Annotated in this window: 53 protein-coding genes and 1 pseudogene (1 of these 54 only partly in view); 18 read left to right on the top strand and 36 right to left on the bottom strand. The window is 62.6% G+C overall.

The annotated features are described in order from the left end of the window. The 8 genes from mshE to AB5Y51_RS16905 form a co-directional block, all read right to left on the bottom strand. A protein-coding gene (mshE, locus tag AB5Y51_RS16940) for an MSHA fimbrial ATPase MshE (RefSeq protein ID WP_069652318.1) crosses the window boundary here: on the bottom strand, window positions 1-138 show its beginning. It extends 1,575 nt beyond the left edge of the window; 138 of the gene's 1,713 nt are visible here — the first part of the coding sequence; it begins with the start codon at window positions 136-138; the stop codon falls past the left edge of the window. Window positions 139-212: 74 nt separating this feature from the next. Continuing rightward, complete coding sequence (locus AB5Y51_RS16935) at window positions 213-1,349, bottom strand: tetratricopeptide repeat protein (RefSeq protein ID WP_368178766.1); 1,137 nt, start codon at window positions 1,347-1,349, stop codon at window positions 213-215. Continuing rightward, the gene (locus AB5Y51_RS16930) at window positions 1,346-2,236 is read right to left on the bottom strand and encodes an ExeA family protein (protein WP_010672622.1); all 891 of its coding nucleotides are present in this window, start codon (window positions 2,234-2,236) and stop codon (window positions 1,346-1,348) included. Before AB5Y51_RS16930 ends, AB5Y51_RS16935 begins: the two co-directional genes overlap by 4 nt. 151 nt (window positions 2,237-2,387) lie before the next feature. After that, window positions 2,388-4,064, bottom strand: coding sequence for a pilus (MSHA type) biogenesis protein MshL (gene mshL, locus AB5Y51_RS16925; RefSeq protein WP_010672620.1), 1,677 nt, complete (start codon window positions 4,062-4,064; stop codon window positions 2,388-2,390). A 70-nt stretch (window positions 4,065-4,134) separates the two neighbouring features. After that, window positions 4,135-4,437 (bottom strand): MSHA biogenesis protein MshK, encoded by a 303-nt coding sequence (locus AB5Y51_RS16920; RefSeq protein ID WP_029313533.1) that lies wholly within the window; start codon window positions 4,435-4,437, stop codon window positions 4,135-4,137. Between the two features lie 55 nt (window positions 4,438-4,492). Next, on the bottom strand, window positions 4,493-5,140 hold the full coding sequence (locus AB5Y51_RS16915) for a type II secretion system protein M (protein ID WP_151027553.1): 648 nt from the start codon (window positions 5,138-5,140) through the stop codon (window positions 4,493-4,495). Next, complete coding sequence (locus AB5Y51_RS16910; protein ID WP_010672617.1) at window positions 5,140-5,733, bottom strand: PilN domain-containing protein; 594 nt, start codon at window positions 5,731-5,733, stop codon at window positions 5,140-5,142. Before AB5Y51_RS16910 ends, AB5Y51_RS16915 begins: the two co-directional genes overlap by 1 nt. Then, window positions 5,730-6,596, bottom strand: coding sequence for an MSHA biogenesis protein MshI (locus AB5Y51_RS16905; RefSeq protein WP_368178765.1), 867 nt, complete (start codon window positions 6,594-6,596; stop codon window positions 5,730-5,732). The genes AB5Y51_RS16910 and AB5Y51_RS16905 overlap by 4 nt, the downstream gene beginning before the upstream one ends. Window positions 6,597-6,716: 120 nt before the next feature. On the opposite strand from AB5Y51_RS16905, the gene AB5Y51_RS16900 reads away from it, so the two are divergent. After that, window positions 6,717-7,631, top strand: a complete 915-nt coding sequence (locus tag AB5Y51_RS16900; protein WP_193758469.1) for a 1-aminocyclopropane-1-carboxylate deaminase/D-cysteine desulfhydrase — start codon at window positions 6,717-6,719, stop codon at window positions 7,629-7,631. Here the strand turns inward: AB5Y51_RS16900 and AB5Y51_RS16895 are convergent. Then, entirely contained in the window at window positions 7,628-9,547 is a 1,920-nt protein-coding gene (locus AB5Y51_RS16895) for an EAL domain-containing protein (RefSeq protein ID WP_324018479.1), read from the bottom strand. The two genes, AB5Y51_RS16900 and AB5Y51_RS16895, sit on opposite strands and share 4 nt — an antisense overlap. A gap of 513 nt (window positions 9,548-10,060) precedes the next feature. Here AB5Y51_RS16895 and AB5Y51_RS16890 point away from each other — a divergent pair. Both AB5Y51_RS16890 and AB5Y51_RS16885 read left to right on the top strand, forming a co-directional pair. Continuing rightward, a complete protein-coding gene (locus AB5Y51_RS16890; RefSeq protein WP_103858939.1) occupies window positions 10,061-11,596 on the top strand; it encodes an EAL domain-containing protein in 1,536 nt (511 codons plus the stop codon). A gap of 151 nt (window positions 11,597-11,747) precedes the next feature. Then, window positions 11,748-12,845, top strand: a complete 1,098-nt coding sequence (locus AB5Y51_RS16885; RefSeq protein ID WP_010672612.1) for a calcium:proton antiporter — start codon at window positions 11,748-11,750, stop codon at window positions 12,843-12,845. Window positions 12,846-13,038: 193 nt separating this feature from the next. On the opposite strand, the gene hutH is transcribed toward AB5Y51_RS16885, so the two are convergent. The 10 genes from hutH to ftsY form a co-directional block, all read right to left on the bottom strand. Continuing rightward, window positions 13,039-14,571 carry a histidine ammonia-lyase gene (gene hutH / locus AB5Y51_RS16880; protein ID WP_010672611.1) on the bottom strand — a complete coding sequence of 511 codons (1,533 nt, stop codon included), beginning with the start codon at window positions 14,569-14,571 and terminating at the stop codon, window positions 13,039-13,041. Between the two features lies 1 nt (window position 14,572). Further along, window positions 14,573-16,276: a urocanate hydratase gene (gene hutU / locus AB5Y51_RS16875; protein ID WP_368178764.1), complete on the bottom strand. Its 1,704-nt coding sequence runs from the start codon at window positions 16,274-16,276 to the stop codon at window positions 14,573-14,575. A gap of 45 nt (window positions 16,277-16,321) precedes the next feature. Beyond that, complete coding sequence (hutG, locus tag AB5Y51_RS16870) at window positions 16,322-17,260, bottom strand: formimidoylglutamase (protein WP_103261578.1); 939 nt, start codon at window positions 17,258-17,260, stop codon at window positions 16,322-16,324. Further along, the gene (hutI, locus tag AB5Y51_RS16865) at window positions 17,253-18,488 is read right to left on the bottom strand and encodes an imidazolonepropionase (protein WP_368178763.1); all 1,236 of its coding nucleotides are present in this window, start codon (window positions 18,486-18,488) and stop codon (window positions 17,253-17,255) included. Before hutI ends, hutG begins: the two co-directional genes overlap by 8 nt. Before the next feature lie 156 nt (window positions 18,489-18,644). Continuing rightward, on the bottom strand, window positions 18,645-19,349 hold the full coding sequence (hutC, locus tag AB5Y51_RS16860) for a histidine utilization repressor (protein WP_069785480.1): 705 nt from the start codon (window positions 19,347-19,349) through the stop codon (window positions 18,645-18,647). Between the two features lie 10 nt (window positions 19,350-19,359). Next, entirely contained in the window at window positions 19,360-20,019 is a 660-nt protein-coding gene (gene can, locus AB5Y51_RS16855; protein WP_010672606.1) for a carbonate dehydratase, read from the bottom strand. Between the two features lie 127 nt (window positions 20,020-20,146). After that, window positions 20,147-21,001 carry an RNA polymerase sigma factor RpoH gene (gene rpoH, locus AB5Y51_RS16850; protein WP_029313526.1) on the bottom strand — a complete coding sequence of 285 codons (855 nt, stop codon included), beginning with the start codon at window positions 20,999-21,001 and terminating at the stop codon, window positions 20,147-20,149. 452 nt (window positions 21,002-21,453) lie between these two features. Next, entirely contained in the window at window positions 21,454-22,407 is a 954-nt protein-coding gene (gene ftsX / locus AB5Y51_RS16845) for a permease-like cell division protein FtsX (protein ID WP_029313524.1), read from the bottom strand. Next, entirely contained in the window at window positions 22,407-23,075 is a 669-nt protein-coding gene (gene ftsE, locus AB5Y51_RS16840; RefSeq protein WP_010672603.1) for a cell division ATP-binding protein FtsE, read from the bottom strand. The genes ftsX and ftsE overlap by 1 nt, the downstream gene beginning before the upstream one ends. A gap of 222 nt (window positions 23,076-23,297) precedes the next feature. Next, window positions 23,298-25,061, bottom strand: a complete 1,764-nt coding sequence (gene ftsY / locus AB5Y51_RS16835) for a signal recognition particle-docking protein FtsY (protein ID WP_336574192.1) — start codon at window positions 25,059-25,061, stop codon at window positions 23,298-23,300. A gap of 110 nt (window positions 25,062-25,171) precedes the next feature. Between ftsY and rsmD the strand changes: the two genes are divergently transcribed. After that, window positions 25,172-25,801 (top strand): 16S rRNA (guanine(966)-N(2))-methyltransferase RsmD, encoded by a 630-nt coding sequence (gene rsmD / locus AB5Y51_RS16830; RefSeq protein WP_029313522.1) that lies wholly within the window; start codon window positions 25,172-25,174, stop codon window positions 25,799-25,801. Between the two features lie 108 nt (window positions 25,802-25,909). Next, a complete protein-coding gene (locus AB5Y51_RS16825; protein WP_010672600.1) occupies window positions 25,910-26,224 on the top strand; it encodes a DUF1145 domain-containing protein in 315 nt (104 codons plus the stop codon). 33 nt (window positions 26,225-26,257) lie between these two features. Here the strand turns inward: AB5Y51_RS16825 and AB5Y51_RS16820 are convergent, their stop codons facing one another. Together AB5Y51_RS16820 and fabR are read right to left on the bottom strand one after the other, a co-directional pair. Further along, window positions 26,258-26,623: a YijD family membrane protein gene (locus tag AB5Y51_RS16820; RefSeq protein WP_010672599.1), complete on the bottom strand. Its 366-nt coding sequence runs from the start codon at window positions 26,621-26,623 to the stop codon at window positions 26,258-26,260. Between the two features lie 19 nt (window positions 26,624-26,642). After that, a complete protein-coding gene (gene fabR, locus AB5Y51_RS16815; protein ID WP_010672598.1) occupies window positions 26,643-27,263 on the bottom strand; it encodes an HTH-type transcriptional repressor FabR in 621 nt (206 codons plus the stop codon). A 149-nt stretch (window positions 27,264-27,412) separates the two neighbouring features. Here fabR and AB5Y51_RS16810 point away from each other — a divergent pair, with 149 nt between their 5' ends. Continuing rightward, window positions 27,413-28,531, top strand: coding sequence for a fatty acid desaturase (locus AB5Y51_RS16810; RefSeq protein ID WP_226043639.1), 1,119 nt, complete (start codon window positions 27,413-27,415; stop codon window positions 28,529-28,531). Window positions 28,532-29,000: 469 nt separating this feature from the next. On the opposite strand, the gene AB5Y51_RS16805 is transcribed toward AB5Y51_RS16810, so the two are convergent. Then, window positions 29,001-30,254, bottom strand: a complete 1,254-nt coding sequence (locus AB5Y51_RS16805; protein WP_368178762.1) for a phosphatidylserine/phosphatidylglycerophosphate/cardiolipin synthase family protein — start codon at window positions 30,252-30,254, stop codon at window positions 29,001-29,003. A gap of 75 nt (window positions 30,255-30,329) precedes the next feature. On the opposite strand from AB5Y51_RS16805, the gene AB5Y51_RS16800 reads away from it, so the two are divergent. Continuing rightward, window positions 30,330-30,491: a hypothetical protein gene (locus AB5Y51_RS16800; protein ID WP_368178761.1), complete on the top strand. Its 162-nt coding sequence runs from the start codon at window positions 30,330-30,332 to the stop codon at window positions 30,489-30,491. Window positions 30,492-30,496: 5 nt separating this feature from the next. Here AB5Y51_RS16800 and AB5Y51_RS16795 read toward each other — a convergent pair whose 3' ends face one another. The 3 genes from AB5Y51_RS16795 to tatA form a co-directional block, all read right to left on the bottom strand. Continuing rightward, window positions 30,497-31,918, bottom strand: a complete 1,422-nt coding sequence (locus tag AB5Y51_RS16795) for a lytic transglycosylase F (protein ID WP_010672594.1) — start codon at window positions 31,916-31,918, stop codon at window positions 30,497-30,499. A 216-nt stretch (window positions 31,919-32,134) separates the two neighbouring features. After that, window positions 32,135-32,437, bottom strand: a complete 303-nt coding sequence (locus tag AB5Y51_RS16790) for a YfcZ/YiiS family protein (protein ID WP_010672593.1) — start codon at window positions 32,435-32,437, stop codon at window positions 32,135-32,137. A 10-nt stretch (window positions 32,438-32,447) separates the two neighbouring features. Beyond that, window positions 32,448-32,612, bottom strand: coding sequence for a twin-arginine translocase TatA/TatE family subunit (tatA, locus tag AB5Y51_RS16785; protein WP_010672592.1), 165 nt, complete (start codon window positions 32,610-32,612; stop codon window positions 32,448-32,450). Between the two features lie 292 nt (window positions 32,613-32,904). On the opposite strand from tatA, the gene AB5Y51_RS16780 reads away from it, so the two are divergent. Then, entirely contained in the window at window positions 32,905-33,882 is a 978-nt protein-coding gene (locus AB5Y51_RS16780; protein WP_010672591.1) for a LysR substrate-binding domain-containing protein, read from the top strand. A 59-nt stretch (window positions 33,883-33,941) separates the two neighbouring features. Here the strand turns inward: AB5Y51_RS16780 and AB5Y51_RS16775 are convergent, their stop codons facing one another. Both AB5Y51_RS16775 and AB5Y51_RS16770 read right to left on the bottom strand, forming a co-directional pair. Next, window positions 33,942-34,541 (bottom strand): YhgN family NAAT transporter, encoded by a 600-nt coding sequence (locus tag AB5Y51_RS16775; RefSeq protein WP_010672590.1) that lies wholly within the window; start codon window positions 34,539-34,541, stop codon window positions 33,942-33,944. 101 nt (window positions 34,542-34,642) lie between these two features. Continuing rightward, window positions 34,643-34,888, bottom strand: a complete 246-nt coding sequence (locus AB5Y51_RS16770) for a YecH family metal-binding protein (RefSeq protein ID WP_266142409.1) — start codon at window positions 34,886-34,888, stop codon at window positions 34,643-34,645. A gap of 207 nt (window positions 34,889-35,095) precedes the next feature. On the opposite strand from AB5Y51_RS16770, the gene AB5Y51_RS16765 reads away from it, so the two are divergent. Then, window positions 35,096-36,379: a dicarboxylate/amino acid:cation symporter gene (locus AB5Y51_RS16765; protein WP_041214291.1), complete on the top strand. Its 1,284-nt coding sequence runs from the start codon at window positions 35,096-35,098 to the stop codon at window positions 36,377-36,379. A gap of 15 nt (window positions 36,380-36,394) precedes the next feature. Here the strand turns inward: AB5Y51_RS16765 and AB5Y51_RS16760 are convergent, their stop codons facing one another. Continuing rightward, complete coding sequence (locus AB5Y51_RS16760) at window positions 36,395-36,709, bottom strand: DUF2007 domain-containing protein (RefSeq protein ID WP_010672587.1); 315 nt, start codon at window positions 36,707-36,709, stop codon at window positions 36,395-36,397. Between the two features lie 240 nt (window positions 36,710-36,949). After that, window positions 36,950-37,852: a LysR family transcriptional regulator gene (locus AB5Y51_RS16755; protein ID WP_111896466.1), complete on the bottom strand. Its 903-nt coding sequence runs from the start codon at window positions 37,850-37,852 to the stop codon at window positions 36,950-36,952. A gap of 97 nt (window positions 37,853-37,949) precedes the next feature. On the opposite strand from AB5Y51_RS16755, the gene AB5Y51_RS16750 reads away from it, so the two are divergent. Then, window positions 37,950-39,002 carry an HlyD family secretion protein gene (locus AB5Y51_RS16750; protein WP_368178760.1) on the top strand — a complete coding sequence of 351 codons (1,053 nt, stop codon included), beginning with the start codon at window positions 37,950-37,952 and terminating at the stop codon, window positions 39,000-39,002. After that, the gene (locus AB5Y51_RS16745) at window positions 39,002-40,555 is read left to right on the top strand and encodes a DHA2 family efflux MFS transporter permease subunit (protein ID WP_042881900.1); all 1,554 of its coding nucleotides are present in this window, start codon (window positions 39,002-39,004) and stop codon (window positions 40,553-40,555) included. Before AB5Y51_RS16750 ends, AB5Y51_RS16745 begins: the two co-directional genes overlap by 1 nt. A gap of 60 nt (window positions 40,556-40,615) precedes the next feature. Here AB5Y51_RS16745 and AB5Y51_RS16740 read toward each other — a convergent pair whose 3' ends face one another. Further along, the gene (locus AB5Y51_RS16740) at window positions 40,616-41,242 is read right to left on the bottom strand and encodes a lysoplasmalogenase (protein ID WP_368178759.1); all 627 of its coding nucleotides are present in this window, start codon (window positions 41,240-41,242) and stop codon (window positions 40,616-40,618) included. A gap of 172 nt (window positions 41,243-41,414) precedes the next feature. On the opposite strand from AB5Y51_RS16740, the gene AB5Y51_RS16735 reads away from it, so the two are divergent. Beyond that, entirely contained in the window at window positions 41,415-41,573 is a 159-nt protein-coding gene (locus tag AB5Y51_RS16735) for a hypothetical protein (RefSeq protein WP_005332188.1), read from the top strand. 88 nt (window positions 41,574-41,661) lie between these two features. Here the strand turns inward: AB5Y51_RS16735 and AB5Y51_RS16730 are convergent, their stop codons facing one another. The 6 genes from AB5Y51_RS16730 to AB5Y51_RS16705 form a co-directional block, all read right to left on the bottom strand. Further along, window positions 41,662-44,226: a TRAP transporter permease gene (locus AB5Y51_RS16730; protein WP_319893601.1), complete on the bottom strand. Its 2,565-nt coding sequence runs from the start codon at window positions 44,224-44,226 to the stop codon at window positions 41,662-41,664. Window positions 44,227-44,313: 87 nt separating this feature from the next. Further along, window positions 44,314-45,285 carry a TAXI family TRAP transporter solute-binding subunit gene (locus tag AB5Y51_RS16725; protein WP_029313514.1) on the bottom strand — a complete coding sequence of 324 codons (972 nt, stop codon included), beginning with the start codon at window positions 45,283-45,285 and terminating at the stop codon, window positions 44,314-44,316. Window positions 45,286-45,832: 547 nt separating this feature from the next. Further along, window positions 45,833-47,998: a S9 family peptidase gene (locus AB5Y51_RS16720; protein ID WP_323944804.1), complete on the bottom strand. Its 2,166-nt coding sequence runs from the start codon at window positions 47,996-47,998 to the stop codon at window positions 45,833-45,835. Between the two features lie 288 nt (window positions 47,999-48,286). Continuing rightward, window positions 48,287-48,718: a DUF411 domain-containing protein gene (locus AB5Y51_RS16715; protein ID WP_010672577.1), complete on the bottom strand. Its 432-nt coding sequence runs from the start codon at window positions 48,716-48,718 to the stop codon at window positions 48,287-48,289. A 45-nt stretch (window positions 48,719-48,763) separates the two neighbouring features. Continuing rightward, window positions 48,764-49,087, bottom strand: coding sequence for a hypothetical protein (locus tag AB5Y51_RS16710; RefSeq protein WP_041214286.1), 324 nt, complete (start codon window positions 49,085-49,087; stop codon window positions 48,764-48,766). A gap of 76 nt (window positions 49,088-49,163) precedes the next feature. Further along, complete coding sequence (locus AB5Y51_RS16705; RefSeq protein ID WP_010672575.1) at window positions 49,164-49,886, bottom strand: SDR family oxidoreductase; 723 nt, start codon at window positions 49,884-49,886, stop codon at window positions 49,164-49,166. A gap of 140 nt (window positions 49,887-50,026) precedes the next feature. Between AB5Y51_RS16705 and AB5Y51_RS16700 the strand changes: the two genes are divergently transcribed. The 6 genes and pseudogenes from AB5Y51_RS16700 to AB5Y51_RS16675 form a co-directional block, all read left to right on the top strand. Continuing rightward, window positions 50,027-50,869, top strand: a complete 843-nt coding sequence (locus AB5Y51_RS16700; protein WP_041212185.1) for a LysR family transcriptional regulator — start codon at window positions 50,027-50,029, stop codon at window positions 50,867-50,869. Window positions 50,870-50,928: 59 nt separating this feature from the next. Beyond that, the gene (locus AB5Y51_RS16695) at window positions 50,929-51,528 is read left to right on the top strand and encodes an NAD(P)H-dependent oxidoreductase (protein WP_039040395.1); all 600 of its coding nucleotides are present in this window, start codon (window positions 50,929-50,931) and stop codon (window positions 51,526-51,528) included. Window positions 51,529-51,598: 70 nt separating this feature from the next. Continuing rightward, window positions 51,599-53,455: a monovalent cation:proton antiporter-2 (CPA2) family protein gene (locus tag AB5Y51_RS16690; protein ID WP_043154446.1), complete on the top strand. Its 1,857-nt coding sequence runs from the start codon at window positions 51,599-51,601 to the stop codon at window positions 53,453-53,455. Further along, on the top strand, window positions 53,452-53,838 hold the full coding sequence (locus AB5Y51_RS16685; protein ID WP_039040394.1) for a SirB2 family protein: 387 nt from the start codon (window positions 53,452-53,454) through the stop codon (window positions 53,836-53,838). The genes AB5Y51_RS16690 and AB5Y51_RS16685 overlap by 4 nt, the downstream gene beginning before the upstream one ends. A 286-nt stretch (window positions 53,839-54,124) precedes the next feature. Then, window positions 54,125-55,111, top strand: a complete 987-nt coding sequence (locus AB5Y51_RS16680; protein ID WP_029313511.1) for a YafY family protein — start codon at window positions 54,125-54,127, stop codon at window positions 55,109-55,111. Between the two features lie 936 nt (window positions 55,112-56,047). Next, a pseudogene (locus AB5Y51_RS16675) lies at window positions 56,048-56,214 on the top strand (IS1595 family transposase); the annotation flags it as partial.

The raw sequence follows: 56,214 nt of genomic DNA, 5'->3' as shown, positions 1-56,214 counted from the left end.
GAGATCGATGAGGGTGGTCCCCAGCTTGCGGCCGGTCTGGCGCTGCTGCTGCAGGGCGAGCTGCAGCTGATCATCCGAGATGATCTGTTCCTGTACCAGCAAGTCGCCTAGGCGCATTTTCAGTCTGGGTTGTGCCATTGTTGCTCCGATCTCTGTTGCTTCACGCCCGCTGCCTGGTCCGATGGCATGGGCTCATCGAACTGCCGCTTTAATCAATGGGTCAGCTGGCCAATTCGTTGTTCAAGCCATTGGGTGGAGGCCTCCCCCAGATTGCCGTGCAACTGGGCATTGCGATAGGCATCCAGTGCCCGCTGACGGTGTCCCTGACCATCCTCCGCCACCCCCAGTCCTAGCCACCAGCGCCCCTGATCCGGCTGCTGGCGCAACAGCCTGACGTACATCTCGGACGCCTGGACAGGCTGCCCCAGCTCCTGGGCAAGACCGGCCCAGGTGGCGTAATAATCCAGATTGCTGGCGATATCGGGCTGATAGCCGGTGAGCCAATCCAGCGCCTTCTGCCGATCCCCGCCGCTGATGGCCACACGGGCCAGCAGCAGACGCAGGTCCGCCTGCGCGGGATCCAGCCTCAGCCCCTCTTCCAGCACCTGGGCGGCCTCGGTCAGCCGTCCGGCGCCATAGAGCAGGCCCGCCAGCTGTTCCCGCGCCCCCTGGTTGTGGGGATCGTGGGCCAGCACCTCGTAGTAGCCATCCTGCGCCTCCTCCATCCGTCCCTTGGCCATGGCCGTGGTCGCCTTGCGCTCGGCCAGGGTGGCCAGCTCGGCGTCGGAGAGTTCCACCGTCTCGATCTTCAGGATCCCGGGTTTACGCGGCGCGGCGGGTGCAGGCGCCTCTTCGGCGCCCTGCTCAGCAGCCAGCTCGGCATAGAGGTCCGGTTGCAGCTCCTCGTCGCTCGGGATCGTCTCGTCCCCCAGCGCTTCCTCCGGATTGCCCTCATCGGCGAGCACGGCCTCATCGGCCGGAGCCTGCTCGGCTGCGGAGGGGGCCACTCTGGCGGCGGTCGACTCGGCACTGGCGGCGGGCATCTTTGCCACTGGCGCGGCAGAGGAGACCGCCTGTGTGGTGGCCACCACCGCCAGGGGCGCAGATGGCGCCACCGCAGGGGCGGTGCGGGGGGCCTCGACCTGCGCCGCTGGCAGGGAGGCTCGCTGGCTCTGCTGCCAGAAGATCCAGGTGCGCCAGCCGAGGATCCCCAGGGCCAGGGTACACAGCAGGGTCAGCACCAGCATCCACCAGCCTTGCTGGCGCACCGGCGCCACATAGACGGCGGCGCCCTCGGCCTCTTGCTGACGCCTATCCAGATCTTTCAGCATCTGATTGATCACGCTCATGACCAGACTCCATACGCCAGGGCAGTGCCCAGCAACAACAACAGGGGCCACCAGAGGGTGAGACGGCCACGGCGGGCATCATCGGTATCCCGGATGGCGAGCCGGACCAGGGCGCTGTCGATCCGCCGCACACCGCGGCCATAGGCCAGCATCAGGCACTTCTGCGCCAGTATGTTGATGAGGCGGGGAATGCCGCGGGATGCGCGCCACAGCCTGCGCAGGGCGCGGCCATCGAACAGGGCGGCTCCGCGATAACCGGACACCTGCAGCCGGTACTCCAGATAGGCCCGGGTCTCGTCGAGCCGCAGCGGCCGCAGGCGGTAGGAAAAACCGATGCGCTGGCGCAACTGGCGAAGACGGGGCTGCCCGAGCCTGGCATCCAGCTCGGGCTGGCCGAACAACACGATTTGCAGCAGCTTGCTGGATTCGGTTTCCAGGTTGCCAAACAGCCGGATCGCCTCCAGGGTTTCGTCCGGCAGGGCTTGCGCCTCGTCGATCAGCACCACCACCCGGCTCCCCTGCCGATGCAGGGAGATCAGATGGCGGTGAATACGATCCGTGAGATCCAGCTCGCTCTCCCCCGCCAGCGTCAACCCCAGCTCCAGGGCCAGGGCCGTGCGCAGCTCCCCCGGAGTGAGATGGGGGTTGGGCAGCCAGGCCAGGCGCACCGGGCAGGCCTCGGAGCCGAGCTCGCTCAGCAGTTTGCGACAGAGCAGGGTCTTGCCGGTGCCGACCTCGCCGGTCACCTTGATGAACCCCTCCCCCTGGGAGAGCGCCCAGTTGAGCACCTGCATGGCCTCCTCGTGGGGGGGCAGGCCGTAATAGAAACCGGTGTTCGGGGTCAGGCCGAAGGGGGCCTCCCGCAGTCCGAAGTGACTCAGATACATGCACCCTCCCGGCCAGAGCCCAGGGCGCGCAGCCGCAGACAGCCCCGGATCAGCGACATGGTGCCACCGCCGTCGGGCAGGGCAGAGTGGCGGCAGCCGGGAGGCGCCGCCACATGGGAGAAGGAGTGCTCCACAGGCGCGTCATCCCGGATCAGCCCTTAGGGGGATACCATTTGTCGAGCAGCTCGGAGGAGCGTTGCAGCTCTTTCTGCCAGGTGTCCTTTTCCACCACGGTGGGCTTGAGCAGGATCACCAGCTCCACCTTGCGGTTGCTCTCCCGGCGGTTGGTGAAGGCCTCGCCGACCCAGGGGATGTCACCCAGCAGGGGCACCTTGCTGACAATCTCCTGCCTGTCGGTCTTCATCAGACCACCGATGACGATGATGTCCCCATTGTTGGCCTGCACCACGGTATCGGACTCGCGGATGGAGCTCTTGGCCAGCGGCAACACCAGGGGATCGGCGGTGCCGACGTTGATGGTCTTGCTCTGCTCCTCGGTGTCGATGACGGAGGGGTGGATATGCAGCAATACCTTGCCCTGCTCGTCGATCTGGGGCGTCACGTCCAGGGCTATCCCCGAGAAGAAGGGGGTCAGCTCCACGTTCGGGGTGACGATGGGGGCCGAAGTCCCCGAGGTGGTGGTGGTGGTCGAGGCGTTGGTGACGAAGTATTCGTCCGTCCCCACCTTGATCACCGCTTTCTGGTTGTTGGTGGCCGTCACACGCGGGCTGGAGAGGGTGTTCACATCCCCCTGGGTCTTGAGCAGGCTGACCGCGACGTTGAAGTTGCCATCAGAGATGGTGAAGCCGGCGCCGCCCCCCAGAGCCCGGAAGATCTGGTTGGGGGTCGAAGCGATGGGGCTGTCCATGAGGGAGCCGCCCCCCGTGATGCCCTTGCCGCCGTCCCAGCTTGCGGAGAGGCCGCTCCAGTCCACCCCCTGCTCGTAACCCTCGTTGAGGGACACTTCCAGGATCCGCGCCTCCAGCACCACCTGGCGCTTGAGGTGTTCGCCGGACTGGTCCAGGAACTCGCGCACCGCCTTGAGCTCCTTGGGATAGGCACGCACCGTGACCAGGCCCGCCTGGGGACTGGTGATGACGGCCCGCCCTTCCCCTGTGCCGATCAGGGTCTGCAGGGCATCCCGCAGATCGGTCCAGTAGTCGTTGTTGCTGTCCGTCTCGATGCGGGTGCCGTTGCTGTTGGTGTTGTTGTCACCGCTGGCGGTGTTGCCCTGGCTGTTGTTGTTGCCGCTGTTGTTCAGGCCGTTGTCGAAGTTGTTGTTATTGCCATTGTTGTTGTCGTTGGCCGTCACCCCGCCTGTGCTCACCGAGGTACGGGAGAGACCGCGCCGGGCCATCATCAGGTAGTTGACCGGAATGGTCTCGGTGCGCAGACCGGCGGGATAGACGTGGAACACGTTGCCCTTGCGCTGTACGTCGAAGCCGTACATGTCGCCGACGGTCGCCAGCGCCTCCTGCAGGGTCACATCCTTGAGCTCTACCGAAATGACGCCCGCCACACCGGGATGGACCGCCACGCTGTAGCGGGAGCCCTTGAACAGGGAGCCGAAGAACTCCACCGCGTCCACGTCATGGGCCGCGATGCGCATCCGCTTCTCGGGAATGGTCATCGGCTGCTGAGGACGATTGAGCTGCAACAGCTCGCTCTGCACCGAGGGCGGCAGGGAAGTCAGGGGGGCGGTCGGGCTCTGCTCGCTCATCGCCTGCTTGAGTGCATCTTTGGCCTGTACCGGCTCGGGGTGACGATAGGTAGTGCAACCCGCCACCGCCAGCGCGAGGGGAAGCAGACAAAAAGGGTGTTTTTTCATGTTATTCGTGCACCTGACTCGCTATGAAACTCGACAAACCTGGCCCGCACCATCCCGTGCGACACCCACTTCACATCCGGATCTTGCTGCCAAACAGGGTCAGTGTCTGGCGTTTGCCCGCTTTTTCCAGCACCACGCTGTCGGCGCTGATCCCCACCAGCCGGAATCCGTTGACCTGCTGGCCGACCCGGTAGCTTTGACCGTCGAGCACCGCCAGGGCGGGCCCGCTCCCCAGGATGACGCTCTGCAACCTGGGCAGACCGGCCTCCTTGGCGACACTCGCCGCCGAGCCGGATCCCGCCAGGGGCATGGTGGGATCCTGCAGCACCTCGGCCTGGGCCTGCAGCGCGAGCAGGCTCCCCCACAGGGCCAGCCAGCGCCAGGATGGGAAGGCAAAAATGCGGGATCCCGTCCCGCCGACATGCCGCTTAACCACGGATGAACTCCTTGCTGGTGCTGAGGGTGTAGATCTCCATCGCTACCGCCGCCTTGGGATGCTCGACCACCCGGTAGTCAAAGCCCTTCCAGTAGAAGTGGCGAGGCAGGGCTTCGAGCGCTTTCAGGTACTGGTAGACATCGAAATAGCCGCCCTCCAGCTGAAGCCGGATGCCGTGCCTGAACAGGTTCACCTTCTGCTCCCCGGCCATCAGCGGTTCGGGCTTGAGGGAGGTGAGCGCCAGCATATGCAGGTTGGCGGAGCGGGACAACAGGGCTTCCAGCACCGCGGGCATTTCGTGGGCGGGGATCAGATCCACCGTCTGAGCCAGCAGCTCGGCATCCATCTGGCGCAGAGTGGTCTCGACACCGGCGAGCTGATCGCGTACCTGGGCATCGGGATCCCGCCCCAGCCTGGCCTGCTTGCCCTGGTTTTCCAGGGTCAGGATCTCCAGATCCCGCTGCGCCGCAGCCAGGGCCTGCCGATCCTGGCCCAGCCGGGTGTCGGCGTCATCCAGCCAGCCATAGATGCCCATGGCCCCGAGCAGCACGACCCCGGTCAACAGAATGAGGATCCGCTCGCGCAGGCTGAGGGCTGCGATCTGCTGCGCCCATCCCTGCCATTGTGCCTTCATGTCCATCAAGGAGTCTCCCGCGCTATGCCACTGAGCTGGAAGGCAAGCTGGCCCTCCTTGTCCCGACTCAGGGTGAGCTCGCCAAACTGCTTGCCCGCCAGGGAGGGGGTCTGCTTGAAGCGGTTCACCCAGGCGGGCACGTCCTGACTGCGTTCGGCCACACCCGCGAGGTTGATGCGCCCGTCGCTTATCTCGATCCGTTGCAGGGAGAGGCGGGGATCCCGCAGGCGGGCAAGGTCCGCCATCACCCCCGCATAGCCCTGGGATTTTTGCAGGGAGAGGTGGCCAAGCTGCTGCATCAGCGCCTGTTTGGCCCCCAGCTCTTCCCGCTTGTCGGCCAGTTGCCGCTGCAAGTCTGCATTCGCCAGATGGCGCGCCAGCTCCGCATCGAGACGCCTGGCCTCGCCGCGCTGCACGTCGAGCTGTGCCCGCACGCCAGCCAATTCACGATCGAGGCCCTGCTGTTGCCAGCCATAGAAGAGGGTGGCCCCCAGCAGCAGCACCAGGACGCCGCCCCAGACCAACGCCATCTGGGGCAGGCTGGCCCACAGGCGTCTTGGCCGGAATTCGGCGCCATAGAGGTTGATATGGTGTTTCATCTGTCGCTCCTGCCCAGGGCCGCGCCATAGGCACTGAGGTATTCGACTCCTGCCAGTACCGCCTTGTTTGCCATGGCCGACACCGGGAAACCGAATGTCTGTTCCAGGTGACGCACCAGTACCCCCATGGCGGAGGAGGCGATGGCCAGTTGCAACTGGCCGGGCTCGGGCAGCTTGAGATGGCCGGCCAGATAATCGATGGATCGCTGGATCTCCAGCGCCAGCGCGTCGAGCTGGTCGGCATCTGGCTCATGGCTGCCGGTGAGGCTCGCAAATCCGCGCAACTGGCGGGAGAAACAGAGTCCGCCCCGATGGAAGACCAGCAGTTGCAGCTCCTGACCCCGCGGTTGCCAGAGCAGCATGCGCACCATCTGGTCCGCCTCGTAGAGGGCCGTCATGGCCAGTTCGTCACTGACGATGGCCTCCAGGGTCGCCGCGCCGTTGACCGCATCCGCCACCTGCTGCACCCGGCTCTTGGGCATGCAGACAACGTTGATGCGCGGACGCCCGGCAGGGGGCGTCGGCAGGTCCACATAATCCATGGCGAGCTGCAACACCGGCTCGTTGACGAAATCCTTGATGGCCCAGGGCAGGGCCCCCGCCATCTCGGCATCGGGGACGGCGGGCTTGTCGATCTGGATCTGCTGATAAAGGCTGGCCGCGAGGGCCACCCGCACCTTAGACTTGGCCAGACCGTGCCGGGAAAACAGCTCGGCCAGGGCCTTGGACCAGTCGTGGGGGCCGTTGACAGGCTGGCTGGCAAACACGGGAACGGGGTCCACGCAGGCCAGCAGAATGCGATCGCTGGCCAGCAGGATCCCGACCTGATGGCTGGAGGGAGAACGTCTGAACAGTGACTTCATCTGGATCTTCACCTGGCCGCGTAAAACGGACTAAACCTTAACATAAACAGGCTATTAGCCTCCAACTTTATGACAAACGACGCATCGACGACCACGCTGGCACCCACGGGAGACGATCCCATGGCCCCCCTTCAGCTCCCCTCCCCCCTGCACCGGATCCGGCATCCTCTGCTGGCAGCCCATGACGTCACGCTCTGGTGCAAGCGGGACGATCTGATCCACCCGACCCTCTCCGGCAACAAGTGGCGAAAGCTCAAATACCATCTGCAACAGGCACAGATGCTGGGCAAGGGCCACATCCTCTCCTTTGGCGGCGCCTACTCCAATCACATTCACGCCCTGGCCGCAGCAGGACTCAGACTGGGACTGCGCACCACGGGCATCATACGCGGTGAAGGGGATACCGTCAGCAATCCCACCCTGAAAGCGGCGAAAGGCTGGGGCATGGATCTCGTTTTTGTCGACCGGCAGGACTATCGCCGGCGCCAGGATCCCGAATGGCTTGCCAGGTTCGAGGATGACGACACCCTGCTGGTACCGGAAGGAGGCAGCAGCCCGCTGGCCATCCCCGGAGTGGCCGAGCTTGTCGACGAGGTGCCCTTCTCGCCGGATCTCTGGGTGCTGCCCTGCGCCAGCGGCGGCACCCTGGCGGGGCTCATCGCGGGCAAGCGGGCGCAGGAGCAGATCCTGGCCATCGCGGTGCTCAAGGGGGCCGACTTCATCACCGGCGAGGTATGCCGGTTGCATCCGGCAGCGGCCACTACTCCGGGCTGGCGCATTGCGCTGGATCACCACGACGGCGGCTATGCCAGGTTCAGTCCGGCACTCTGGCAATGGGTGCAGGCATTCAGTGCCGAAACCGGCTTGCCGCTGGAACCCATCTACAGTGGCAAGGCGATGTGGGGGCTGTTTCGCGAACTGGCGGCAGGCCGCATTGCGCGCGGCAGCAAGATCATCTTCATCCACACCGGTGGCTTGCAGGGGCTGGCGGGCCTGGAGGAGCAGGGCCGCCTGTCACCCCGGCCGGGGCGCTAGTCAAGCAGGTTGAGGGGCTCGGGGTCGGCAAACCAGGGACCTTGACCGGCATGCACGCCCAGGTGTCGCAGCATCTTCCACTCGTCGCCACTCTCTACCCCCACCGCGATGACCCGGGCCTGGGTATTGGCACAGCCCCCCACCAGACTGCGTACCGCCATCTGGTTGACCTGGCGCAGGTGGATCTCCCGCACCAGGCTGGGGTGCAGCTTGAGGAAGTGGATCTCGAACTCCTTGATGTACTGGGTGCTCACCACGTCCTGGCCCGCATGATCGATGGCAAGCCTGCACCCCAGCATGCGCATCGCCCGAAGCGGCCGCTTGAGGGCTTCGTAGTGGCGGGTCACCTGAGACTCCGACAACTGCAGGATCAACCCCTCGTTGGTACTGCGCGGCAACTGGAACAGCTCGAAGAAGAGCTCGCGCTGGAACTCGCGGGTGAGCAGGTTCTGGGCGCACAGAGAGAGGCTGATGGGGCAGCTCGATGCCGGTCGCTGGCGCAGCAGTCGCAAGGCTCGGGCCACCACCAGCCTGTCCAGCGGCAGCAGCAGACCGGCCTTCTCCGCCATGGGCATGAAGACCCCCGCCTGCAGCTCCCGGCCCTGCTCGTCGTGAAGGCGGATGAGCAGCTCCTGCTGCAACACCACCTGATCCCGCTCCTGCTGCACAGGCTGGACGTAGAAGTCGATGCCCTGCTCCTCGATGCGACGGCTGATCAGGGTGCGCCAGCGCACCGTTCCCTTGCTGCTCGCCTCCTCGTTGAGGGATTTCTCGAACAGGAACCAGCCGCTGTGTCCTTGCAGGCGCGCGCTCTTGAGCGCCAGCTCCGCCTCTTCCTGCACCTTGAGCAGGGAATCCTGTGCTTGATAGCAGACCGCACCGAGATAGACGGCGGTGTCGGCATTGACCGCTTCGGGCCAGTGCAGTCGTTGCAGACTCTTGAGCAACTGGCTGGCGCCGTCCACCATCTCGCTCTCTGACATGTTCGGCAGCAGCACGGCAAAGACCTGACCGGCATAGCGCGCCTGCAGGGCTCCGCTGTGCTTGCGCACGAAGGCGGCGATGGTGGCGCTCGCCTCCATCAGGAGTTCCTGGCTCGGGCGCCCGCTCAGCTCGGGATCCAGCTCCTCCAGACCGGCCAACTCGATCAGCAGCACACCGCCGCTGATCACGCTTGCCTCCATGATGGCGCTCTCCAGCCGGTTGTCGAAGAAGAGGCGGTTGCCGATGCCCGTCGTCTTGTCGACGAAGGCGTTGCTGCGGATGAAGTTGTCGAAGCGGCTACGCTCCTTGCGGGCGTCGGCCAGCTCGGTCAGCAGATGGGTGAGGGCCTGACTGGCCGAGACAGGCCACTCTTCGGCAGGGTCATGGGCCAGCTTGGTCAGCTTGCCATCCAGGATCAGCTGGGCACGCTCCGCCAGCAGCTCGGCACCGCGCAACTGCTGACGGAGCCAGCGGATGGAGTACCAGAGCCCGAACACCACGATGAAGATACCCAGAGAGATGCCGAACATCGCCTTCATGGAGTACTCGAACTCCTTGAACGGCCTGTCCAGCTTGAAGTCGGCCCGCATCCCGGCCTGATTGGGGATCGCCTCGCTGTAGGCGATCAGCAGGCTCTCGTCCGTCTGCTGCTGCACATCGCGAAACCAGTAGACTCGCTGCTTGTCCTGACGGATCTCCAGCTCCACCACATGGGAGGCCCGCAACAGGGAGGGCAGCCAGCGGGCAAGGGCTTGCTGGTCATCGGTCACCCCCAGTTGCTTGTCGATGATCTCCACCAGGGAGTCGACCCGGTTCTGCTGCAGCTCCATTCCCATCTGGCGAAAACTGAAGACCCCGCCGAGCATCACCATGGCCATGGCCGAGATCACGCACAGCGTAATAAGAGAGACGAGTTGAGTGGTCAGTTTCATGTGCCTTTCCGTAGCCGACAGCATCCATAGGGCATCATGGTATCAGCCCAGACCAAACGCCGCCTATGGATGAAGATCCCGCTTCTGCAAATAAGCGGGCGGATGCGTCATGCGGCGCCGTTGTGCGGGCCGCAAAAGAGGCATCAAGGGAGAGAACGAGGGGACACAGGCTGAGGAGCGGACAGAAAAATGGTCCCACAACGGGGACCAAAAGAAACACTCATATCAAAACTAACACTCTGTGCTACTGACAAAAATAGATACAGGAGTATTGAACACACGGTGAGTCAAACCGCACCGCTACTTTAGCCACTTCAGATAAGCTGGACAATTGTCATTTATGACAGGTCAGCGATTGAATCTTGTTCAGGTGTGTAGCCATATCCTTTATTTATCAATTAATTATCGTTTTTGTTCCAAGTGTGACCAACTTGGCTCAAATCGATGCAGCTAATGCTATGATGCTTGAGTCTCAATCGGGTTGTTTCATTTCAGGGAAGAAGGGTGCCCACCATGTCTGCACGATCTCCGTTATGGATTCCTCTGGGCCTCTTCTGTTTGCCCCCGCTGCTGATGCTGTTGCTCACCCCCCTGTTGAGCGACAAGCTGGCTCACCACCTGTTGCAGACAAAGGAAAGGGCTCTGCTCGACTACCAGCAGGAGCGCAACCAGCTCCTGGATCACGATGTCCCCGCTCAACTCGCCCACTTTGCCTTCGATTGCGGCCCCAAAGACATGGCGCTGCTGCGCTCACCCCAGTATTACAACCGCCATATTCGCCTGGCCGGCCTGCAGCTTGCCAACGGGAGCGGCTGCTCCACCCTGGGCCCCGCCCTGCCCCAGCTTGCCGACGCCGGCATACCGGTCTCCCCCGACTTTCATATATCCAGCACGGCCCCCATGTTCGATACCGAACGCGAAACCCTGGTCTATGCGAGACGCAACGGCAATCTGGCCTATTGGGTGCTCGACAGCAGCTGGAGCCATGAGCTGCTGCGCACCCCCTGCAACGACTGTTTCTATCTGGAGTTCAACCACAAGCACCCGACCCAGTCCGGGCTCTTTTTCCCCCGTGGCAACAAGCACATTCGAGAAGAGGCAAACCCGATGCGGCTGCTCAGTTTCGACCCCCAGCATCAGGTGGAGCAGACCCTCTGGGCTGGCGAGGCACTGAAACGCTACGCCCGCTCACAGATACACCGCGATGGCCTCTGGTCGGCCGGGGCGCTGGGGGCGCTGCTGGCTGCCCTCTACTGGAGCCTTAGAAACTACCGGCGATCCCTCAAAGGATTGCTGCAAAGAGGGCTGGCTCGGCGGGAGTTTATCCCCTTCTATCAGCCCATAGTAGACAGCAGAAACCGAAGGGTGGTGGGATTCGAGGCCTTGCTGCGCTGGCAGCGAGGACGGGATCTGGTGTCGCCAGGCACCTTCATCGCCTATGCGGAGGAGCAGGGGCTGATCCTGCCGATGACGGATCAACTGCTGGAGCGCATCCTGGCGGATCTCCCCGTCCTGGCCCCGCACCAGTGGGTCAGCGTCAATCTGGTGGCGGGCCATATCGAGCAACCTCGTCTGCGCACCCAGTTGCAGCGCCATGGCTGGCCCTCGCCGGCCCGCCTCACCTTCGAACTCACCGAGCGGGATCCCATCAAGCACATCCAGGGGGCCATGGCGGAGATCGCAGCTCTGCAGGAGAGGGGCTATCACTTCAAGCTGGATGACTTCGGCACCGGCTATGGCGGCTTTGCCTACCTGCAACGGCTCGGCATTCGCCAGATCAAGATCGACAAGATGTTCGTGGATACCATAGGCACGGACGACCTCAAGCGCAGCGTGCTGGATGCCACCATCGCCTTCGGCCTCAAATCGGGCATGGAGATGATCGCCGAAGGGGTCGAAACCCAGGAGCAGGTGGAATACCTGCATCGCCACGGAGTCCACCTGATCCAAGGCTACGTCTATGCCAAGCCCATGCCCCTGAGCAAACTGAAGATCTGGCTGATGGCATGGCAAGAGGGCGAGACAACCAACCCCTCCGACCCGCACTGAGGCGGTATCTGCCCCGTCTCTCACCCTTTGCAACAAAATGATGCTCCGCATGAGGAGCATCTCCCCTTATCATGGGTCTGTGCACCTTGGGTGCACCAAGTCGCTCCATACCCCGTCGGCCGAGGCCGCCCCGAGATGAGAACCACTGCCTATGAAGTCTTTTATCCGACAAGAGATTGCTCTGCCTGCCGGTCTGCTGACCCTGCTCTTCTTCAAAACCCTGGGGAGCGACCTGCTGGCAGAGACAACCCCCCTTGCGGTCTACCTGCCGGTGTCGCTGGCCCTGCTTGCCATCGTGACCTGGGCCATCTTCTCCGTCGTGCGTCACTCTGACGCCCTCGCCATCAAGCTCGGGGAACCCTTCGGTACCCTGATCCTGACCCTCTCGGTCATCTCCCTGGAAGTGGTGATGATCTCCTCCGTCATGCTGACCGGCGATCCCAATCCCACCATGGCCCGTGACACCATGTTCGCGGTGGTGATGCTGGTCACCAACGGTCTGGTGGGCTTCACCCTGCTGTTTGGCGGCTGGCGCTATCACACCCAGAACTTCAATCTGGACGGGGTCAAATCCTATCTGGTGGCCATCATTCCCCTGGCACTGCTCTGTCTGGTCCTGCCGAACTTCACCCAGGGCGGCACCCTGGGCAGCCTCTCCAAGGCCATGTCATGGATGCTGATCATCATCTCCATCCTGCTCTATGGTGTCTTCCTGCTGATCCAGACCCGCAGCCACAGCCACTTCTTCGTCGACAGTGATCACGAGGATCTCGAGGATCACCACGGCCCGCTGCAGAGCAACGTCTATCACACCCTCTTGCTGCTCGCCTACCTGGTGGTAGTGATCCTGCTGGCCAAGACCCTGGCCATCCCCATCAACTACGGGGTGCACGTGATGGAAGCCCCGATGGCGCTGGGTGGTTTCATCGTCGCCTGTATCGTGCTGGCTCCCGAAGCGGTCGGCGCCATCAAGGCGGCCTTCAACAACCAGTTGCAGCGGGCCATGAATCTCTACTTCGGCTCCGTGCTGGCCACCATCGCCCTCACGGTACCCTCCGTGCTCTTCATCGGCTCCCTGATGGGGCAGGAAGTGCGCCTGGGCCTCTCCCCTGCCGACATGGTGCTGCTCATCACCACCCTCATGGTCTGTAAAGTGACCTTCAGCAGCGGCCGCACCCACGCCCTGCACGGCGCCACCCATCTTGTGCTGTTTGTCGTTTACCTGTTCCTGATGTTTGAACACGGATAAGGCTGCCAGCACTCACCCCAGTGCTGTTCGTGGTTTGTCTGTTCCGGATGTTTGAACACGGATAAGGCCGCCACCACCTGCCTGCTGCCACTCTGCGCAGCGCGCTTCCGATGGCCCCGACGCGAGGCGCGGGAGACGGAAATGAAAAGACCGCCCCATGGGCGGTCTTTTTTATGGTTGCTCAGGCTCCAATTCAGAGGCTGGGCAGGGTCCCGGCCGGGATCAGGTCGTTGTAGCTGGCACGGCCCAGCAGGGCGGCGGCCGCCTCGATGTCCGGTGCAAAGTACCTGTCCTTGTCATAGAAGCTGACCTCTTCCCGCAGACGGCCCTTGGCCAGCTCGATGAGCTCGGTGGAGCGCAGGGGAGCGCGGAAGTCGAGCCCCTGGGCCGCTGCCAGCAGTTCCACCGCCAGGATGCCGCGGGTGTTCTCGGCCATGTCCGCCAGCCGGCGGCCGGCGAAGGTGGCCATGGAGACGTGGTCCTCCTGGTTGGCCGAGGTGGGCAGGCTGTCCACCGAGGCCGGGTGGGCCAGGGTCTTGTTCTCGGAGGCCAAGGCCGCCGAGGTGACCTGGGCGATCATGAAACCGGAGTTCACCCCCCCGTTGTTCACCAGGAAGGCCGGCAGGCCAGACATGCGCGAGTCGATGAGCAGCGCCATGCGCCGCTCGGACAGCGACCCGATCTCGGCGATGGCCAGGGCCAGGTTGTCGGCGGCAAAGGCCACGGGTTCTGCGTGGAAGTTGCCGCCGGAGATGATCTCCTCATCCTCGGCAAACACCAGCGGATTGTCGGAGACCGCATTCGCCTCGCACACCAGCACCTCGGCGGCCTGGCGGATCTGGGTCAGGCAGGCCCCCATCACCTGGGGCTGGCAGCGCAGGGAGTAAGGATCCTGCACCTTCTCGCAGTTGTGGTGGGACATGCCGATCTCGCTGCCGTCCACCAGCAGGTGGCGGTAGCAGGCGGCCGCATCGATCTGGCCGCGCTGGCCGCGCACTTCGTGAATGCGGGCATCGAACGGCCGGCGGCTGCCCAGCGCCGCCTCAACGCTCATGGCACCAATAGTGATGGCACCGGCGTAGAGATCCTCGGCATGGAACAGCCCTTCCAGCGCGAAGGCGGTGCTCGCCTGGGTGCCGTTGAGCAGGGCCAGCCCCTCTTTCGGCGCCAGGGCGATGGGCTCCAGTCCTGCAATCTTCAGGGCAGTGGCGGCGTCGATCAGCTCGCCCTTGTGACGGGCCTTGCCTTCACCGATCAGCAGGCAGCTCATATGAGCCAGGGGCGCCAGATCGCCGGAAGCGCCGACGGAGCCCTTCTTCGGCACCACGGGGTAGACCTCGGCGTTGATAAGGGTCATCAGGGCCTCGAGCACCGTCAGCCGGATGCCGGAGAAGCCACGGGCGAGCGAGTTGACCTTGAGCACCATCATCAACCGCACGGTGGCGTCATCCATGTACTCGCCAATCCCTGCCGCATGAGAGAGCACGATGGAGCGTTGCAGCTCGTCCAGCTGCTCCACCGGAATGCGGGTGTTGGCCAGCAGGCCAAAGCCGGTGTTGATGCCGTACACCACCCGGTTTTGCTCGATCACCTTGGTGACCACGGCGGCGGAGGCGTGGATCCCCGCCAGGGCAGCCGGATCCAGGCTGACGTGTACCGGCTCGCGGCTGACACGACGCAGGGTGGCGAGGCAGAGTTTGCCCGGTTGCAGATTGAGTTCGAACATCTTATTTCACCCCTTTGCCGGTGGCGTCGATCATCGGCAGATCCAGTTTCGCCTCATGGGCACAGTTGATGGCAATCTCATAGCCGGCGTCGGCGTGACGCATCACCCCGGTAGCCGGGTCGTTGCGCAGCACGCGGCCGACCCGCTTGGCGGCATCGTCGGTGCCGTCACAGACGATCACCACGCCGGAGTGCTGGGAGAAGCCCATGCCCACACCGCCACCGTGGTGCAGGGAAACCCAGGTCGCGCCGCCTGCGGTGTTGAGCAGGGCGTTGAGCAGCGGCCAGTCGGAAACGGCGTCGGAACCATCCATCATGGATTCGGTCTCGCGGTTCGGGCTCGCCACCGAGCCGGAGTCAAGGTGGTCACGGCCGATGACGACCGGAGCCTTCAGCTCGCCATTCTTCACCATCTCGTTGAAGGCCAGGCCCAGGCGCACCCGATCCTTGACGCCAACCCAGCAGATCCGCGCCGGCAGGCCCTGGAAGGCGATGCGCTCGCGGGCCATGTCGAGCCAGTTGTGCAGGTGGGGATCGTCCGGGATCAGCTCTTTTACCTTCTGGTCGGTCTTGTAGATGTCTTCAGGATCGCCGGACAGGGCCACCCAGCGGAAGGGGCCAATGCCCTCGCAGAACAGCGGGCGGATATAGGCCGGCACGAAGCCCGGGAAGTCGAAGGCGTTTTTCACCCCCTCTTCCAGCGCCATCTGGCGGATGTTGTTGCCGTAATCGAGCGTGGCGGCGCCGCGGGATTGCAGGGTCAGCATGGCTTCGACCTGACGGGCCATGGAGCGGCGAGCCGCCACGTTGACCTCGTCCGGTGCGCTCTTTTGCAGATTGCGCCATTGGGCCACGCTCCAGCCCTGGGGCAGGTAGCCGTGTACCGGGTCATGGGCGGAGGTCTGGTCGGTCACCACGTCCGGCGTGATGCCGCGAGCCACCAGCTCGGCGAAGACGTCGGCGGCGTTGCCGAGCAGGCCGACGGAGACGGCGGTGCCGCTGCGTTTGGCCTCCTCGATCATGGCCAGCGCCTCATCCAGGCTGTGGGCCTTCTTGTCGACGTAGCGGGTACGCAGACGGAAATCGATACGGGTCTCGTCGCACTCCACGGCGATCATGGAGAAACCGGCCATGGTGGCGGCCAGGGGCTGGGCACCGCCCATGCCACCCAGGCCCCCGGTCAGGATCCAGCGGCCTTTGGGCTCGCCGTTGAAGTGCTGGTTCGCCACCGCGAAGAAGGTCTCGTAGGTGCCCTGCACGATGCCCTGGGTACCGATGTAGATCCAGGAGCCAGCGGTCATCTGGCCGTACATCATCAAACCCTTTTTATCGAGCTCGTTGAAGTGCTCCCAGTTGGCCCAGTGGGGCACCAGGTTGGAGTTGGCGATGAGCACCCGCGGCGCATCCTTGTGGGTCTGGAACACCCCGACCGGCTTGCCGGATTGCACCAGCAGGGTCTGATCGTCCTCGAGCCGGGTCAGTACCTCGACGATCTTGTCATAGCAGGCCCAGTTGCGGGCGGCGCGGCCGATGCCGCCGTACACCACCAGGGACTGGGGATGCTCGGCAACATCCGGATCCAGATTGTTCATCAGCATCCGCAGTGGCGCTTCGGTGAGCCAGCTCTTGGCGGTCAGCTGGGTGCCGTGGGGAGCACGGATCACGCGGCTCGGATCGTGGCGGGGATCCTGGTGTTGTACAGACATAGACACTCCTTGTTTAGCGATGCAGTCAGGCGGCGCGGTGCGCCACTACTTGGTCAACTGGTGAACCAGGCGCGCAGCCACGCGGGCACTGCGGTTGTCCTGATCCAGGTTCGGGTTGTACTCGGCCAGATCGGCGAGCCTGAGCTTGCCGCTGGCCCGGATATGGGCGATGAGCGGTTCGATGACCGCCAGCTCCACGCCGCGAGCGGCGGGAGCGCTCACTCCCGGCATCACCGCCGCCGGCAGCACGTCGAGATCGATGGTGAGATAGAGGTGGTCGCAACGGGCGATGAAGGCATCCAGCCCGCCTAGCAAGGCTGGCAGCTCGGTCGGCGTCATCGCTTCGTCCAGCACGTGCCAGACTCCCAGCGCCTCGGCGCGAGCAAAGAGCGCCGCGGTATTGGCGGTTTCGGCCACCCCGAGACAGGCATAGTGAAAGGGAGTGCCCTGGGCAGCGCACTGCTCGGCAATCTGGAAGAAGGGGGTGCCCGAGCTCGCCTGCTCCTGTTTCATGCGTAGATCGAAGTGGGCGTCGAAATTGATGATCCCGACCCGCCCTTCGCCGCCAAGATGACGGTTCAGGCCGCTCCAGCTGCCAAACGCCACCTCGTGGCCGCCTCCCAGCACCAGGGGGAAGTGTCCCTGATCCAGCGCACTCGCCACCCGTTCGGCCAAGCGCCCGTGAGCGGCATCGAGATCGCCGTCCTCACAGGCCAGATCCCCGCCGTCATAGACGGGGGCGCCCAGATGCCAGGCCGTGTTGGCCAGCAGCTTGCGCACCGCCAGCGGTGCACCGGCCGCACCGACCCGCCCCTTGTTGCGGCGCACCCCTTCGTCACAGGCAAAGCCGAGCAGCACCACGCCGGGTTCGCGACTCCCCTGCCAGGGTTGCACCCTATCGTGCCAGCGCAGGGCCAACTCACCGTCTTCGGGATCCTGACGCCCCTGCCAGACCGACATGTCGATCCCGTTGAACTTATCCATGAAGGGTTTCCTCCCCGTTGACCACACGGCTCACCAGCTGATCGACACCGATGAGGTAGCTGAGCTCGGCCGGATGGCCGCAGTTCCAGACAAGGAAATCCGCCAGCATGCCGACCTTGAGCTGCCCCAGCCGTTCCTGCTCGCCAAGCGCCCTGGCGGCGTGGCGGGTCACCCCGGCCATGGCCTCCACCGGGGTCAGGCCAAACAGGGTGCAAGCCATGTTCATGGCCATGCGCAGGGAGACGATGGGAGCCGTGCCCGGGTTGATGTCGGAAGAGACAGCCATGGGTACCCCCGCCTTGCGCAAGGCAGCGATCGGGGGCAGCTTGGTCTCCTTGAGGAAATAGAAAGCGGTGGGCAGCAGGGTGGCGACCACGCCACGGTGGGCCAACGCCTGGATCCCGTCCTGATCCAGATATTCCAGATGATCCACCGAGAGGGCGCCGAAGTGGGCGGCGAGCGTGCTGCCCCCCAGGTTGGAGAGCTGATCCATGTGCCCTTTCACCGCGAGGTTGTACTGATCCGCCGCCAGATAGACCTGCTCGGTCTGGGCAAGGGAGAAGCCGATGTGCTCGCAGAAGACATCCACCGCATCCGCGAGACCTGCCTCGGCCGCCGCCGGGATGATCTCCTGGCAGATGGTCTCGACCCAGGAGTCGGGATCGTCGCGATACTCCGGCGGCACCGCATGGGCCGCCAGCAGCGTGGTCTTGACCCGGATGGGCTGCGCCTCTCCCAGACGACGGGCCACCCGCAACATCTTGAGCTCGTCTTCCAGAGTGAGGCCGTAGCCGGACTTGATTTCGACTGTGGTGACCCCTTCCCGGATCAGGGACTTGATCCGCGGCAACGCCAGCTCATAGAGCCGCTCCTCGCTGGCTGCCCGGGTGGCGCGCACCGTGCTGATGATACCGCCCCCCTTGCGGGCGATCTCCGCATAGGGGACCCCCTTCTGGCGCAGCTCGAACTCTTCGGCGCGGCTGCCAGCGAAGATGAGGTGGGTGTGGCAATCGATGAGACCGGGGGTGACCAGCTTCCCCTTCATGTCCTGCCAGGAGGCGGCATAGGGGCCCTTGAGATCCTGCATGGGGACCAGAGCGTGGATCTTGCCATCCCGCACGCCAAGGGCATGGAGCTCCAGCAGGCCGTAGTCCGCCAGATCGGGGCGCAGGGTGGCGGGTGTCACGTTGAGCCAGACCCGCTCGCAGTTCAACAGTTCCTTGTTCATACCGACCTCTAAATGTATATACAATAATTTATAGCCGATCTCTGAAAAGAAAGGAAGGATCAAGTTCACATCTTGATAACAGCGGCTTTATTAGAGTGTAAGCACAAAAAAGCCCACCGAGAGGTGGGCTTTTAAATGCTTAATTTGTATATACAATTATGCGAGACGCGTCTTGGAGCTCAGCTTGTAGCGGGAACCCGGCGACAACAATCTGGCATAGGAGACCAGACAGCCGTCTGACCAGGTGCGCCGGTGCAGCAGCAGGCAGGGGGTGTCGACCCTCACTTGTAGCAGTCCGGCTTCACCAGCACTCGGCAACACGGCTTCTACCACGTGCTCCATCTCGGAGAGGGGGCAGATCTCCATCAGATAGCTGTTTGGCGTCTGCTGGGTGAAATCCTGCTCGCCATAGCCGGGCAGTCGCTCGGCATCGACGAAGCGCTCCTCCAGTTGCAGCGGCTCCCCATCGGCCTGATGGACGATGAGGCTGTGAAAGGTGGGCGCCCCGACCCGCAGGCCCAGACGCACCGCTACTTTCTCGTCGGCGGCCTGACGTTGCAGCCGGATCACCCGCGCGCTGTACTCGCAGCCCCGCTCGGCGATCTCGTCTGCAATATTGCGAATCGCCAGGAGCGGCGACTCGGTACGCCTGTCGGCCACGAAACTGCCGGATCCGGCGGTGCGCACCAGCCAGCCTTCGGCCACCAGTTCACGCAGCGCCTTGTTCACCGTCATGCGGCTCACGGCAAACTGCTCGCACAGGGCGGCCTCGGTCGGGATCCGGTCGCCCGCCTGATAGTGGCGTTCGCGGATCCCGTCCAGGATGTGCTGCTTTATCTGAAGGTAGAGCGCAGGAGCCACCGGCTGGTCCTCAGCGGCGACGATGGGGCGGACGCATGTCCGGCCAGGCGCGATAGACGTCCGGGATCTGGTCAGGGCCGCTGATGCAGAGATCGAGATCGTGCAGCAGGCCATCCTTGATGCCGTAGATCCAGCCGTGCACCGCCAGCTCCTGCCCCTTGCGCCAGGCATTCTGGATGATGGTGGTGTGGCAGACGTTGGCGACCTGCTCGGCCACGTTCAGCTCGCACAGGTAGTCAAAGCGCTCGTGCTCATCCTCGATGGCTTCGAGCTGTTCGCCGTATTTGAAGTAGACGTCCTTGATGTTGCGCAGCCAGTTGTCGATGAGACCCAGCTCCTGGTTCTGCATCGCAGCCTTGACCCCACCGCAGCCATAGTGGCCGCAGACGATGATGTGCTTCACCTTGAGCACCTCCACCGCGTATTGCAGCACCGAGAGGCAGTTGAAGTCGGTGTGCACCACCAGGTTGGCGACGTTGCGGTGGACAAAGACGTCCCCCGGCAAGAGCCCCATCAGCTGGTTGGCGGGAACCCGGCTGTCGGAACAGCCGATCCAGAGGTACTCGGGTGCCTGCTGGGCGGACAGGGTAGCGAAGAAATTGGGATCCTCGGCCTTGATCCGTTCCGCCCACTCGCGGTTGTTGGTAAACAAGTCGTTCAACAGTTTCACTTCTGCTCTCCCTACTGTGGCAGTGGCGGCAACATACCATACACAAGGGTAACCAAGGCAAGGCCGACCAGATCCCCGCAAAACAAAAACAGGGCCATCAGGCCCTGCTTCTTACCGGAGGAGGCCGTCAGGCATCCATGGCATCTTTCAGCTTCTTGAGCGCGTTTTTCTCAAGCTGGCGCACCCGCTCGGCGGAGACGCCGTAAGTATCGGCCAGCTCCTGCAGGGTGGTCTTGCTCTCGTCATCGAGCCAGCGGGCACGGATGATGTGCTGGCTGCGCTCGTCCAGGGTCGCCATGGCCGCACTCAGGCGACGGGTGGCATGGCTGTCCCAGTTGTCGTTCTCGATGTTCGCGGCGAGATCGGAAGATTTGTCTTCCAGATAGTGCACCGGCGCGAAGCCACCCTCGTCTTCATCGTCACCGACCAGATCGAAAGCCTGATCGTAATTGCTCATGCGCGCTTCCATCTCGGTGACGTCGGCAGCGGATACCCCGAGGTCGGCAGCCACGGCCTGCACCTCTTCGTGGTTCAGCCAGCCCAGACGCTTCTTGGACTTGCGCAGGTTGAAGAACAGCTTGCGCTGGGCCTTGGTGGTCGCCACCTTGACCATGCGCCAGTTGCGCAACACATATTCGTGGATTTCGGCCTTGATCCAGTGCACGGCGAAGGAGACCAGACGCACGCCCACGCTCGGGTCGAAGCGTTTGACGGCTTTCATCAGGCCGATGTTGCCTTCCTGCACCAGATCGGCCTGAGGCAGGCCATAGCCGGAGTAGCTCTTGGCCACGTGAACGACAAAACGCAGGTGCGACATAACGAGCTGGCGTGCAGCTTCGAGATCGCCATCCTGCTGCAGACGCATCGCCAGTTCGCGCTCTTCCTCTGCGCTCAGCACAGGGATCGAGTTGACGGCCTGGATATAGCCTTCCAGACTACCTTGCGGAATCAGAGCCATAGTGCGTTGCAATGAAGTTCCCATGTTCTACCTCTTACTTTTCAATCGAATCAGTCTAACACCCTGAGAAGACGTGTCTACCGACCAGGTATCATTCTGCGTGCTGCATCATACATCACCCCAGCATGAACCCGGCCTATCTTAGGCTGACGGCATGAATCATAAATGAACAGTCAAAAAAAAGGGGTCACAGTAAAGGACCCCTGAAAAGTAGCATGCTAAGTCCATTGTTGCGGAGCTCGCAACCTTCACATGCTTGCCAAGTCAGACGAGCAAGGCATAGGGGCCATACCCGTATTCATTCTGCTGCAGTCAATAGACCATTGATAAATCAAAAGGTTCAGAGGATCCACATATGATCCTCGGCGCAGACACCATTCAGATTACTCTGAGAAAGTGGCCCGTGCCAGAAACGGGCCACTCTTTTACTTGATCCAGTTCGCAAAATCCAGCGCTTTAAAATGCTGACAAATTAATCAGGACGGTTCTATGTCGCGAATGTGCCTGTGCACCGAGAACCAGGAGGCGATCAACCCCAGCAGGGCGCCCAGCAGTATGAGATTGAAGCCGTCGAACGCCCCCATCCCCACCAGACGGAAGTTGCTGTTGTAGAGCCCCGCCAGCTCCTTCACCACCCCCTCGCTCCAGATCACCATCACCTCGGTCAGCCACCAGGCCAGCATGCCGCCGATGACCCCGAACCAGATGCCCGTATAGAGGAAGGGACGGTGGATGAAGGCATCAGTCGCGCCCACCAGCTTGAGCACTTCAATCTCGGAACGCTGGTTCAGGATGTTCAGGCGCAGGGTGTTGCCCACGATCAGCAACACGGCGGAGAGCAGCAACACCGCGATACCTGTAATGGTGTGGCGCAGCAGGTTCATGATCCCCTGCAACCGGGTCAACCACTGCAGATCCAGCTTGCCCTGCTCGATACCGGGCTCGTTCTCCAGCTTGGCGAGCAGCTCGGCGGCCCCTTCCGGATTCTGCCAGCGCGGATCCGGGATCACGCTCAGCACCGGCGGCAGCGGGTTGCTGTCCAGATAATCCAGGGCATCACCGAAACCGGAGATCTCCCGAAATTCCCTGAGCGCCTCGTCACGGTTCATATAAGTGACGGACTCCACCTCCGGATAGAGCAGGATCCGCTGCTTCATGTCGAGGATGCTCTGCTCCGGCAGATCCTTGCGCAGATAGAGAGAGATCTGGGAGCTGGTCTGCCAGCTCCCCTCTACCACTTCGGCATTCTTCAGCAATACGTGGAAACAGGAAGGCAGCGCCAGACTCACGCCAAGCACCGCCAGGGTCATCAGGGAGGCGAGCGGGTTGCGCCACAGCTCACCCAGGCTGGCAAAGGCCTGGCGCACGTGATCCACCCCATACATCATCAAGCGACGCAACGGCGGCTGTTTATGACGAACAATAGCCATCAGCGATCCTCCCCGGACGAATACATGCGACCCGCCTTGAGGGTCAGGGTGCGGTAGCGCATCCGGGCGATCAGCCCCAGATCGTGAGTGGCAATCAGCACGGAGACGCCGAAGCGGTTGAACTCCTCGAACAGGCGCATGATGTCCATGGAAAGTTGGGGATCCAGGTTGCCGGTCGGCTCGTCCGCCAGCAGCAGGGGCGGCTTGTTGACGATGGCGCGGGCGATGCCGACCCGTTGCTGCTCACCACCGGAGAGCATGCGCGGCTGGTAGCGCTCCTTGCCGAGCAGCCCGACCTTGTCCAGCGCCGCCGCCACCCGCTTGTTGATGTCCCCATGGCTGTAGCCATCGATCACCAGGGGCAGGGCGACGTTGTCGAACACGGTACGATCCATCAACAGGCGGTGATCCTGGAAGATCATGCCGATCTGGCGGCGCACGTAGGGGATCTGACTGCGCTGGATGTGGCTGACGTCATCGCCGTGGAAGAAGACGCGGCCGTCGGTCGGCCGTTCCATCACGCTGATGAGCTTGAGGAGGGTACTCTTGCCCGCCCCCGAATGGCCGGTCAGGAAGGCCATCTCCCCCTTGCGCAGGTGAAAACTGACCTTTTGCAGCGCTTGATGACCGCCACTGTAGACCTTGCTGACCTTGTCAAAACGAATCATAACGGTTCCCTGAGATTGACAAACCCCGACCGGGATAAAGCATGGGGCGCTCACTCCCCCGTACCGGCACAACACCTGGATGACAACACCGGTCGCAACCATGCCGCATGTCATCCTTGCCCGGATGAGCCATACCTGCGCTCTCATAGTGACATACCCCGACCGGAGTCGGGGTATGGAACACGTGCTCGTCACGGCCGGGCCGACTCATGTCGGCCGGATTTATTCTTCGCGGCTGAAGAGCGCCTCGATGAAGTCGTTGGCGACGAACGGGCGCAGATCGTCGATCCCCTCGCCCACCCCGATGTAGCGGATCGGGATCTGGAACTTGTCGGCCACCGCGAAGATGACCCCCCCCTTGGCAGTGCCGTCCAGCTTGGTGAGGGTGATGCCGGTCAGGCCCACCGCCTCGCTGAACAGCTTGGCCTGGCTCAATGCGTTCTGGCCGGTGCCTGCGTCCAGAGTCAGCATGATCTCGTGGGGCGCCGCATCGTCCAGCTTCTTCATCACCCGCACCACCTTCTTGAGCTCCTCCATCAGGTTGCTCTTGTTCTGCAGGCGGCCGGCGGTATCAGCGATCAGCACGTCAGCCCCGCGGGAGCGGGCAGCCTCGATGGCGTCATAGATGACGGAGGCGGAGTCGGCACCAGTGTGCTGGGCAATCACCGGAATGTTGTTGCGCTGACCCCACACCTGCAGCTGCTCGACCGCCGCAGCACGGAAGGTATCGCCAGCGGCCAGCATCACGCTCTTGCCCTCGGCCTGGAACTGTTTGGCCAGTTTGCCGATGGTGGTGGTTTTGCCGACGCCGTTCACGCCGACCATCAGGATGACGTAAGGCTTCTTGCTGGTGTCGATCACCAGGGGCTGCTCGACCTTGGCCAGCATCTCGCCCATGTCCTGTTTGAGCAGACCGTAGAGCGCCTCGGCGTCCTTGAGCTGCTTGCGATCCGCGTGCTGTACCAGCCCCTCGATGATGCGGGTGGTGGTGTCGACGCCAAGATCGGCGGTCAGCAGCTGGGTCTCCAGCTCTTCGAACAGATCGTCATCGATCTTCTTGCCGCTGAACAGGCCGAAGAAACCGGAGCCGATATTCTCCCTGGTACGCACCAGGCTGCGTTTGAGGCGGGCAAAGAAGCCCTCCCGCTGCGGCTTCTCCTGAGTGTCGTCGTCCACCTTGGCGGCCAGGGCAGCGGCCTCAGCCTCCATCGCGGCGACCAGACGCAAATCTTCCGCTCGTTGGGCCTCTTTGGCGACACGGGCTTCCTCGGCAGCCTGAGCTTCGGCGGCAATACGGGCTTCTTCTGCGGCGCGAGCCTCGGCGGCAATACGGGCTTCTTCCGCGGCAAGGGCTTCGGCAGCGATGCGAGCCTCTTCCGCAGCGCGGGCCTCGGCAGCAATACGGGCTTCTTCTGCGGCGCGGGCTTCGGCAGCGATGCGAGCCTCTTCCGCAGCGCGGGCCTCGGCGGCAAGACGGGCTTCTTCTGCGGCACGAGCCTCGGCGGCAATACGGGCTTCTTCTGCGGCGCGAGCTTCGGCGGCAATACGGGCCTCTTCTGCAGCGCGAGCCTCGGCGGCAATACGGGCTTCTTCTGCGGCGCGATCCTCGGCGGCAACACGGGCTTCTTCTGCGGCGCGAGCCTCGGCGGCAATGCGAGCCTCTTCCGCAGCGCGGGTTTTGGCGGCAAAAATGGCGTCGTCTGCGACCTGAGCTTCGGTGGCGATCAAGGCCTCATTGACGATGACGGGCTCAAGCTCGCCCTCCGGCTCTTCCACAACCAGGGGGCCTTCGTCAGGGCCGCTCAGCGGCGCTTCGGGCTTGGCGGCGGGGGCATCAGCCGGGGCAACATCGGCGACAGGCGCGGGAACAGCGGCGGCCTGCGACTCGACTACCGCCGGGGTAGCGTCGGGCGCCTGCGATGGAACGGCCTCAGCCTCTTCTTTCTTGCGGCCGAAACCCAGCCAGGAAAACAAACCTTTTGCCATCTAAAAATACTCACATCAAAGGCTGACTGCTAAGATAGCCGTCCCTCGGCGGGTCGGCATAAAAATGAACCGCCTTATACTATCACTTTATTTTCTGACGACGAAACGCGATGCCCAGAGTGAAATCCAGCCGTAACAGCCCGAGCAAGAGCCCGGCCCCTCAGGGGCGAGCGGGCGTGGTACGAATCATCAGCGGCCAATGGAAGGGGCGCAAACTCCCCGTCAGGGATGTGGAAGGGCTCAGACCCACCACGGATCGCGTCAAGGAGACCATCTTCAACTGGCTGGCTCCCCACGTGCGCGGTACCCGCTGCCTGGATCTGTTCGCCGGCAGCGGCGGGCTGGGGCTGGAAGCCTTGTCCCGCTATGCCGAACAGGTCACCCTGATCGAGATGGACAGAGGCGCCGCCGACCAGCTCAAGAAGAACCTGACGACCCTGGGCAGCAGCCAGGGGCAGGTGATCCAGGCCGATGCCGTGAGCTGGCTGCAAGGCCCGGCCACCCCCTTCGACCTGGTCTTTCTGGACCCACCGTTTCGTCGCGAGCTGCTGCCCCAGGTGTGCGAGCTGCTCGAGCAGCGCGGCTGGCTGGCATCCGATGCCCTCATCTATCTGGAGCGGGAAAAAGAGATGGCCGATCTGGCGCTGCCCGCCAGCTGGAAACTACTCAAGGACAAGCAGGCTGGTCAGGTCTGCTATCAGCTCTATCTGCGGGACACCAAGCATGACGCTGCTGTTTAAAGGGGAGATGGGCACAGTCCCCTTCTCCGTCAATTTGGACAACGGCTCAAGGACAAGCAGGTCGATCACATCAGGCCTGCTATCAACTCTATGTACGGGAGGTAAACGATGAAGCGGGTGTTTAATCTGTTGGCGATGGGGGTGCTGCTGTTCTTCTGGTTCGGTGTGGCACTCGCCCTGCTGGGCACCCTGCCGGGCAAACTGAACGGCTTTCTGCCGGTGTGCGGCGTCATCGTGATATTGATGCACTGGGTACAGGCCAGCATGATCAAGGCGGCATGCAAACCCTACTTCGCGGTCACTCGTCTCGAATTCACCCAGGTGCTGATCTTCGGGGTGTTCGGCATGATGGATATCCGCACCAAGCTGCAGGCCATCATAGACGCCAGGAAGAAGGGAGAGACTCCCCCCAGGGCCGACTAGGCCACCCCCAGCCCGACCAGAAGGAGTGATTCGTCACTCCTTCTGCGTTTTTCCGAGGCTGATTCCCAGCTTGATGGAAAGGGCGGCGAGCAGCAGCAGCATGGCAATGAGGGAGAAGAAGTTGCTGCCAAGCTCGGGGTACTGCACCTTGACCAGGGCAGAATGGCCGAACACGCCGATAAAGAAGCAGAGCAGGATGCAACTGGGTGTGTTGCCCACCATGGGCTCATGGCGATAGTGCTGATAGAGCTGGCTGGCCGCCAGCAACAGGGCGATGAGGGGGTAGAAGGAGAAGGGGACGACCGACTCCGTCAAGGCCGACAGGAAGGCATCGCCACAGATACCGATCAGCAGGGCCAGCACCAGGGGCTTCTTCGGAATCGCGTTCGGTTCATGCATGAGGCTGTCCATCCTTGCGTTATGTGAGAGATTCGTGGCGCTTGCGGTTCTGCACCTCGGCGCCCATGGCGATCATCCGCAGCTGGCTGATGGTGCGCTCCGACAGTGCCTTGCACTCTTCCGGGGTCATGTCGAGGGCGTCTGCACCGGCGCTGAAGACGATGGTCACCATGGCCTCGGCCTGGATATAGGCCTCTTCCCGTGGCGCCTGCGTGGTGGCTTCCAGATAATCGGTCAGCTCGGCGATGAAGTGCTGGATCTCCCGGGCCACCGCCTGACGGAATGCAGCCGAGGTGCCGGAGCGCTCGCGCAGCAGCAGCCGGAAGATGTTCGGGTTGTTTTCGACGAATTCCATGAAGGTCTGCACCGAGGTGCTGATGACGCTGCCACCACCGGCAATGCGCTGGCGCGCCTGGCGCATCAGTTGGCGCAGGGTCAGCCCTCCCTCGTCCACCAGCGTCAGCCCCAGCTCTTCCATGTCCCGAAAGTGGCGATAGAAGGAGGTCGGCGCTATGCCCGCCTCTCTGGCCACTTCCCGCAGGCTGAGGTTGGAGAAACTGCGGTTGGCGCAGAGTTGACTGAACGCCGCCTCGATCAGCGTACGCCGGGTTTTTTCTTTTTGTTGCGCGCGAATACCCACGAAAACAGTCACCTTGAGATTAGCGAGGCCAGATGATAACCCGAAGGCGGGGCCGGGATCAGGTTTGTCTCCGACTTTTTTACCATTGACCCGCATTCCGGCTCAATGGAGAATAGTGAACAGCTGTTCGCTGAAAGGAGCCGAGTGAAATGGACCGCCCCCCGATCATCATGACCAACACCCTGCTGTTCGCCCTCTCCGGGCTGACGGCACTGATAGCGGTCCCCTGGTATGGACTGAGCCAGGGCTACGACCTCTGGCAGTGGCTCTGCTTCCTGCTGCTGTTCTGCTATTGCGGCATCTCCATCACCGCCGGCTACCACAGGCTCTGGTCCCACAAGGCCTACAAGGCGCACCCGGCCCTGCAATGGATCTTCGCCATCGGAGGCGCGCTAGCCCTGCAAAACTCGGCGCTGCACTGGTCCTCGGATCATCGCCGCCACCACCGCCACGTGGATGATAACCAGAAGGATCCCTACAGTGCGGGTCGCGGCTTCTGGTACTCCCACATCGGCTGGATGCTGCGGGAATACCAGCGCGATACCTACCACGACTACAGCAATGTGCGCGACCTGCAAAACAACCCCGTGGTCGCCTTCCAGCACAGGCACTATCTGACCCTGGCTCTGGTCACCAACATCGGCATTCCGCTGCTGCTCGGCCTCTTGCACGGGGATCTGCTCGGCATGATGCTGCTGGCCGGGGTGCTGCGCATGGTGATGACCCATCACACCACCTTCTTCATCAACTCCCTGGCCCACATCTGGGGCAGCCAACCGTTCACGGATCGCAACAGCGCCCGGGACAACGGCATCCTGGCCTTCTTCACCTTTGGCGAGGGCTATCACAACTTCCATCACCTGTTCGAGAACGACTACCGCAACGGCATTCAGTGGTGGCAGTTCGACCCCACCAAGTGGCTGATCCGCACCGCCGCCTGGTGCGGGCTCGCCAAAGACCTGAGATCCTGCCCGGAGGAACGCATCGAACAGGCCAGGCTGGAGATGCAGCTCAAGCGCGCCCAGGCCAGAGTGCACAAGCAGGATGACAGGGAACGCTGGCAGGCACTGCTGCAGGAGGAGTACGACAAGCTGAGCCTGCAGATCCAGCACTACTATGCCAGCCGCAAGTCACTGCTGGAGCAGCGCAAGCGCACAGCCCTCGCACGCTACGACAGGCTCAGGCTGCAACTGGAGTACCGCACGTTGCGAGACGGTTTCCTCGTTGCCAAGCGCAACTGGAGTCGTCTGCTGGCGGGCCTCGCCTGATCGCCGAGACATCACGCAAAAGACCGCCAGCAGGCGGTCTTTTTGATTGGGCAAACGGACGGCGGGCATAAAAAAATGGGGCAACATTCGCATGTCACCCCCTCGCAAATAGCATGTTCCATATTGGGCTCCCGCAACCACGGGGGTCTGTCTGGCATCACGGGTTTCCGCTCCCGATCCGCCTCGCCTGCCGGAGCAATCCGGTTGGCCCATTTCCCCTGTTGCCGTCACCCACACGGCAGACCAGCCGCCGTGTTTGTCCTTGCACTCGAGATACTACGCAGTTAAATAAAATAAAAAACCGTTCTACACGCACCTCTATGCAGTAGAGGCCCCTGGATTGTTACTGCGCTCTTAATATAAATCGATAAAAAACAATACGATGCAATCCAGTCCCGTATTTGGATGGCAAACGTTATCCTCGAAGGCGCACAAGGCTTTGCGAGATCTCGCACAAGGCGGATCCCACTCACAACCAACGATGCAAAGGTAACCAATCGCTCAATTGCGCCAGCAGGCGCCGCCATGCAGAGGGGGACGCCACCACCGGGTGCACGGCCTGCTGCAACCAGCCATCGATGAGTTGCTGCAACTCGTCGCACAGCGTCGGGCTATGGAGGTGCAGCATCAGCTCGGTGTTGAGCATCAGGGAGCGGGGATCCAGGTTGAAACTGCCGAGCAGCGCCTCCTCCTTCCCCATCAGGATCAGCTTGGCATGCAGACTGAACGCCTCCGTCGTCAGCTCGAACAGGGTGATCCCCTGATGCTCGAGCCAGGGACGGTGACGTCGATAGGCGCCATAGACCAGGGGCACGTCCGTGCTGGCCAGGGAGTTGGTCAGGATCTCGATGTCGACCCCCTGCCGTCGCTGCCCCTTGAGCCGGCGACGCAGCCCCCGAGTCAGGATCAGGTAAGGGCTCACCAACCTCAGGGCCCCCTGATTGCTCGCCAGCATGCGTCCCAGCAGGGGCGCCGTGGTCGGCCGGGCGACCAGCCCCTTGCCGGGGCGATCGAACCAGCACTGCCCTCGCCCGGGATGCCAGCAAAGGGGAACGGGGCACTCATCAAACAGAGTGGCCGGCAGATCATAGGCGGCCGCCATGGCGGGGTCGGTCAGGGTCAGCAGGAAGTCGTTCAGGGCCCGGGTTTCGGCTGGCAGCAAGGGGCGTCTCAACAGGCGACGGACCGGGTGGCTCCAGCGACTGTGCCAGAACAGCGCGAACCCCTGCTCGGCCTGCTGACAGAGGGGGCCGCGGCAGAGCAGATCCAGGTCGATGAAGTGAGGCGGCATCCCCAGCCCGAAGTAACGATCACCGATGTTGCGCCCGCCGATCACCGCCTGGCTGCCATCCACCAGCAGCAGCTTGTTGTGCATCCGGTGGTTGATGCGGCGAAAGCTCAGCAGCCCTTCCAGCAGCAAGGTAAGGGGACGCCAGCCCCGCAGCCAGAAGGGGTTGAACAGGCGCACCTCGATGCCCGGTTCCGCCGCCACCGCCTCCAGAAAGCGGTTCTCCCCGCCGTAGAGATCGTCGATGAGCAGTTGCACTACCACTCCGCGCCTGGCCGCCCGCACCAGCTCCGCCAGCAGCAGCTTGCCGCTGCCGTCCTCTTCCCAGCTGTAATACTGGGCGAGGATCCGGTGGCGAGCCTGGCGGATCAACTGGCATCGGGCTTTCAGGGCGGCGCCGGGATCGGCGAGCAAGGCAAACTCGGCGGGGATCAAGGGTCATCTCCCTGTCATCTGGTGGTGGCATAACCCAGACAACCGCCCCGATAGCCCAGTGTCAAGGAGCCGATGATGGAACTGCGCGACCACCCCTCCCTCAGTCAGAGACCTCATGCCAGCCAACCGGATCCCACCCCGGCCAGGCTGTTGATGCCCTGGTACCAGCAGCACCGGGATCTGGGCTGGGAACCCCTTGCGCAGCATCACGAGGATCCCCTCCTCGGCCAGCATTGACAGGCTCAGGGCTGCACCGCCTCGATGGCCTCTGACTTGCCCTCCAGCTGGGGCAGGCTGAAACGGTAGGCCACGTAGTATTTGTAGATGGTGCCAACGTAGTTGATGGGCCCCTGGCCCACGTCGTTGGCCACCAGCTGCTCCACGTTGCCGAACCAGACGTTCGGATCCAGCCCCTTATCGGCCGCCTTGGCCTGCAATGCCTGGACACGGTTCGGACCCGCATTGTAGGCGGCCAGGGCGAACAGATGGCGATTGAGCCTGTCCATCCCGGGATCATTGAAGTAGGTGTCCAGGATGAGCCGCATGTAGCGACAGGCCGCCTCCACATTGCCCTCCAGACTGGTGAGTCTGGCGCCTCGGATCCCCACCTCCTTGCCGGTACTCGGCAGCAGTTGCATGATGCCGACGGCCCCCCGGTGAGAGCCGACATTGGGATTGAGCCCCGACTCCTTGTAAGCCAGCGCGGCCAGCATCAGCCAGTCCAGCTGATACTTGTCCGCCTGGGCCTCCAGTACCTTGCGAATGGTCGACAGGCGCCCCAGCGGGTCCGGCGCCAGTATGTTGCTCATGCGGTCGCTTTGCGCCAGCAGGCGGCGCAATGTCATGTCACTGTAGAGGGTCCGCTTGCTCGACTCCGAGATGTAGGCGTTCACCGCCTTGAGCAGCTCCGGGCTGTTGTTGCGCAGGGCCCAGGCGCTTCGCCCCTTGTCCCGCAGCGGTATCAGCCTGTGGGCCTTGAGGCCGCCAATCATGTCGAGCCAGATCCGCCCCTTGAAGCTGTCGGTGACCGTCAGCGGAATGATCCCGGCTGACACCATCTCAAGCAGGTCCCCGTCCTGCAGGTATTCGGGAACCGTCTCGATGTAGACCGGGGGCAACCCCAGCTCCCGAAACAGCCAGTTGAGCTGGTGCAGGCTCTCGAAATAACTGGAGCTGGCTCGCACCCAGATCCGCCGGCCGGACAGCTGGGTGATGCGATTGAAGGCAGGGAGCTCCCGCTGGCTCACCACCCACTCCTCAATGGGGGCGATCAGCGGCTGGGAGAAGGTCACCTGCTCGCGCCGGGTGGGGGTGACCGTCAGGTTGGCGGCCACCAGATCCCCGCGCCCCTCGGCCAGATAGTCCAGCAGCTTGTCCTGGCGCACCGGGATATAAATGATCTTGAGCTTGAGCTTCTCCTTGGCCAGGTAGGTCTGGTTCAACCAGCGCTCGAATCCCTGAAGCTGATTGACCAGGATGCCGTACTGGGCTCCCTTGTCGAAAAAGAAAAACCCCCGCTCATAGACCACCAGGGCCCTGAGCTCTTTTTTTTGCAGGATGTGTTCGAGATCACCGGCCTGGGGCAGCAACTGCGGCTTGAGATCCGCCGCCAGCAGAGGGAGAGAGCAGAGAGCCAGCAGGGCCCAGATCCATCGCCGCATCATGATTTAACCACCTCGCTGTGGGCCGGTGCGCACCGTCGGGTCTGTCAGAGAAGGCGCCTGCGCCAAGTCATGGGGCGTCGCGGGATCTTCTGCCGATCGGCGCATGCCGGACGGAAAACGGATCGTCCGTGGGATAACTCACTATACAACGCAAAGGGAGGGAAAAAGCGAGGGGCAGAGCAAGACGGCAGGCAAGCCTGCCGTGTCATCACGATCTCAGAGGGAGCGGGCGCGCATCTCGAAGATCAGCTTCTCGGCGGTGCAGGTGAATTGCAGGCGGGCCTTCAGGATCACGCCATCCGGGCCCCGGCTCAGCTCGCTGCTGCTTTTGGCTTCGGCAGTGACCTGCTTGGCCAGCGCCTCGTAAGCCGCAAATTTCTCGCGGGCGTCGGCTTCTGCAGCAGCCTCGATCACCAGCTCCATGACGTCGTCACCTTCGCCGATGATGGTGCCAATTTCGGCGAAACAGCCGCAACTGTCACAGGTCTCGTTCAGTTCCACTTTCTCGTCTACAGACATACGTTCACTCCTACTTATTCCGGATATTGTCATCGTCGCGCAAGGCGTTGCGAAAATCCCTGATGGCAGTGCCCAGATCCTCACCGGCGCCAGCCAGGCGTTTGCTGCCAAACACCACGACGACGACCACGAGCAGGATCAGCAGATGCCAGATATGAATGCCACCCAGTCCCATAGGGAGACTCCTGACTGTTAGATACCTGGAGGTTGTATCAAAAGAAAGCGTATCGATTGTTGGGCAAAATCAAGGCAGGTGCAAGTTGGCGAAAAAATCGCGCAAAAACGGCGACGAGGCGCAAAAAAATACGGCGACCATGGGCCGCCGTATGAGTCGGTGCTACTTGTCCCCTCAACCGCTACATCCTGTACCAGCCGCCACCAGGGCGAGAGACCCGTCGAGCATAGGATCGCCAAGATATGAAAACAAATGGTATATATTCATCTAGGAATTGAAGAGGATTCATATCATGTTGCTGGAACAGCTTGCACGCATAGACCTTAATTTGTTGATAATCCTGCAAGTCTTGCTGGAAGAGCGCAACGGCAGCCGGGCTGCACGCCGTTTGCACCTGAGCCAGTCCGCCGTCAGCAAGGCCCTCGGACGGTTGCGGGAGACCTTTGACGATCCCCTGTTCGTGCGCTCGGCCTACGGGATGGATCCCACTCCGCGCGCCCTGGATCTCCAGCAGCAACTGCAGCCCATACTGCTCTCCCTGGACAACCTGATCCAGCCGCCGGACTTCGATCCCGCCAGCACGGAGCGGGAGTTCGTCATCGCCAGCATGGACAGCGCCTTCACCCTGTTTGCCCCCCTCTACCTGAGCGAACTGAAGCGTCAGGCCCCCGGCATCCGCCTGCGCTACGAGGAGTGGACCGAGCACAGCCTGACCGAGATGAGCCAGGGCCAGGTGGATATCGCCTTCACGGTGCGGGAGAACTGCATCAATTCGGATTTTCGCCTCGACACCCTGCCCAACGCCATCTGCCAGCGGTTGCTCACCATCGACGATCTCACCTGCCTGGTGCAACGGGATCACCCTGCCTTGCAGGAGCCCGAGTGGGATCTCGCCCGCTACCTCGCCTACCCCCATGTGCAGACCTACTGCGAGGGGCGGGATCGCTGGATGCTGGATCACAAGCTGGCGGAGCAGGATCTCTATCGCCGGATCGAGGCGACCGTGCCCTCCTTCGAGGCGGCCCTGCGCATGGGCATGCACTCGGACATGATAGTGACCCTCTCCAGGCTCTATGCCCGCCACGCCACCCAGGTCTATCCCCTGGTGCCGCTGCCGCTGCCCATCGCCCTGGACAGCATCTCCCACCTGCTCATCTGGCATCAGCGCCACGAGGAGGATCCGGGCCATCGCTGGCTGCGGGAGACCCTGCTCGCTCTCATCATGGGCAAGCTGGAAACCTCGGCGGACGGCCCGGCCGCTGCTGCCTGACGCGCAAAAAAACGGGGCTCAAGAAGCCCCGTTTCACGTTGACATCAGCATTCGCCCCGTCAGTTCTGACCCGTCACCGCCAGATAGTGGTGCACCCCGTCCAACAGCATCTGCACCGAGATCATCACCAGCAGCATGCCCATCAGCCGCTCCACCGCCGTGAGTCCTCGCTCACCCAGCAGCTTGTTGAACAGCTCGTAGAACATCAGGATCACGGCGCTGGCCCCCCAGGCCATCAGCAGGGCCAATGACCAGTCCACCATCCGGGTCGGCTCCTGGTTAGCCAGAAGCAGCAGGGAAGCCAGGATGGAGGGGCCCGCAATCATGGGGATGGCCATGGGCACCAGGAAGGGCTCCTCCCCCGCCGCCAGCCCGGTCACGCCACCGGGGCTCGGGAAGATCATCTTGATGGCGATGAGGAAGAGGATGATGCCCCCCGCGATGCTGACCGCCTCCTGACGCAGGTTGAGGAAGCTCAGGATCTGCTGACCGGCGAACAGGAAGCCCATCATGATCACCAGTGAAAACAACAGCTCCCGCAGCATTACCTTGCGTCGACGCTTGGGGTCGACATGGCGCAGGATGGAGAGGAAGACCGGCAGGTTGCCCAGCGGATCCATGATCAGAAACAGCATGACGGCAGCGGAGAATGTGTCCATAGAGCGCCCGGGCAGAACCTTTCAACGAGAGGGGAAGGAGGGCGAAATATAACAAAGGTGGCGGGATTCGGCGAGCGCCCCACCGCGCTCGCCACTGGCGATCATCCGTGGTTGCAGATCTTGTCGGCGCGGGTCTGGAACCCTGACTCCGAGTCGATGAACTTGCCGCGCCTGGCCAGGAAGTCGATCAGGGCGTCGGCGTCCATCTCGCTGGCGCTGCAGGTGTGGAACCGGGCCTCGGTACCGAAGCGCGAGGCGATCGCCGCCCTGAGGCTGGCCCGGGTAAACGGACTCTCCTGCTCCAGCATCATCTCCATCACTTCGTGACCGTGTATCGATTGGGACATCTCGAACCTCTTTAATCATCATGTCAGATGACAATTAAAGCCCGAAGCCCGGAGAGGGTTCTTGATATAGGCCAACAAAACGCCTTTTTTAACGCCAGCGGGCTGGTCGTGAGCGCCGCTTTGTCGATAATGTGGCAACCTGACGGGGGGATGGCTACACTGTCGCCCCTTTTGCCACCGCAGACAGAAAATAAGGACATTGGCGTCATGCTGTTCCATGGATTGGTCTTCAAACCCTGGCGGATCTGGACCCGTCGCCCGCTCTGGTTGAAGACTCTGCTCGGCATGCTGACCGGGATAGGTCTGGGGCTCTGCTTCAGCGAGCAGGCCCTGCTGCTCAAGCCCATCGGCGTCCTGTTCGTCAACACCATCCAGATGCTGATGGTGCCCCTCATCTTCTGTTCCGTCCTGGCAGGCCTCACCGCCCTGCTCAAGGGCAAGCGGCTCGACCGCATCGCCGGCAAGGCCATCGGCTTCTATCTCTGCTCCACCGCCGTCGCCATCTGCATCGGCCTGATGATGGGCTGGCTGCTGGAGCCGGGCATGGGCGCCAATATGGGTCCTTATGAACGGGGCGCCATGGCGCAGCAACCTACCCTGGCCAGCGTGCTGAGCCACCTGGTGCCGCGCAACCCGGTGCAGGCCATGGGCGATGGCAAGATATTGCAGGTGATCGTGTTCGCCGTGGCCCTCGCTCTCGCCCTCAACGCCACCGGACGACGCGGCCGCCCCGCCATCCTGTTCTTCACCTCATTGGCGGAGGGAATGTTCAAGCTGACCCAGATGGTGATGGCCCTGGCCCCCTATGGCGTCTGCGCCCTGATGGCCTGGATGACCGGCAAGTACGGCGTCAGCCTGCTGTTGCCGCTGCTCAAGGTGATCGGCGCCGTCTACCTCGGCTGCCTGCTCCACGTGCTCGGCGTCTACAGCAGCCTGCTGCTCCTGATGGCGCGCCTCAACCCGTTGCACTACTTCAAGAGCATCGTCGATGCCCAGGCGGTGGCCTTCACCAGCAGTTCAAGCAGCAGCACCCTGCCCATCAGCCTGGCCTGCGCCGAACGCAGGCTCGGGGTCTCCCCCGCCATCACCGCCAAGGTGCTGCCCATCGGCGCCACCATCAACATGGATGGAACCGCCCTCTATCAGGGGGTCACCGCCCTGTTCGTGGCCCAGGCCTTCGGGGTGGATCTGCATCTGGTGGACTACCTGACCATCATCAGCATCGTCACGCTGGCCAGCATAGGCACGGCGGGCACACCCGGTACCGGGCTGATGCTGCTGACCCTGACCCTCACTGCCGTGGGACTGCCGCTGGAAGGGGTGGCGCTCATCGCCGGCATAGACCGGATCCTCGACATGGCGCGCACCACGGTCAACGTCTCCGGCGACATCCTGGTCTCCGTGCTCATCGCCCGCAGCGAGAAGGAGCTGGATCTCGCCACCTACCACGATGCCCATGCGGGGGATGACATCGACTTCACCCTGCGCTGAGGACGTGAAGGGCGTTCAATGATCCTGGGGATCGTGATGGCAGCGCCAGCAGATATCGAAGTTGGCGCCGTTCTCCTCCCCGCACTGGCCGCACAGCCAGCCGTTGCCCTGGCGCTGCTGGTAGCGCTCGATGATCCGGCCCGCCCGCTGACGATCCCGCTCGTTCACCATCAGGGTCACTTGCAGCAGATCCACCGGCAGCTCCCCGAGCGCGCCGGAGAGTCCTTCGCCGCTGAGGCGCACCCTGACTCCCTCTACTTCCAAGGCCCCTTTCAGGGCATGCGCCTCCAGGGAGTGAGAGGCGCGATACAAGTTAATCCACTGATCCATACGTTGTCCTCGAAACCCTTGCCAGTGCCGTCATCACCAGCACTACCATCATTCCAGGGCGAGGATCTTCCGGGAGTGAGATGCCCAATACAGATTCATCCACCGCGCCATACGTTGTCCTCGAAACCCTTGCCAGTGCCGTCATCACCAGCACTACCATCATTCCAGGGTGAGCATCTTCCGGGAGCAAGATGCCCGATACAGATTCATCCACCGCTCCATACGTTGTCCTCGAAACCCTTACAGCAGCTTGTCGATGCCGTAAGCCGGGCCGTTGGCCACCAGAAAATCGATGAATGCCCTCAGCTTGCGCGGCATCAGGCGCCGCTCGGGAAACAGCAGGTAGATGGGTACCCTGGGTTGCTGCCACTCCGGCAGCAAGGAGACCAGCGTCCCGTTCGCCAGCTCATCATGGCACAGCATGGCGGGCAGGGAAGCCAGCCCCAGCCCCGCCTTCGCTGCCTCCCTGGCACAGGTGATGTTGTTGACCTGGAAGCGGGACGGGGGATCCACCAGCACTTCACGATCATCCAGCTCGAAACACCAGTGCGAGGCGAGGAACCCCGTGCTGACCGCGATCCGCTCGTGATGCACCAGATCGGCGGGCCTCTGGATCACCGGGTGGCGCACCAGATAGTCCGGGCTGGCACACAGCAGCCGCTCGGTGCTCCAGAGACGCCGCGCCGCCAGGTTGGAGTCGCTCATGTCGCCGACCCGCACGATGGCATCCAGCCCTTCGCTGATGGGATCCACGATGCGGTTGGTCAGCTCCAGCTCCACCTTCATGCCCGGATAGGCTTGCAGGAAGTTCGCCACCAGCCTGCCCACCACCAGCTGTCCCGTCTCGATGGGCACCGCCAGCTTGAGGGTCCCCGTCACCTCCTGCTGGCTGGCACTGAGCATCAGCTCGGCCTGGGCCAGCTCCTCCACCGCCTTGCTGCAGCGTAGATAATATTGTTCACCGGCTTCCGTCAGGGTGAGCTGCCGGGTGGAGCGATAGAGCAGCCGCGCGCCGAGACGCTGCTCCAGCTCGGCGATGCGGCGGCTCACCGTCGCCTTGGTCATGCCCAGCTCCTGGGCTGCGGCGGTAAAGGAGCCCTTGTCGACAATACGAACGAGGATTAAGGCAGCATTCAGGTCCATTGTTTCACCAGTGAAACTGTATATCTCATGAATGGATACTAATCGAAACAGTTACACGATGTTAGCCTGCCCGCCACAGTTCAGGAAAACCAATATCATGAGTCAACACAAGAAGATCCCCCTGCTGGCCGCCCTGGTGCTGGCCCTGCTCGGCCTGCTGTTTGCCGGTTACTGGTATCTGCATGGCCGCTACTTCGAGAGCACCGACAACGCCTACCTGCAAAGCGAGGTGACCGGCATCGGTTCCAAGCTCTCCGGCTACATCAGCGAAGTACTGGTGACCGACAACCAGGCGGTGAAGGCCGGCCAGCTCATCGCCCGGCTCGACGACCGCGAATACAGGACCAAGGTGGCGGAGGCCGAGGCCGATCTGCACCTCAACCAGGCGACGGCGGATAACCTCGCCGCCACCCGTATCCAGCAGTTGAGCCTCATCCGCCAGGCCGAGGCAAAAGTCAGCTCGGCCAATGCCGAGCAGGTCCGGGCCCAGCAGCAGGTGCGCCGGGTCAGCCAGCTCAATGAGCGTCACTACAGCTCCCAGGACAGCCTGGACGAGGTGCGCGCCGGCTTGCAGGTCAACCAGGCCCAGGCACTGGAGGCCAAAGCCGCCTTGCAGGCCGCCCGCGAGCGGCTGCTGGTGCTGGATGCCGAAGCCAAGCAGAACCAGGCCAGGCTGGCATTGAGCGAGGCCCAGCTCGAACAGGCCAGGCTGGAACTCGGCTACACCGAGCTGCGAGCCCCGGCTGACGGCATCATCGGCAAGCGCAGCCTGCGGGAAGGGCTCTACGTCCAGTCCGGTATGCAGGTGGCCAGCCTGGTGCCCCTGAGCCAGGTGTGGGTCGAGGCCAACTTCAAGGAGACCCAGTTGCAGCACATGCAGCCGGGCCAGAAGGTGGAGGTGATCCTGGATGCCTATCCGGATCAACCGGTCGAGGGGATCATCGACAGCCTCTCTCCGGCCACCGGCGCCAAGTTCGCCCTGCTGCCGCCGGAGAACGCCACCGGCAACTTCACCAAAATCGTGCAGCGGGTACCGGTCAAGATCCGCATCCCGGATCCGGGCTCCCTGGCGGGCAAGCTGCTGCCCGGCCTCTCCACCGAGGTGATCGTCGACACCCGCACCCCTGATTCCGTGGTGGCCGCCCACTGATGGACGCCATACCACGCCGCAACTGGATCGCGGTCATGGGGGGCCTCATCGGCGCCTTCATGGCCATCCTCGACATCCAGATCACCAACGCCTCCCTGAAAGACATTCAGGGGGCACTCTCGGCCACCCTGAGCGAGAGCTCCTGGATCTCCACCTCCTATCTGGTGGCGGAGATGATCGCCATTCCGCTGAGCGGCTGGCTGAGCCGGGGACTGAGCGTGCGGCGCTACCTGCTGTGGACCACGGGCGCCTTCATCGTTGCCTCCGTGCTCTGCTCGTTCAGCTGGAACCTCACCAGCATGATCGTCTTTCGGGCGCTGCAGGGCTTCACCGGCGGGGCCCTGATCCCCATGGCCTTCTCCCTCATCGTCAGCCTGCTGCCGCTGCACAAGCGGGCCACCGGCATGGCGCTGTTCGGCCTGTGCGCCACCTTCGCCCCCGCCATCGGCCCGACCCTGGGGGGCTGGCTGACGGAGCAGATGTCCTGGCACTACATCTTCTATCTGAACGTACCGCCCGGCCTGCTGGTGATGGCCATGCTGGCCCACGGGCTGGACAGGAAGCCGGTGGACTGGGAGGTGATCAAGCGGGTGGATCTCATCGGTATCCTCACCATGGCGGTGGGTCTCGGCCTGTTGGAAGTGGTGCTGGAAGAGGGCAACCGGGAGGACTGGTTCGGCTCGAGCTTCATCGTGCGGCTCACCGTCATCTCGGTGGTGGCCCTGGTGTTCTTCGTCATCAGCCAGTTGCTGCGCCGCCACCCCCTGGTCAACCTGCGGCTGCTGCACAACCCGCGCTTCGCCCTGGCCTGCTTCGCCTACCTGGTGCTCGGCATGGGGTTGATGGGCTCCATCTATGTGCTGCCCCTCTACATGACCCAGATCCACAATTACAACGCCCTGGAAATCGGTGAGGTGCTGATGTGGATGGGGTTGCCCCAGTTGCTGGTGCTCCCCCTGGTGCCCAAGCTGACCCACAAGATAGATCCGCGCTATCTGGTGAGCTTCGGTTTTCTGGTCTTCGCCATCAGTTGCTTCATGAACGTGAACATGAACGCCGACTACGCCGGGCCCCAGCTGATCCAGTCCCTCATCGTGCGGGCCCTGGGGCAGCCCTTCATCATGGTGCCCCTCTCCCTGGTGGCGACCGCCAGCCTGACGCCGGACGAGATCCCCTCCTCCTCGACCCTGCTCAACGTGCTGCGCAACCTGGGGGGCGCCTTCGGCATCGCCATCATCGCCACCCTGATCGACAACGACACCCGGACTCATGTCAGCCAGATCGGCAGCACCCTGGCCGCCACCAGCATCGAGGGGCAGGCCTATCTGATGCAGCTGGCCCAGAACATGATGGCCCAGGGAGCCGGGCCGGAGCAGGCCCAGTTGCAGGCCCGGGCCATGCTGTCGAACACCATCAGCCGCGAGGCGGCCATCATGGCCTACAACCAGGTGTTCTACGTGATGGGTATCTTCCTGCTCGTCGCCAGCGCCCTGATGCTGCTGCTCAAGCAGCCGGCCCCGAGGGCCCCTGACGCAGAACCGGTCGAGGCGTGAAAGGTGGGGATCACATAGCAAAACGGGCCAGAAGGCCCGTTTTTCATGGCTGCCCGCTGGTCAGCCCGCCAGGGAGGCGGCGATCAGGAATTGGGCCGCGAAGTAGCTGCTCATGATCCAGGCCGTGGCATGGGGGAAGGGGCGGCGGAAGCGGTCCAGCGCCAGCATGCTGTCGGAGAAGAGGAACATCAGCGCCCCCACCAGGGCGGCGGCGCTGCCGGCAGTGAGAGAGGCATGCCAGGCACCGGCAGCCACCCAGGCCATGACGATGATCACCAGCATGTAGCAGAAGACGGGGATCCTCATCTCGCCGAGCTGGCCCCACAGGAGCCCGAACACCATGCCGGCCACCAACAGAAGCAGCAGGCCGTCCACCAGCTTGAGCACCAGGGGCCCCTGGGCGAAACCGACGATGTAGCAGAGGTGAGCGACAAAAAATGCCGCCAGCCCCTGGATGAAGCGATCCCGTGGCAGCATCAGCAGCACGTCCCCCGCCAGCGACAGGCAGAGACCGAGCAGGATCCAGGCGTGGGAGCCGTTGTGATCGTCGCCCTGGTAGCCAAACGCCAGGGCGATGATGAACAGCATGGTCAGGGGTTTGCTGATGTAGAACTGACGGGAGTCTGAGCCGTAAGCCGCGCGGATGTGCCACCAGCCCGATGCGATGATCAAGAAACTCAATAACATGCCCTGCTCCTCACCGGCTGCTCACCCTGGGGCGGCAACCTCTTTAGTGCCCGCAAGAGTAGCAAATTCCCCCGGCCAGTGGCAGAGGCTGAAGCAGATGGCACCCTACACCTAAAGTCTAATTGCCCCCATCCCCGCCCTCGGGCATAAGAGACAGTTCTGGAGGATCACCATGGAAGACGCTATGACCAACTACCTGCCCGCTATCGATATCATGATGTGCCATCTTGGCATCAGCTTTGAACAGGCCTGCGAGCAGCTTGGCCTCAGCCCGCAGGAGCAGCAGACCCTCGACCAACTGCAAAAACAGAAGCAGACCCAGTCCAACTGATGCCCTGGACTGATGGTCCGAAGCGGCCGGCATCACAGCCCAGCATAAAAAACGGCGCCCGAAGGCGCCGTTTTTTATTGGGTGATGATCAGGGTCGAGCGACCCGGCGGCGTTGCAGCCAGACCACGGCCCCGAACAGCAGGAAGCCCGGCAGCCACATCAGCTCCTTGGGCCAGCGCTCGGTGGGCGCCTTGACGCTCAGGATCTGCTGATCCATCTCCAGCCCCAGATCGGCCGCCTGGCTACCGAAGGTGACGGTGTCGATCAGGATCTTGCCGTCCTGCTCATAGGTCTGGATCCCCAGCTTGGTCAGACGATCCTCACCGCTCGCACCATCCGGCACCGGCAGCAACACAGTGAAGCGGCGCAACTTGCCCACCGCATCTTCCCCTTCCATCCGCAGGCGCAGGGTGCTCTCGGCCTCCACCTGACCCATGGTCTGGACCAGCTCGGCCGGGGCGGTGTCGCGATACGGGTCGTGCAGCAGATCCATCCAGAAGCCAGGACGGAACAGGGTGAAGGCCACCAGCAGCAGCAGCACGCTCTCGTACCAGCGGCTCTTCACCAGGAAGAAGCCCTGGGTGGCGGCAGCGAAGATCAGCATGGCGATGGTGGCCACGAAGAAGATCAGCACGCCGTGGGAGAAGTCCACGTTGATGAGCAGCAGATCGGTGTTGAAGATGAACAGGAACGGCAGCGCCGCGGTACGCAGGCTGTAGTAGAACGCCGTGATCCCGGTCTTGATGGGGTCGCCCTTGGAGACGGCGGCCGCGGCGAACGAGGCCAGCCCCACCGGCGGGGTCACGTCCGCCATGATGCCGAAGTAGAAGACGAACAGGTGCACCGCGATGAGCGGCACGATGAGGCCGTTCTGCTGACCCAGGGTGACGATCACCGGCGCCAGCAGGCTCGATACCACGATGTAGTTGGCAGTGGTCGGCAGCCCCATGCCGAGGATGAGGCTCAGCAGGGCGGTGAGGATCAGCATGAGCAGCAGGTTGCCCATGGAGAGGAACTCCACCAGATCCGCCAGCACCAGGCCGACGCCGGTCTGGGAGACGGCCCCGACGATGATGCCGGCTGTGGCGGTGGCAATGCCGATGCCGATCATGTTGCGGGCACCGGCAATCAGCCCCTCGCGCAGGTCCACCACGCCATCGGTGAAGGAGCCGTAGTCATGCTTGCCGTCGGTGCGCAGCCAGTTCAGCAGCGGTCGCTGGGTCAGCAGGATGATGATCAGCATCACCGACCCCCAGAAGGCCGACAGGCCGGGGGAGAGGCGCTCCACCATCAGACACCACACCAGCACCACCACGGGCAGCAGGAAGTGCAGGCCGGAGAGCAGCACGGCGCGGGTCTCGGGCAGCTCGTCCAGTGGCTTGTCCGGGTCTTCCGCCGGCAGCGGCGCGTTGCTCGCGGCGATCTTCAGCAGTCCCAGGTAGGCGACGGCCAGCAGCACGCTGATCCCCGGCAGGGCATAGTCACCCAGTACCGGCTTGAGCCAGCCCAGACCGTAGTAGACCGCCATGGAGAGTCCGCTGATGAGGGCGGCACCGAAGGCGAAGCCGGTCAGGCGACGCAGCCAGGGGCGCGGCTGACGGTTGCCTATGGGCTGCATCCCGAGCTTGAGCGCCTCGAGGTGCACGATGTAGAGCAGGGCGATGTAGGAGATGGCCGCCGGCAGGAAGGCGTGCTTGATGATCTCCACATAGGGGATGCCCACGTACTCCACCATCAGGAAGGCCGCAGCCCCCATGACCGGCGGCATGATCTGGCCGTTGACCGAAGAGGCCACTTCCACCGCGCCGGCCTTCTCCTTGGAGAAACCGACCCGTTTCATCATGGGGATGGTGAAGGTGCCCGTGGTCACCACGTTGGCGATGGAGGAGCCGGAGATGACGCCGGTCAGGGCCGAGGCGACCACGGCCGCCTTGGCCGGGCCGCCGCGCAGGTGACCCAGCAGGCTGAAGGCGAGCTGGATGAAGTAATGGCCCGCACCGGCACGCTCGAGCAGGGCGCCAAACAGCACGAACAGGAAGACGAAGCTGGTGGAGACCCCGAGGGCGATGCCGAACACCCCTTCGGTGGTGATCCACTGGTGGTTGGCCAGCGCATGCAGGCTCACCCCGCGGTGGGCCAGCAGGGAAGGCATCCAGGGACCGGCCAGGCTGTAGGCCAGGAAGACGATGGCGATGACCGCCAGGGCCGGGCCCAGGGCGCGGCGGGCCGCTTCCAGCAGGAGCGGGATGCCGACGCAGGCCACCGCGAAGTCCATGGTGGTCAGGTTGCCGGGACGCTGGGCAAGCTCCTGGTACATCACGAACAGATAGCTGGCGACGGCGGCACCGACGAGGCCGAGGGCGATGTCGGCAAGGGGAACCCTGTCTCGCGGTGAGCTGCGCATGGCGGGGAACACCAGGTAGGCGAGCAGGATGGCGAAAGCCAGGTGAATCGAGCGTGTTTCAGTGTCGTTGAGGACGCCGATGCCGAGAGAGAAGGGCAGCGGCGAGGCTATCCAGAGCTGGAACAGGGACCAGATCAGCGCAAGACCCGCGATGATCCAGCTCATGGGGCCGACGGGCAGCCTGGCGCCGACGTCCTGGGCGATCAGCTCCTCGGCCGAGAACGCCTCTTGTTGTTGTGTTTGCTGCATAGTGTGACTCTGTAGGTACTGCAATAAATGAGACTCGCTCCCCCGAAGGAGGAGCGAGTCCGGGGCACATCCGAAGACGCAGCCGGATTACATCCAGCCACGTTCCTTGTAGTAACGCACAGCGCCTTCATGCAGCGGAGCGGAGAGACCCACCTTGATCATGTCGGCTTCTTTCAGATCCGCGAAGGCCGGGTGCAGGCGCTTGAAGCGGTCCAGGTTGTCGAACACGGACTTGACCAGCTGGTAGACCACTTCCGGGTCAGCCTTGGCGCTGGTGGAGAGCACCGCCTTGCCACCGATGGACGGGGTCGGGTTCGGGCTGCCCTTGTAGAGACCGCCCGGGATCTCGGCCTTGCTGTAGTAGCTCTTCTCGGCCAGCAGCTTGTCTATCTCGGGGCCGGTGACCGGCACCAGCACGGTGTCCGTGGTGGTGGAGGCTTCCTGGATGGCGCCGTTCGGGTGGCCGACGAAGTAGCTCATGGCGTCGATGTTGTTGTCACCCAGGGCAGAGGCCTGCTCGGCGGGTTTCAGTTCGGAGACCAGGCTGAAGGCGGATTTGTCCCAGCCCTTCACGGTCATGATCTCTTCAAAGGTGTCACGCTGACCGGAACCCGGGTTGCCGATGTTGACGCGCTTGCCCTTCAGGTCGTCGAAGCTGGCTACCTTGGCGTCCTTGCGGGCCAGGATGGTGAACACTTCGCTCTGCAGGGAGAAGACGGCGCGGATGTCATCCATCGGACCTTCGGCCTTGAACGGCTCGACGCCCTTCATCGCCTTGTACTGGTGGTCGGACTGCATGATGCCGAAGTTGAATTCGCCGGAGCGGATGCCGTTGACGTTGGCAACACCACCGCCACTGGCCGGGGCGTTGCACTTGATCTGGTGATCGGCGGCGCCGCGGTTGAGGAAGCGGCAGATGGACTGGCCCGCCACGTAGTAGACGCCGGTCTGACCGCCGGTGCCTATGGTCACGAAGCGCTCCTGCGCTTGCACCGGACCACCAAACGACACACCGACCAGAGCCGCCGACAAGGCGCACGCCAAGGATAATCCTTTCATGTTCTTCATCCTTTTCATTGATTTATTTCACCCGTTTCCCGGGAGAATATGAGACAGACCCGCACCAAGACTGGGTTCGCCTATACGACCTCGTACGAGGAAATGGTCGAGCGGCACGCGCCCTTCCAGAAGCCACCATCATCCTGCAGTGAGATAATCAGCGTCATGCCGATCGGAGGTGATCTGACCAGAAACGGGTCAGTTCAAAAGCATTAACGCCCCGATTAAGCACATAACACCAACATAAATCAAACAAAACAGCAAAATGGCGGATTTAAATAGCGAGAAGTTTGAAGCGGATCATTAATTTCTCAAGGGCAGATTAATTACATGAACTATCAAAGGGAAGCAATAAAAAGCACGCCCAGATTCTTTCGTAACCCTTGACTGGCAAGGATTAGAAACCTGGTCCGTTATATTGCGAAGTGCTTACTGAACAGCATAAACACGACGTTAATGACGCTTTTGTCGCCAAGATGCAAAAACCCCGATCCGGGGCTGCCGGAACGGGGTTTGGTAACAAGCTGATTTCATTTGGGCCCGGCCATCACGCCTTGCTGCCAGCCAGCTCCAGAATGAAGGCGAACTCCAGGGCGATGTCCTCATAGGCCTTGAAACGGCCCGACTTGCCGCCGTGACCGGCCTCCATGTCGGTGCTGAGCAGCAACTGGTTGTCGTCCGTCTTCAGCTCACGCAGCTTGGCCACCCACTTGGCCGGCTCCCAGTATTGCACCTGGGAGTCGTGCAGCCCCGTGGTCACCAGCAGATTCGGGTAGGCCTGGGCCTTGACCTGATCGTAGGGGCTGTAGGCCTTCATGTAGTCGTAGTAGCGCTTCTTGTTCGGGTTGCCCCACTCGTCATACTCCCCTGTGGTGAGGGGAATGGACTCGTCCAGCATGGTGGTGACCACGTCGACGAAGGGCACCTGGGCCACCACGCCGCGATAGAGCTGGGGCGCCTGGTTGATGACGGCCCCCATCAGCAGGCCGCCGGCGCTGCCTCCCATGGCATAGACCTGATCCCTGGCGCCGTAGCCTTGCGCCACCAACGCCTCGGTCACGTCGATGAAGTCGTTGAAGGTGTTCTGCTTCTTGAGCAGCTTGCCCTCTTCATACCAGGTGCGGCCCAGCTCCTCGCCACCCCGGATATGGGCGATGGCGTAGACGAAGCCCCGGTCCAGCAGGCTCAGGCGTGAGCTGCTGAAGTCCGGGTCCATGCTGGCGCCGTAGGAGCCATAGCCGTAGACCAGCAGGGGATTGGTGCCTGCACCACCCCCTGCCTTCTTGAACTTGTCCTTGCGATAGACCAGCGACACCGGCACGGCCACGCCGTCACGGGCGGTGATCCAGAGCCGCTCACTGGCATATTGCGCAGGCACGAAGCCCGCCACCGGCTGCTGCTTGAGCAGAGTCCGCTTGCCGCTGTCCATGTCGAGCTCATAGGTGGAGGACGGCGTGGTCATGGAGGAGTAGCCATAGCGCAGGGCGCTGGTGTCCGGCTCCGGGTTGTAGGCAAGCCAGGTGACATAGGCGGGATCGTCGAAGGCGATCTCCTTCTGTTCGCCGCTCTGCCAGTTGACCTGACGCAACCGGGTCAACCCCTGGCTGCGCTCCTCCAGCACCAGCCAGTCCCTGAACAGGGCATAGCTCTCCAGCAGCACGTCCGGATTGGGGGCGATCACCGCCTTCCAGCGATCCACCGGGCTCTCCTTGGTCTCGTAGAGGCCGAAGTTCTTGCCGTCCTTGTTGGAGCGCACATAGAAGCGGCCGCGGTAGTGATCCAGGCTGTACTCGTGATCCACCTGGCGGGGCAGGAACAGGCGTGGCGTCTGACCCGGCACATTGGCATCGATGAGGCGCGCCTCGCTGGTGGTGGTGCTGGAGAGGGAGATGACGATGAAATCTTCCGAGGTGGTGGCGTAGAGGCTCACATAGAAGGAGTCGTCCTTCTCCTCGTAGACCAGGGTATCCTTCGCGGGATCCGTGCCCAGCTCGTGGCGATAGACCTGGTAGGGCAGCAGGGTCTTGGGGTGCTTGCGCACGTAGAAGACCGTCTTGCTGTCGTTGGCCCACACCAGGTTGCCGGAGGTGTTCTCGAGGGTGTCGGCGGCCCAGGCGCTGCTCTCCAGATCGAGGAACTGGATCCTGTATTGACGGCGGGAGAGATAATCTTCCGCCACCGCCAGCCAGCGGTTGTTGCGGCTCACCTCGAGCGCCCCCAGGGCATAGAACTCGTGGCCTTCGGCACGCTGGTTGCCATCCAGCAGCAGGGTGGGAGCCCCGTCCCCTTCCACCTTGCTGCGGGAGTAGATGGCGTACTCCTTGCCCGGCTCGTAACGGGTCTGATAGCGGTAGCCGTTCTTCACGTAGGGGACAGACTCGTCCTGCTGGGGAATACGGGCCACCATCTCCTTGTAGAGCTGCTCGCGCAGCGGCTTGATCGGTGCGAGCATGGCCTCGGTGTAGGCATTCTCGGCCTTGAGATAGTCCAGCACCTCGGGCTTCTGCCGCTCGTCGTCACGCAGCCAGTAGTAGTTGTCGACGCGCGTGTCCCCGTGTTTTTTCAGGGTATGGGGGTGCTTGGCAGCCACCGGGGGGACAATGACAGGCTGGGTGGAAGTATCGCTTGTAGGCATGGCGGACTCTTCGTTGGCATGGGAACAGGGCGCAGCAAGCAGGCAAGCCAGCAGCAACCCCCGGGAAAAGGTGAACATGTCGCATCCTTTGCGCTGTCACAGGGCCGCCCCTCCCGCTGGTGCTGCACGCATCCAGACGGCACACCGGCAGGCAGTGGGAAAAGCGTCCCTGAGAAAATAAAAATTGGCGATCAATCTGCCCCTTGTCGCCCGGGGTTGCAAGGGCTCCCCGGACATTCCCCCCCAAATCGACGAAAAAGGGCCGCCATCTCGCGATGGCGGCCCTCCTCCCTGACCGTGAGCGACACGGGTTCGCTCAGGTGTGCCTCACATGATGGAAGTGTGTCTGCTCACGGTCAGCATCCATCAGCCGGGGTAGCTCGACCAGACTTTGGTCGCGCCCTCGTCACTGATGCTCAGCACCTGATAGGGCTGACCCGGAATATCCATGCCCGGCGCACTCTGGGGCATCCCCGGAATGGTCAGACCGCGGATCGCCGGTTTTTCCTTGAGCAGCTTCTGCACGTCGGCAGCGGGCACATGCCCCTCCACCACATAGCCATTCACCACCCCGGTGTGGCAGGAGGCCAGCTGCGGGGTGATGCCATGCTGCTGCTTGATCGGGTCAAGCTGCTCGGTTTCCACGACCTTGACCTCAAAGCCGTTCTCTTCCATGTGCTTGATCCAGGTCTTGCAGCAACCGCAATACTGGGACTTGTAGACGGTCATCTGCCCGGTTGCCAGAGCAGAAAAACTGACGGTACCGGCCAGCACGGCCAGTAACAGGGACTTGTACATATCTCACCTCGGTTAAGAAGAAATGCCCGGAAAGGGAAACTCGACTCAGCCGTGGTGACGGGGCGGACGCTCGAGACGCTCCAGGGGCGCCTCCGGCATGAACAGAGAGGGAGAGAGGTATGTCGGCCTGTCGGGCTCAAGCCGGGCAACCGTCAGGCTGTCGCTGGTGAGCACCGTCATGGCGAGCGCCGAGGTGAAGCTGCCGCAGGGCATGGCTTTTTCCAGGGTACGCTCGCTCTGGCTGCAATGGGGCGTCAGGGTACAGAGATCGGTGGCCGCACGGCTGCCAAACGACATCAGCACCAGCACCAGACTCCACAGGGGGAGCCAGCGGCGGGCGCGAGCGAGTTGGCGACGGGTCAGGACCATGAGACGACTCAATGACGAAAGAGGGCCTATGGTAACCCTTGGCCCAGGGGGAGGGTCAACCCCTCCCCCGTTTGCATCAGGGTTGCTGACGGGTGGCTGCCAGCACGATCTCCCGCACGCAGACGTTGGCCGGCTGGTGCCAGGCGTAGAGCACGGCGTCGGCGATCACCTCGGGGGCAATGACGCCTCCCATCTGATCCTTCCAGTCGTGATAGCCCGCCTTGATGCGCTCGTCCGTGGTGTGGCTGAGCAGCTCGGTCTCCACCGCGCCCGGAGCGATGGTCACCATCCGCACGCCGACATCGGCCACCTCTTCCCGGATATTTTCGGTCAGGGCGTGAACGGCGAACTTGGTGGCGCAGTAAGCGGCATGGTTCGGGAAGGTCTTGCGACCGGCGATGGAGCTGATGTTGATGATGGTGCCGCTGCGGCGGGCCTTCATGCCGGCCAGTACCGCATGCACGCCATTCAGAACCCCCATCACGTTGATGTTGAGCATCTGCTGCCACTCGGCGGGATCCTGCACGTCGGCCTGTCCCAGCAGCATGACGCCGGCATTGTTGACCAGACATCCCACCGGGCCGAATTGCGCCTCCGCCTGCGCCACGGCGGCCTTCATGGCGGCGGTGTCGGTGACATCGACCCCGATGCAGAGGGTATCAGGCAGGTTCAGCGCCTGCATGGGCTCGACCCGGCGGGCCAGCAACAGCAGCGGATGGCCGGCGGCGGAGAAGGCGCGGGCAATGGCGGCACCGATCCCGGCGGACGCGCCGGTGATCACCACGAGGGACTTGGACATGGAGTTTTCCTTCTGATGCGTTGAAATGGGCGTCAAACAAGGGCTGGCCAGCACGGGACCCAGTCACTATAGTCGCTACATCCATCGGCGATAAATATAGTTTTCCGCTGGTTATCATCTGAATTAACTATGGTATCCCCATGCTGGACCTGAGATTGCTGCGCTTCTTCATCGCCATCTATGAAGAGAAGAACATCACGGCGGCGGCAGCCCGCTGCCACGTGAGCCAACCCTCCCTCTCCGCCGGCCTTCGCCAGCTTGAAGAGAGCCTGGGGGACAGCCTCTTCATCCGGGGCAAGAAGGGGGTGGAAGCGAAGGATCCGGCCCACTATCTCTATCCCCACGCCGTCAAGCTGGTGGAAGAGGCGCGTCGCCTGCCGACTCTGTTTCGCCAGAAGGCGACGCGTGCGAGACTCAACATGGCCATCATGCCCGACCTCAGCCGCCGTCGGCTGGCGGGATTGCTTCGGCGGGTGCAGGGGGTGCTGCCCGAGCTGGATCTCACCCTCTCCGATTACGGCACCCCGGCCGACTGCCGGCTGACCCTGGATGCCCTGCGCCGGGAGGACGAGATCTTCCTGCCGCTCTGGGAAGAGGAGTACGTGCTGTGCGTTCCCAGGGGACACCCTCTTGCGGGCAGGGCGCGTATCGAGCTGGCTGAGTTGCAACACCATGATTTCATTGAGTGCCCCCCCTGCGAAGCCCATCAGCAAACCATAGGCCTGCTGGCCTGTGACCGGCTCACCCTCAATCTGGTGGCCAAGGCCGAGAGCAAGGGGCTGGTGATGGCGCTGGTGCTGGCCGGTGTGGGCATCAGTTTCCTGCCCGACGGGCTGGTGGAGGACGAAGCGGGCCTGTGCACCCTGCCCGTGAGCGGCCCCCGGATGTTCCGCCGCATCGGCCTCTGCTACCCCGCCCACCAGACCCTGAATCCGGCGCTGCGCGCACTGATCCCGGAACTGGCGGGCCAGGGAGCTTCTTGATAACGTTTCAGCTCACAATCTGTCGCATGTGCCGGCAGCAGACCCTCTTCAGGAATCCCATGAAACGTATTCTGGTCATCTTTTCACACCCGGCGCTGCAGAGTTCCCGGGCCAACAAGCAGCTGCTGCATGCCATCGAGGGGCTGGAGGGGATCACCCTGCACGATCTCTACCAGCGCTATCCGGACATGTTCATCAACGTGAAACGGGAACAGGCCCTGCTGGCGGAGCACGACATCATCGTCTTCCAGCACCCCTTCTACTGGTACTCCTGCCCGGCCATCATGAAAGAGTGGATGGACCTGGTGCTGGAGTACGGCTATGCCTACGGCCCCGAGGCCCACGCCCTCAACGGCAAGCAGTGGCTCAGCGCCATCACCACGGGGGGCGGCCCGGAGTCCTACTGCCGCGCCGGCTACAACCAGCGCCCGCTGCTCGACTTCCTGCTCCCCTTCCAGCAGACCGCACAGCTGTGTGGCATGCGCTGGCTGCCCCCTTTCGTGCTGCACTCTTTCCACAAGCTCGAGGATCCCGAGGCGCTGCGCCGCTGCGGCCAGGACTATCGCCAACTGCTGTGCGCCCTGCGTGACGAGCAGCTGACCCCGGCCCAGCTGGCCGAGAGCCCCTATCTGCGCGATCTGCTGGGGGTACTCCCATGACACACACTCGATCCGGGCGCAGGCCCGGCCAGCCCTCACCGGCATTCATCATGTTAAGGAGAAGCCGCTGATGGGACATGGATTGCTGTTTGACGCCCTGATCTACCTCTCGGCGGCGGTGATCGCCGTCCCGCTGGCCAAGCGGTGGGGGCTGGGCTCCGTCCTTGGCTACCTGCTGGCGGGGATCATCATAGGTCCCTTCCTGCTTGGTCTGGTGGGCGAGCAGAAAGATGTGATGCACTTCGCCGAGTTCGGGGTGGTGCTGATGCTGTTTCTGGTCGGTCTGGAGCTGCGCCCGGCCCTGTTGTGGCAACTGAAAGGGCCCATCCTCGGCACCGGTGGTCTGCAGGTGCTGCTCACCAGTGTCGCCCTGACCGGGGTGGGTTATCTTTTGGGTCTGCCCTGGCAGCAGGGGCTCGCCATCGGTCTCATTCTTGCGCTCTCCTCCACCGCCATCGTGCTGCAGAGCCTGCAGGAGCGCAAACTGATGCAGAGCGAAAGCGGCCGCTCCGCTTTCGCCGTGCTGCTGTTCCAGGACATCGCCGTCATCCCCATCCTGGCGATCCTGCCGCTGCTGGCCATCGCGCCGGTCGCCAGCAGCGGCAGCTCGGAGCTGGCAGGCTGGCAGCACGGCCTGCTGGTGGTGGCCGCCATCGCCGGCATCGTGCTAGGTGGCCATTACCTGATGCGGCCGGTGTTTCGCGCCATCGCCCAGTCCCACATGCGGGAGATCTTCGTCGCTGCCGCCCTGCTGCTGGTGATCGCCATCGCCGTGCTCATGGAATCCGTCGGCCTCTCCCCCGCCCTCGGCTCCTTCCTCGCCGGCGTGGTACTGGCGGACAGCGAATACCGCCACGAGCTGGAAGCGGACATTGAGCCGTTCAAGGGGCTGCTGCTCGGCCTCTTCTTCATGTCGGTGGGTGCCGGCATCGACTTCAGCCTCTTTGCCGCCCATCCCCTGTTGATCCCGTCACTGGTGATCGGTCTGATGGTGCTCAAGTGGCTGGTGCTGATGGGGCTCGGCTTTGTCATTCGCCTCTCCCCGAACCAGCGCTGGACCTTCGCCCTGGCCCTGGCCCAGGGCGGTGAGTTCGCCTTCGTGCTGTTCTCGTTCGCCGCCCAGAACAAGGTACTGCCGGGCAGCACCATCTCACTGCTGACTCTGGTCGTCGCCCTCTCCATGGCGCTGACACCGCTGCTGCTTATCCTCAACGATCGGGTGATCCAGCCCTGGTTCGACTACCGCAACCAGAGCGACACCCCCGAACACGAACAGCCCGAGCTGGTGGAACACCCGGTCATCATCGCCGGCTTCGGTCGCTTCGGTCAGATAGTGGGGCGTCTGCTCCACGGCCACGGTATTGGCACCACCATCCTGGAGCAGGATGCCAGCCAGATAGAGATGCTGAGAAAGTACGGCTACCAGGTGTTTTATGGGGATGCCAGCCGACTCGACCTGCTGCACGCGGCCGGCGCCCACAAGGCCAAACTGCTGGTGCTCTCCCTCAATGATCCGGCCACCTCCCTCGAAGTGATCGAGATGGTGAAAAAGCACTTCCCGCACCTCAGAATACTGGCCCGTGCCCAGGACAGACCCCATGCCCACGAGATCCTGCGCCACGGGATAGACAGCGTGCACCGCGAAACCCTGGGGTCGGCCGTGGATCTTGGGGTAGAAGCACTCACCCTCTTGGGATTCAGGGCCAATCAGGCCTGGCGTGCGGGGCAGATGTTCAAGCAGTATGACAACCGGCTGCTGCGGGAACAGGTCAACTACCTGGACGACGAGCACACCTATATCAACAAGAGCCTGCAATACCGCGACATCCTCTCCGACCTGCTGCAAGACGATCAGGAAGGACAGGAGCGTACCCACGCCCATCAATGGAACAGCGGTCTGCCCGACAACGACAAGGAAGCAACATGATTGCCTATTACCCCATGCTCAAACACCTTCACATGACCCTGGCCCTGGTCAGCCTGCTGCTCTTCCTCTACCGCTGGAGCCTGGCGCTGGCGGGCAGCGGGCGGCTGCAACAGAAATGGTTGAAGGTGCTGCCCCACATCAACGACACCTTCCTGCTGCTGTTTGGCGTGCTGCTGGCGGTGACCCTGCAGATGAGCCCTGGCCAGCAGCCCTGGTTGATGGCCAAGCTGATTGCCCTGGTGATCTACATCGGCCTGGGCGTCATGGCGCTCAAGCGCCCTGCCCGCGGTCAGAAGCTGGTGGCCGGAGTGGCCGCTCTCGCAGTATTCGGCTACATGGTGGGCGCAGCCATCACCAAATCAGCCTGGTCCTGGCTGGCATAACGACGTGTCGAGGTGGGGGCCCGTCCCCCACCTCCTTCCCACCTCCCCCTCCTTACTGCTTCCATTTCCTTCCTGTCACCCTGGTCGCGAGCATTCTCGCAAGGCTCGTTTTCAATAAAAAAAGGGCTCAAACAACCCCTTTTATTTGTTATTTTGTTTTATTTATCAATGCGTTGGCTCTTCATGTATGAAAATGGCGACAGTTGTCGCAGCAAAACTTGCGACATAGACTGTCGCATGCCATGGCTAGGATACACTCAACGCTAAACCAGTGAAGGCATGCACCATGAGTAAGAAGCTGTTACGACAACTGACCTTGGCGCGTTGCATCCCGCACCGCCCTTACAAGCTGACCGCCAGCCAACTCCAGGTAAAACTGGAAGAGGAAGGCATCCACGTCAGTCTCCGTACCGTGCAACGGGACCTGGAAGAGATGTCCGGCATGGGACTGTTCGACCTCACCTCCGATGAGCGCAGCAAGCCTCATGGCTGGTGCTTCGAGCGCCATGGTCTCAATGACTTTGCCAACATCATGCCGCTCTCGCTGGCAGTGGCCCTGAAAACCTGGAGCGACCAGGCGAGCCAACTGTTGCCGGCAAGCGTGCTGACCGAATTGAACCCGCTGATCGACAAGGCTGGTCAGGTGATCCGCGACAGCCAGAGCGAACTGGCCGAGCGCTGGCTGGAGAGCGTGCACCAGTCACCTCGCCCCTTCGCCGGCAATCCGGAGATCCGCCGCAGCACCCTGATCCGCGACGCCCTCTGGCGTGGCCGCAAGTTCAGCGCCGAGATCCAGCGTGTCATCAAGGAGCGTACTGTCTGGCTCTGCTATGACCGCATCAATCCCCTCGGCATCCTGAACCAGCCCGATGGCCCCATCCTGCTCTGTACCCTCTCCGAGCTGGATCCCAAGGTCTACGGCATTCCGTTCGATCACATCAAGAACGTGGAGTTGACCAACTTCAGCGCGACCCAGCCGAAGGACTTCAATATCCAGAAGCTAATCCGCGACCAGGGTTATCAGGACGTCAGCGGTCCGATCCGCTTCGTCGGGCGCATCGATGCCAACTGCCCGACCCTGATCGATGGACAAATCCCGGGGCATAACCCGCGCATGACCCGTTACGACAAGCGCAGCGTAGTGGTGGAGACCGAAGTGCAGGATACGCCCGAGTTCCGCTCCTGGTTGAACAACATGAGCGGCAACCTGGAGGTGCTTGCACCCGAATCACTGCGCAAGGCCTACCCGACTCCTGGGACAAGGGTCAGCTAAAGAAACCAGCAGACAATACAAAGCCGAGATTTATCTCGGCTTTTGTCTACTTTTAAAGCATAAGTATTCAATTAATTTTGAACTCTTACACCCCTGATTGAAGCGGCTGTACCATCGTTTTCCTACCGATTTCTGCTTGTAAGAGATCTGCCATTCCCCCTGTAAGACCCCTCAGTGTTGAACCGTACGTGAAGCCATCCCGCACTGGGTATGCTTTCCATGGAAACTATATAAGTAACTGATAAACGTAGATAATATTCCACACAAGCCCATTTCTGCACCGCATGTCACGGAGCGCAATCCGATTGCACACCTTGTTCGAGCCTGCAATTGCCTTAGTATGGATCTCACAAGGACGAGCTGATTCGGCAGGATGCAGAAACAGCGCATAAACAAGGAATAGCCTGCAGGATGTGGGCAAGGAACACCTCGGGATGGGGTTGATAGCCAGGATGGTTATCACAAGGATCGACAGGACAACCGCAGGATGCGGTAGTTGGATACCTCGGGATGAGGTAGTTGGATACCTCGGGATGAGGTTGAGTGGCACGGATTGTCGCTCATCAAGGATGTAAGGACACCGCAAGACGCGGTCAGGAACAGCTTCAAGATGAAGTGTGATAGCCAGGGTGGTTATCAGTCAGGATGACGCAGGAACACCACGGGATGTGGTAATGGACACCTCCAGGAAGGAGAGGGTGAAGCAATCAGGACAGATTGCCAGGCTAGGAAGGCCACAGGACACCCCAACGGATTGGGAAGGGGAATTTCCAAAGGAAAGGATAGCGTCAAGGATTGCAGGGAGCATGGCAGTTCAGGGAATGGACGAAATGACTTGAGGGGACAGCATCTGCTGTCCCCTTTTCTTTGGCGCTGTCCCAATTATGTGTTGGAAGGCTAATCTGGAAGTAGGTCATCACCGCGAGGACCTTCATCATGGATACGCCAGCCTTCCAACACCTGTTGTCCCTCTTTCCATTACTTACTCTGCGTCAGCGCCGTGTCGCTCAGCATGAGCTCGCCGCTCCACACCCGATTACGTCCCTCCATGCCCAGTTACCCACATGCTGCGGCTGTCCCCACTGCCAGGCGGATGCCACCCA

The organism is Aeromonas sp. R7-1 (genome assembly GCF_040908115.1).
In the GTDB taxonomy this organism is placed as follows: Bacteria; Pseudomonadota; Gammaproteobacteria; order Enterobacterales; family Aeromonadaceae; genus Aeromonas; species Aeromonas caviae.
The sequence above is the reverse complement of the archived record's forward strand: the minus strand, read 5'-3'. Positions and strand labels throughout refer to the sequence as shown.

Excerpts from the sequence above, each read along its gene's own strand:
- AB5Y51_RS16935 (WP_368178766.1), bottom strand. The coding sequence starts at position 1,349 with ATGAGCGTGATCAATCAGATGCTGAAAGATCTGGATAGGCGTCAGCAA.
- AB5Y51_RS16930 (WP_010672622.1), bottom strand. The coding sequence starts at position 2,236 with ATGTATCTGAGTCACTTCGGACTGCGGGAGGCCCCCTTCGGCCTGACC.
- mshL (WP_010672620.1), bottom strand. The coding sequence starts at position 4,064 with ATGAAAAAACACCCTTTTTGTCTGCTTCCCCTCGCGCTGGCGGTGGCG.
- AB5Y51_RS16915 (WP_151027553.1), bottom strand. The coding sequence starts at position 5,140 with ATGGACATGAAGGCACAATGGCAGGGATGGGCGCAGCAGATCGCAGCC.
- AB5Y51_RS16910 (WP_010672617.1), bottom strand. The coding sequence starts at position 5,733 with ATGAAACACCATATCAACCTCTATGGCGCCGAATTCCGGCCAAGACGC.
- AB5Y51_RS16905 (WP_368178765.1), bottom strand. The coding sequence starts at position 6,596 with ATGAAGTCACTGTTCAGACGTTCTCCCTCCAGCCATCAGGTCGGGATC.
- AB5Y51_RS16900 (WP_193758469.1), top strand. The coding sequence starts at position 6,717 with ATGGCCCCCCTTCAGCTCCCCTCCCCCCTGCACCGGATCCGGCATCCT.
- AB5Y51_RS16895 (WP_324018479.1), bottom strand. The coding sequence starts at position 9,547 with ATGAAACTGACCACTCAACTCGTCTCTCTTATTACGCTGTGCGTGATC.
- AB5Y51_RS16890 (WP_103858939.1), top strand. The coding sequence starts at position 10,061 with ATGTCTGCACGATCTCCGTTATGGATTCCTCTGGGCCTCTTCTGTTTG.
- AB5Y51_RS16885 (WP_010672612.1), top strand. The coding sequence starts at position 11,748 with ATGAAGTCTTTTATCCGACAAGAGATTGCTCTGCCTGCCGGTCTGCTG.
- hutH (WP_010672611.1), bottom strand. The coding sequence starts at position 14,571 with ATGTTCGAACTCAATCTGCAACCGGGCAAACTCTGCCTCGCCACCCTG.
- hutU (WP_368178764.1), bottom strand. The coding sequence starts at position 16,276 with ATGTCTGTACAACACCAGGATCCCCGCCACGATCCGAGCCGCGTGATC.
- hutG (WP_103261578.1), bottom strand. The coding sequence starts at position 17,260 with ATGGATAAGTTCAACGGGATCGACATGTCGGTCTGGCAGGGGCGTCAG.
- hutI (WP_368178763.1), bottom strand. The coding sequence starts at position 18,488 with ATGAACAAGGAACTGTTGAACTGCGAGCGGGTCTGGCTCAACGTGACA.
- rpoH (WP_029313526.1), bottom strand. The coding sequence starts at position 21,001 with ATGGGAACTTCATTGCAACGCACTATGGCTCTGATTCCGCAAGGTAGT.
- ftsX (WP_029313524.1), bottom strand. The coding sequence starts at position 22,407 with ATGGCTATTGTTCGTCATAAACAGCCGCCGTTGCGTCGCTTGATGATG.
- ftsE (WP_010672603.1), bottom strand. The coding sequence starts at position 23,075 with ATGATTCGTTTTGACAAGGTCAGCAAGGTCTACAGTGGCGGTCATCAA.
- ftsY (WP_336574192.1), bottom strand. The coding sequence starts at position 25,061 with ATGGCAAAAGGTTTGTTTTCCTGGCTGGGTTTCGGCCGCAAGAAAGAA.
- rsmD (WP_029313522.1), top strand. The coding sequence starts at position 25,172 with ATGCCCAGAGTGAAATCCAGCCGTAACAGCCCGAGCAAGAGCCCGGCC.
- AB5Y51_RS16825 (WP_010672600.1), top strand. The coding sequence starts at position 25,910 with ATGAAGCGGGTGTTTAATCTGTTGGCGATGGGGGTGCTGCTGTTCTTC.
- AB5Y51_RS16820 (WP_010672599.1), bottom strand. The coding sequence starts at position 26,623 with ATGCATGAACCGAACGCGATTCCGAAGAAGCCCCTGGTGCTGGCCCTG.
- AB5Y51_RS16810 (WP_226043639.1), top strand. The coding sequence starts at position 27,413 with ATGGACCGCCCCCCGATCATCATGACCAACACCCTGCTGTTCGCCCTC.
- AB5Y51_RS16800 (WP_368178761.1), top strand. The coding sequence starts at position 30,330 with ATGGAACTGCGCGACCACCCCTCCCTCAGTCAGAGACCTCATGCCAGC.
- AB5Y51_RS16795 (WP_010672594.1), bottom strand. The coding sequence starts at position 31,918 with ATGATGCGGCGATGGATCTGGGCCCTGCTGGCTCTCTGCTCTCTCCCT.
- AB5Y51_RS16790 (WP_010672593.1), bottom strand. The coding sequence starts at position 32,437 with ATGTCTGTAGACGAGAAAGTGGAACTGAACGAGACCTGTGACAGTTGC.
- tatA (WP_010672592.1), bottom strand. The coding sequence starts at position 32,612 with ATGGGACTGGGTGGCATTCATATCTGGCATCTGCTGATCCTGCTCGTG.
- AB5Y51_RS16780 (WP_010672591.1), top strand. The coding sequence starts at position 32,905 with ATGTTGCTGGAACAGCTTGCACGCATAGACCTTAATTTGTTGATAATC.
- AB5Y51_RS16775 (WP_010672590.1), bottom strand. The coding sequence starts at position 34,541 with ATGGACACATTCTCCGCTGCCGTCATGCTGTTTCTGATCATGGATCCG.
- AB5Y51_RS16770 (WP_266142409.1), bottom strand. The coding sequence starts at position 34,888 with ATGTCCCAATCGATACACGGTCACGAAGTGATGGAGATGATGCTGGAG.
- AB5Y51_RS16765 (WP_041214291.1), top strand. The coding sequence starts at position 35,096 with ATGCTGTTCCATGGATTGGTCTTCAAACCCTGGCGGATCTGGACCCGT.
- AB5Y51_RS16760 (WP_010672587.1), bottom strand. The coding sequence starts at position 36,709 with ATGGATCAGTGGATTAACTTGTATCGCGCCTCTCACTCCCTGGAGGCG.
- AB5Y51_RS16755 (WP_111896466.1), bottom strand. The coding sequence starts at position 37,852 with ATGGACCTGAATGCTGCCTTAATCCTCGTTCGTATTGTCGACAAGGGC.
- AB5Y51_RS16750 (WP_368178760.1), top strand. The coding sequence starts at position 37,950 with ATGAGTCAACACAAGAAGATCCCCCTGCTGGCCGCCCTGGTGCTGGCC.
- AB5Y51_RS16745 (WP_042881900.1), top strand. The coding sequence starts at position 39,002 with ATGGACGCCATACCACGCCGCAACTGGATCGCGGTCATGGGGGGCCTC.
- AB5Y51_RS16740 (WP_368178759.1), bottom strand. The coding sequence starts at position 41,242 with ATGTTATTGAGTTTCTTGATCATCGCATCGGGCTGGTGGCACATCCGC.
- AB5Y51_RS16735 (WP_005332188.1), top strand. The coding sequence starts at position 41,415 with ATGGAAGACGCTATGACCAACTACCTGCCCGCTATCGATATCATGATG.
- AB5Y51_RS16730 (WP_319893601.1), bottom strand. The coding sequence starts at position 44,226 with ATGCAGCAAACACAACAACAAGAGGCGTTCTCGGCCGAGGAGCTGATC.
- AB5Y51_RS16725 (WP_029313514.1), bottom strand. The coding sequence starts at position 45,285 with ATGAAAGGATTATCCTTGGCGTGCGCCTTGTCGGCGGCTCTGGTCGGT.
- AB5Y51_RS16720 (WP_323944804.1), bottom strand. The coding sequence starts at position 47,998 with ATGTTCACCTTTTCCCGGGGGTTGCTGCTGGCTTGCCTGCTTGCTGCG.
- AB5Y51_RS16715 (WP_010672577.1), bottom strand. The coding sequence starts at position 48,718 with ATGTACAAGTCCCTGTTACTGGCCGTGCTGGCCGGTACCGTCAGTTTT.
- AB5Y51_RS16710 (WP_041214286.1), bottom strand. The coding sequence starts at position 49,087 with ATGGTCCTGACCCGTCGCCAACTCGCTCGCGCCCGCCGCTGGCTCCCC.
- AB5Y51_RS16705 (WP_010672575.1), bottom strand. The coding sequence starts at position 49,886 with ATGTCCAAGTCCCTCGTGGTGATCACCGGCGCGTCCGCCGGGATCGGT.
- AB5Y51_RS16700 (WP_041212185.1), top strand. The coding sequence starts at position 50,027 with ATGCTGGACCTGAGATTGCTGCGCTTCTTCATCGCCATCTATGAAGAG.
- AB5Y51_RS16695 (WP_039040395.1), top strand. The coding sequence starts at position 50,929 with ATGAAACGTATTCTGGTCATCTTTTCACACCCGGCGCTGCAGAGTTCC.
- AB5Y51_RS16690 (WP_043154446.1), top strand. The coding sequence starts at position 51,599 with ATGGGACATGGATTGCTGTTTGACGCCCTGATCTACCTCTCGGCGGCG.
- AB5Y51_RS16685 (WP_039040394.1), top strand. The coding sequence starts at position 53,452 with ATGATTGCCTATTACCCCATGCTCAAACACCTTCACATGACCCTGGCC.
- AB5Y51_RS16680 (WP_029313511.1), top strand. The coding sequence starts at position 54,125 with ATGAGTAAGAAGCTGTTACGACAACTGACCTTGGCGCGTTGCATCCCG.